Source organism: Streptomyces sp. NPDC001348, assembly GCF_053597535.1.
The window spans coordinates 1-55,350 of the sequence record NZ_JBSFIK010000018.1; the positions used below are offsets into that span (position 1 = coordinate 1).

Sequence of the window (55,350 nt, forward strand, 5' to 3'; positions counted from 1 at the left end):
GTGCGCGGCAGGCGTACGGCACTGCTGCGGACCCCGCGCGAGGCCAGGCCCAGGATCGACGCGACCGTACGACCGCGGCCGCCGATCGGCCCCTCGGCCATCATCGGGTCGGCCTCGGTGGAGGCGCGGCCGGGCACCAGGGGCGTACCCGAGACGACGACGAGGGGGCGGTCACTGCCGACGAGTTCCTCGCCGAGGGCCGCGAGTGCGGCACTCTCCTCCGCGACCGACCTCGCGACGGCGTCGGCGCTGCTGAAGTCGTGGTCGAACGCGAGGTGGATCACCCCGTCGGTCCGGGCGGCGCCGCTGCGAAGGACGTCCAGGTCGGCGAGTCCGCCACGGAGGGACTCGGCCCCGGCCGCCTCCACGGCCTGCGCGGACGCGTCGGAACGGGCGAGTGCGAGGACGCTGTGGCCGTTGCCGAGCAGTTCGGCGACGACAGCGGAACCGACCAGGCCGGTGCCGCCGGTGACGAAAACGCGCATGGAGAACTCCCCCAGGAGTGATGGGACTCTTGTCCCATCACTCTACCGCAGTGATGGGACAAGAGTCCCATCACTTAGGATGGTGGCCATGGGCAGATGGGAACCAGGCGCACGCGAACGCCTCGTCGTGGCTGCCGTCGACCTGTTCACCGAGCAGGGGTACGACGCCACGACGGTCGCGCAGATCGCCGAGCGGGCGGGAGTCACCAAGAGCACCTTCTTCCGGCACTTCCCCGACAAGCGCGAGCTGCTGGTGGCCGGACAGGAGACGCTGAGCCGGCTGCTGTCCGAGGGGATCGCCGGCGCGCCCGCCGACGCCGGCCCGCTCGAGGCGGTCGCCGCCGGCCTGGAGCGCGCGTCGAGCGCGATGGGCCCCATGAGCCGCGAGCTCGCGCCCCGCCTGAAGGCGGCCGTCGCCGCCAGCGCCGAACTCCAGGAGCGTGACGCCCTCAAGAGCGTCAGCCTCGCGGCCGCGATGACGAACGCTCTGATCGCCCGCGGCCTACCCGACCCGACCGCGGCCCTGGCGGGCGAGATGGGCCTCCTCGCCTTCAAACGGGGCTACGCCCGATGGTCCGAGGGCGACCGTGACGGCAAGGACGACCTCGCCGGGCACACCCTGGCGGCCCTGGAGGAACTGCGCGCGGCGAGCGCCTCGCTGGGCTGACCGGCACTCTGCGCTCCGGCATCGAGGCGGACGACGTGGCGGTGGTACTCCACGAGGGCTCTCCCGTGTGACCATGCGCACGACCGGGTTCAGACCGTTTCCGAGGTGGTCACGGGGGCTGCCGCGGCAGCGCCGTTGCCGGTGCTCAGTTGCGGTACGCGGCCGTCGCGATCTCGATGAACGACCGGATCAGCGGATTGGTGTCTCGTTCGTTGCACACCGCCACCACTCGGCTGGGCGCCATGTCGATCAGCGGCACCACGGTGAACTCCACGGGCAGGTCGTGCCCGAGCGGGGCCAGGCCGACCGTGCCGTTCCACAGCACGGCCTGCAGGCATTCCTGGACGGCACGCACCACTGGCCCCTCACGCGGCCTCCCCCCGTTCCAGTACGACTGCCAGACGGGGTCGGTGCCCTGCGGGAACTGGAACCAGCGGCGGTCGCGCAGCTCGGCCAGCCGCAGCCCATCGCGGCGGGCCAGTGGATCGTCGGCGCGCAGGACCACGCCGACCGGATCGCTCCGCAGCGCTCGCACGGTCAGGGCGGTCTCGTCGAACGGTGCCCGGGTGAGGGCGACGTCGACCAGTCCGGCGCGCAGTCCGCACGTCGGGTCGGTCAGATCGGTGTCGCGGATACGGATGTCGACTCCGGGGTGGCTCCGGCGGTAGGCGGCGGCCAGCCTGGCCACTCCCGGGTCGGTGCCGTCGCCCAGGATGCCGACGGTGATGGTCGCGACGCCGGCTGCCGCGCTCACGCGTACCCGGACGCGGTCGGCATGGTCGAGCAGGGCCCGCGCCTCGTCGAGCAGCACCGTGCCCACCGGAGTGAGCGTGACGCCGGTCGTCGAGCGGGCGAAGAGCAGAGCCCCGACCTCGGCTTCCAACTGCTTGATCGCCCGGCTCAGCGGCGGCTGACTCATATGCAGTCGGGTGGCGGCCCGGCCGAAGTGGAGTTCCTCGGCGACCGCCACGAAGTAGCGCAAGGTCCGTAGCTCCACACTGCAACGATACCCATGAGGTATCAGCTCCGCGGAAGGGGTCTTGGACACCGGCGACGTCCCGGCGGTGGACTCTTGACCATGACCGATGAAATGAAGACCAGCGAGCCGCAGGCCGACCCCGCCGTATCGGTGGTGGGTCCCCGCGACGGCGAGACGATCGTCCTGGGCACCACGCGGATGCGCGTGCTGGAGGACGGCAGCCACACCGAGCACCGCCTCGCGATCGCCGAGTCCGTCCTCGCCCCGCACACCCAGGGTCCGCCGCAGCACCGCCACGGCCGACACGACGAGGGCTTCTACATCCTCTCCGGCACCGTGCGGTTCACCGTCGGGGACGAGGACTACGACGCCACCGCGGGCACGCTCGTCATGGTCCCCCCCGGCACCCCGCACACCTTCGCCAACCTGACCGACCAACCCGCCGTCATGCTCAGCACCTTCACACCCGACCTGTACCTGCAGTACTTCCGGGACCTTCAGGAGGTGCTCGCCGACGGCCGGCCGCTGACGCCCCAGGCCAACCTCGACGCGATGAGCCGCTACGCGACACGGCCCGCCACCGACCTCGCCTGAAGCCGGCGGGACGGAACGGCCCGGCCGCACTCCTTACAACCGACAGGCCCCCGCCATCGGGGGCCCGTGAACGGGAACCATGAACATCGCCTATTGGATCGTCGCGGGACTGCTCGCGCTCTTCTACTCCTACGCAGGCACGCTGAAGGTGATCCGCAGCCGCGATCAACTCCGGCCGATGATGGCTTGGGTCGACCGCATGCCCCTTCCCGCCGTCAGGGCGCTGGGAGCGGTCGAAATACTCGGCGCGACCGGTCTGATCCTGCCACCGCTGACCGGTACCGCCCCGTGGCTGGCGTCGGCCGCGGCCATCGGCTTCGTGCTCCTGCAGACCGGTGCGATCGCCGTTCACCTGACCGGCGAAGACCGCCGGATCACACTCAACGTCGCACTCACCGCCACCGCGGCCGCGACCGTCTGGTTGGCCACCCAGCTGTGATCGCACGGCCGGCGCACCGGGCAAGGGGGGCTCTCACCGTACCCGGATCACCAGGGTCTCCCGGACGCCCAGGGCGCCTGCCAACCTGTTCGAGGCGGAGACGCGCACGGCGGCCGCCCGGGAAGCCGCCCCAGGCGCCCCCCGTCAGTCCGATTCAGCTGCACCCGGGCGCGCGACCGTGGCAGCACATGCTTCCACCACAGAAGAGACGAAGACCCATGGCGGACAACCATTCCACCACTCACGCAGACCTTTTCGAGCTGAGGGGGAAGTACGCACTTGTCACCGGCGGCACCAGAGGTATCGGGTTGATGATGGCCCGCGGCCTTCTTCAGGCGGGCGCCCACGTCGTCATCAGCTCACGCAATGCGGACACGTGCGCGGAGGCACAGCGTCTGCTGTCCGAATTCGGCGACGTTCGGGCAATCCCCGCCGACCTGTCCAGGCACGACGAGTGCCAGCGCCTCGCTGATCTCGTCAAGGGCGACTCGGAACGCCTGGACATCCTCGTCAACAACGCGGGAGCGATGTGGCGCGAGCCGCTGGAGACGTTCCCGGACGAGGCCTGGGACGCAGTGCTCGACCTCAACCTCAAGTCGCCGTTCTGGCTGGTGCAGGCGCTGCTGCCCGCACTTCGCAGGGCGGGCACCGCCGACGATCCCGCGCGGATCATCAACATCGGCAGTATCGCCGGGGGCGTGCACGTCGCCCAGGCGCCCAACTACTCGTACGCCAGCAGCAAGGCGGCACTCCATCAACTCACCAGAGTGCTTGCCCGAGAGCTGGGCCCACAGCACGTCACGGTGAACGCGGTAGCACCGGGAGTGTTCCCGTCGCAGATGACGGGGCCCACGCTCGATGCCGTCGGCGACACGATCGCGGCGGCGGCCCCTCTGCGCCGGCTCGGCCGCGACGACGACATGGCGGGTATCGCCGTGTTTCTCGCCGGCCGGGCCGGGTCCTACCTGACGGGCACCATCATCCCGGTGGACGGCGGCATCGCGACGACCGCGACGGGCACCCCCTAGGCGTCGGCGCGAGCCTTTGCCGGCGGCCGACGGACCGCGACGACGACGTCGTCACGAACCGCCCATCCGTCAGTGCCTAGATCTCGGTGGCCGTCGTCTGTCGGGTGGCCGCCCACGACGCCAGTAGCGCCAGACCGTCAGCGGTCGGTGTGCCCGCGGCGGCGGTGTAGACGTTCAGGTACAGGCCGGGTTCGGAGCCCAGTTCGAGGGGCTCGACGTCCAAGTCGAGCCGGCCCACGATCGGATGGCGCAGACGCTTGCGGCCGGACCGGTGCAGCCGCACGTCCTGGGATGCCCACCGCTGCCGGAACAGCTCACTGCACGTCGACAGTTCGCCGACCAGGGCGATCAGCTCCCCGTCGCGTGGATTGCGGCCGGCTTCCATGCGGAGCTTCGCGGCCATGGTGCCGGCGATTCGGTCGTAGTCGACGAAGAACTCCTGGGCCGCCTCGGGGTGCAGATAGACGAACCGCGCCGTGTTCGGGGGCCGCCGCGAGTCGACCGGCATCGGTGAATACAGCGCGCGAGCGAGTCGGTTCATGGCGAGCACGTCACAACGGCCGTTACCGATCAGGGCCGGCGCATCGGAGATCGCGTCGAGCACCTGCCGCAGCGTCGAGCGCACCGTCACGGCAGGACTCCGCCGGCGTGTGCCGCTGGGCGCGTCGGATCGGCGCGCGAGGTGGAACAGGTGCTCGCGCTCCGCCTCGTCGAGTTGCAGGGCGGAGGCCAACGCCTCGAGCACGCCGTCGGAAGTACCAGCGAGGCTGCCGCGTTCCATGCGCACGTAGTAGTCGACCGACACCCCTGCCAATAGCGCTACTTCTTCGCGGCGCAGACCCTTGACCCGACGGTTGCCGCCGTAGGCGGTCAGGCCTGACCGCTCGGGTGCGATGCGGGCGCGACGCGAGCTCAGAAACTCCCGGATCTCGGTGCGTAGATCCTTCATAGCCATTTCCGCACTGTAAGCCGGTCGTGCAGACGGAGGGAGGTACTGCTGGTACCCCGACGACCGGCGTTGCCCGAGCAGGCACTCACGCCGGCCGTGCCCGCTCCGCCCGCACGCTCCGCTCGGCAGCCGGAGGTGTCGGTACAGACGGGAAGACCCGCGGTCCTTCCGTGCCGCTTTCGCTCAGTGGCCCGCCACGAAGCGCGAACCCGCTCCTAGAGTCACCGGCGGTGCCATCCGGCACGGTCCTTCCAGCGGGTGCCCCTGCTGCGGGGACGGTGGCCTTCCGGGGTGCGCACCGGTTACCCGAGAACTCCCGGGAGAACGCGATGAGCATCCTTGACTCGCCCCCTGGCCGCGAACGGGACGTGTGCTCGGTGGCCGCACCGCTGCGGACGCCCGGCGGTGCCGGATACCGGGTGCAGCCCGTACCGGACGCCGCCGCGCGGATCGTCCCGACGGGTGGACGGGGCATCGCCTTGGACCGGCTCCGGTTGTGGCGCACGTACGGAGACCGGTTCCGCGAGGCGATGGCCGACGCGGTACGGGCGCCGACCCAGTCCCCGGGTCCTGCGGGCGGCATCCGTCACGACCGTGTCAACGTGCTCGCCGACCTGGCGGCCGTCCACCTGTATCTGGCCGAGGAGTGGGAGAAACTCGACGAGGCGTTGTCCGGGGGGACGGCCGGCGGGCACCTGTCCCTCGCCCGGTGCCTCGCCTCGGGGCTGCGCCGGCTGGCCTCCTACCGCGGTCCGGCGATCGTACGCACCAGCACGGTCGGACCGGTGACGGAGTGGTACCGCGAGAACCGGTACGTCACGGAGCAGGGCTTCTGGGCGGCCTCGTCATCGGCGGCCGCGCTGCGTGCGGGCGGACCCGGCTTCGTCGTGTGGTCGCTGACCGCACGACGTACCGCGGCGGTCGCCCCGCACGCCCCGGAGCAGCTGATCTTCCTGCCCGGCACGCGGTTCAAGGTGCTGCGGGTGATCGACGGGCGGCAGCCCCTCGTGCTGCTGCGCGAACTGTTCCCGCCGGAGCCGGCCGGGCACCGGCCCGGTGACGCCGGCGAGGACGCAGCCACGTGGCTGGACGAGAGCACGCTGGCCGACCTGGAGCGGATGACGGCCGGCTCGCGTACGGCGCACCGGTTCCTGCCGGTCGCCTCCGTGGCCGCCGGTCCGCGGGCGCGGCCCCCCGGACTGATCGTCACGTCACGGACCGGCAGGCACCCCGCTCCCTGAACCGCGGCTCATGCCCGGAGAAGAACAGACCGACGGAGAGACGGACATGGACGAACGAGCGGCAGTCCCGGGCGAGGAGACCGAACTCGATGCCCCCGAGGAGTCGGAGGAGGCGATCAGGACCCTGCTCTGGGAGGCCTGGACGGCAGGGGGGCCGACGGAAGGGACGGACAGGAAGCGGGGTTCCGTCGCGTCCTCCGCCCTGGGGCGTCGCGGACTCTCGTCCGAGTAGACCGGGCCCGACGGCGAGTGATCACTCGGGCCTGGCGGCGATCAGCGGCTCCAGGAGGCGGAGCTGGACTTCGTAGGGGACGTGGGCAGCGGTGAGGTCCCACACGACGTGGTCGACGCCGAGCTCGGCGGCGCGGTGCAGGTCTGCTGCTACCTGGCCCACGGATCCGGACAACGGCCCGCGCCCGGCGTCGTCGAGGGGGGCTTCGGTGACGGGGGCGTTCACCCGGACGACGACGGGGCCGGGCCGGCCACCGACGGGAGCCGCTTCCCGGAAGAGTACGAGCTGGTGTTCCAGGGTCTTCCAGTCATGGATCACGGGATGCAGACCGAGCCCCATGCGGCCGGCCCGCTCGACGAGGGCGTCCGACCGGGGCACGACTGAGACGAGGATCGGTATCCCGCCCCGTTGCAGCGGCTTCGGGCCGACCTCCACCGCGGGTGTGCGGTGACAGTGTCCTTGAGAACTCACCGGATCGGGGCCCCAGTCGGCCTGTAGTGCTTCGATGAACCCGGCGAGATCGTCGCCACGACTCCGCATCGGGACGCATGCGGCTTCGAAGTCGTCGGCGGACCACCCCTGTCCCAGGCCGGCGAGGAGCCGTCCGCCACTGAAATGGTCCAGCGTCGACAGCCGCCGCGCGAGGACCACGGGAATGTGGAACAGGACGTCGACCGCGCTGGTGCCGAGACGAATGGCGCGTGTGTGGGCCGCGATGTAGGTCAGCGTCTCGATCGGGTCGAAAATGTGGGCGTCAGACGACGTCGGGTACGTGCCTTTCCGCGGGAGACTGTGTGGCTCGAGGGGGCGGAGCAGGCGCTCGAGTGCCCACAGCGAGCCGTATCCCAGTGTTTCGGCGCGCTGGGCGAAGGCGACGAGCCTGGCCGGTGTGGCGTCGCGGCTGTAATGAGGCAGGCCCAACCCTAGCTGCACGAGTGCGGACATTCCTTTCCTGCGAGCATTCCGGCACGCCGGCGTGCGGGCCTACCAGGCGACGGGAAGACGCAACGGCAGTCTGTTGACGTTCTCCCTCTGCCACTCGATCTCATGCGGGGGCACAGCCAGTTTCAGGCCGGGAAACCTCGCGAGGAGAGCCTTCAGGGCGGTCTCGATCTCCAGCCGTGCCAGCGGCTCGGCGGGGCAACGATGCGTTCCCCATCCGAACGCCATGTGAGGGACCTTGGGGCGGTCCGGCTGTATGTCATCCGGATCCGGGAACTTCTCGGGGTCCCGGTTCGCCGCCATGTAGGAAACGTGCACGACGTCCCCGGACTTGATCGTCTTGTCGCCGACCGTGACGTCCTCGAGAGCGACACGTGGTGTACCGACGCCACGCCGGAACGGTATGTACCGGAGCAGCTCTTCGAACGTCGCGGAGAAGTCGGCCTGTGCCTGCCGCATCAACTCCTCGTCGGACAGTAGGGTGAAGACGATGTCGCCCAGTTCGTTCGTGACGTTGTCATGCCCCGTGAGGATCAGGGAGATGACCAGCGAAACGAGCTCGTCGTCGGTCAGCCGCTCCTCCTCGGAACCGACGGTGAGCGACGACACGAGATCCGTGCCGGGGTCCTGTCTCCGCCGGTCGACCAGGGAGACGACATAGGAGTGCAGCGCCTTCTGGGCTGTCCGCGCCGTCGTCTCGTGGGACGGGCCGATCTTCTTGAGAGCACCGACCTGTTCCGTCAACCAGGCTTCGTCGTCGTCCGGGATGGCCAGCACCTGACAGATGATCCTGGTCGGCAGCGGGCCGGCCACCGTCGACATGAAGTCGGCAGGTCGGCCGACGGCCTCCATCGCTTCCAGCAGGTCGTCGACGGTCCGCTGGATCTGCACGCGCATGCGGTCCAACGCCCTCGGCCCGAACGAGCCTGCCAGTGCCGATCGCATCGGCCGGTGCGCCGGAGGGTCCTGTACGAAGATCGACCCCGGGGGCGCGATCGGCCGGGGGGTGATGCGCTCGAAGTCGAGTCCCACCAGGGCCGCGCGACTGAAACGCCGGTCCGTGGTGACTCGCTTCACTTCCTCGTAGCGAGTGATGATCCAGGCGCCGCCCTCGCCGTAGTCCAGACTCACCTTGGAGTTCGGCTGGTCGTACAGGAGATGGCGCAGCTGTGGTTCCAGTGCGAGGCCGTCGACGTGGGGGAACGGGCACTTCGGGAATTGCTCGGAGGGTTCCATGTCCTGTCCGCTCGTTGAGGGTTTCAGGGGGCTCGTCGCGGATCGGCGGTGCCGGATCAGTGCTTCAGCCGGCCTGCGAGCTCAGCCGCGGAGAAGGGGTTCTCCCAGTGCTCGACCAGCTTCCCGTCGGCGAAGCGCCACAGTCCGCAGAAGGGCATGACCACGTCGGCGGGCACCTTGGCCCGGATCAGTCCCATGACCGTTCCGAAGTATTCGTTGGCAGTTATGTACTGCACATCCATGAACAGCGTCCCCCCGGTGGCCGCCAAGAGGGCGCGTTCGTGTTCGAGGGCTTTCGCCAGTCCGTGGATGTCGTCGTCCTGGGAGCGGCGCCCCGCGGGGTGCAGGACGATGTCGTCGGACGCCGTCTCGGCGAGCCGGTCGAAGTCTTCGTAGATGTAGCGGAGAATCCGGCAGTTCTCCTCGTGCCCCAGCGCCTCGATACCACTGCCGACCGCCGTGCTGTTCGTGGTCATGCTACGGACTCCTCTGTGCCTGACGGTTCCGGGCGCCAGTTGGTGATCTTCTCGGCTGTCGCCTCGATCGAGTCCCATTCGGACTCGGACAGGCGTACGTCCTGCGCCGCGACGTTCTGCCGCAGGTGTGCGACGGAGGTGGTGCCGGGGATGAGCAGGATGTTCGGTGACCGGCGGAGCAGCCAGGCGAGGCACAACTGCGCGCTCGTGACGCCGAGCTGGGCCGCCACCTGTGCCAACTCGCTCGTGGGACCGACGAGATCGCCGTGCCCCAAGGGGAACCACGGGATGAAGGCGATCCCGCGCTCTCGCGTGATGTCGACCATGGCGTCGCTCTCGCGGTCCGCGATGTTGTACAGGCTCTCGACGGCGTGGATGTCGGTGATCGCGCACGCGGCGTCGAGCTGCTCGAGCGTGATGCCCGGCTGGCCGGACAACCCGATGTACCGGATCTTTCCCTGTTCGCGCAGGGTGGCCAGCTCCCCCAGCTGGTCGGCCAGGGGGACCACGGGGTCGATGCGGTGCAACTGGTAGAGGTCGATGCAGTCGAGCCCGAGGTTCCGCAGGCTCAGCTCGACCTGCTGCCGCAGGTAGGCGGGACGGCCGAGGCCGACGATGTAGGGCTTGGTGCCGGGGCCGTGTCCCCAGTCGTTCGGGCCCGACCGCAGCATTCCCCCCTTGGTGCAGATGGTCAGGTCGTCCGGGTAGGGGTGCAGGGCTTCGCGGATGATCTGTTCGTTGAAGGCGGGGCCGTACGAGTCCGCGGTGTCGATGAAGGTGACACCCAGCTCGTGCACGGCAGTCCGGAGCAGGGCCTTGGCCGCCTCCGGGTCCTCCGGAGGTCCCCACATGCCCGGCCCGGTGAGGTGCATGGCGCCATAACCCATGCGATGGACGACACGGTCGCCGATGGACCAGGTCATCGAGGGTGAAGTGGCTGCTGTTCCCGTGGTCATGGAATTCACCTGGCAATCGGTGCGGGACGGAAGGATGCGGTCTGTCCGGGGCCGTGGTGCGCCTGTGCCGTCGCCCCGCCGGTTCCTCCCCGCTCCGCCGGAGCCGTCCAGGTGCCCAGCGCGATCTCCGCGGTGATGCCGGGACCGAAGCCCGCGACCATGCCACGGCCGCCGTCCGGGATGCTCCCGTCGTCGAAGAAGCGCTGGAGCACGGCGAGTACGACGGCGGACGCGATGTTTCCGTAGTCCGACAGCACGCCCCTGCTGTGCCGGAAGGCGTCGGCCGGCACGCCGAGCAGATCCGACAGGTCGTCCAGGATGCGGGGCCCGCCGGCGTGGACGACGTAGAAGTCGAGAGAGGAGACGTCCCAGTCCTGCTCCTTGGCGAACCGGCTCAGGGCCGGGGCGATCATGGACATCGTCCCGGGCACCCGTCGGTCGAGCTGGAAGTGGAAGCCCGTGTCCTTGACCCGGTAGGAGATCCAGTCCTCGGTGTCGGGCACCAGGTAGGCGGAGTTCCGGCTCAGGGTCATTCCGGTGCCGCCCTCGCCGCGCACGACGGCAGCGGCGATCGCGTCACCGAACAGGCCGTTGGACAGGAGCGTCCCCACGTCGGAGTCCGTCGGCTGGTAGCACAGTGAACAGAACTCACTCGTCACGACGAGCACGTTGGCGTCGGGGTAGGCCAGGCAGAAATCGTGGGCCCGGTTCACGGCGGCGCCGCCGGCCGCACAGCCGAGCTGCGCCATCGGGATCTGGCGGACGTCACTGCGGAAACCGAGCTCGTTGATCATCCACGTCGTCATGGGCGGCATCGTGAAGCCCGTGCAGGAGACGTACACGATGGCATCGATGTCATTCCTGCCGAGGCCCGCGGAGCGCAGGGCCTCGTCCACGACTCCCGGCAGATTGCGCCGGGTCTCCCGCTGGTAGATCTCCGTGCGCGCCTCCACCCCGGGGTGCCGGAGTGTGGCATCGATCGGCTGGACGATATGCCGCTTTTGCACTCCGGTGTTCTCGATCATCCTGAGAACCGTGCGGAGTTTCTCGTGACTGCCGTGCAGTGTGCGGCACAGGTTCAGCGTTTCTTCCAGGCTGATCGTGTTCTCGGGTAACCAGAGCGCCGGCCTGCACAGGGTAGGAGCCATGAAGCTGCACCATTCGCTTTTTGGAACCGTGGGAAAGCGTTTCGGGCGAGAACAATAGTGATCCGGACGGGCACAACTGGACGCTGGGTTTTCCCAAGAGTGCCAGGAACCGGGTAAATAGCGGCTATATCGGCGGCCTTCTGTGCCCCGGTGTACAGGAAGAAGAAGTAGGGAAAGGCAAAGATAAAACCTCAGCGCCCGCTCATGCTAGGGTCCGCATCGTCCGGACTGTGCGACTGGCCTGAGCTGTACGGTCTCCCTGCCTTCACGGGCAGAAGCGAGAGCCGAGAAGCTGGGCCCAAGCCACATTTCCGTGGGGCCACTCAGCTGCTGAACGACAGTGGACAGCCAGGTTCGGCAATATGCAGTCGACGTCCAGCGCACGGTTCGGGCGCTGATGCACACTCCCGGGGAAAAGTCGTCATGAACAACCTTGAGCCTTCGGTCCCGACGTCCATAGGCGGTTATCCGATACTCGGCCGGCTCGGCGCGGGCGGCATGGGGCAGGTGTTCTTGTCCCGTACGGCTTCGGGTCGGCTGCTCGCGCTGAAGACGATCCGCGACGATCTCAGTTCCGATCCGGGATTCGAGGAGCGGTTCGCCCGCGAGATACGTAACAGCGACCGCGTCCGTTCCCCGTGGACCGTGACCGTCGTGGACTACAGTGCCCCGGGTCAGCGCCCGCAGTGGCTGGCCACCGAGTACGTGCCCGCGCCGTCGCTCGCCGACTGGGTCTCGGCCCATGGACCGCTGCCGCGGCCCGCGTTGCTCTCGCTCGCCGCCGAACTGTGCGGCGCCGTGCGGGCCGTGCACCAGGCCGGCCTCGCACACCGGGACATCAAGCCCGGGAACGTCCTGCTGGCACGCGACCGTCCACGGTTGATCGACTTCGGTGTCGCACGGGCCGCCGACGACAGCAGGCACACCCGGGTCGGTGTCTCCGTCGGCTCCCCCGGATTCCTCGCACCGGACCAGGCTGTCGGCGGCGTCGCCGCAGCACCCGCGGACATGTTCTCGCTGGCCGCCCTGCTGGTGTACGCCGCGACCGGGCGCAGCCCCTTCGCGCGTGCGGGGGAGGAGATCTCCGCGGCCTCGCTGCTGTACCGAGTGGTCCACGAGGAACCCGACCTCGCGGGCGTCGACCCTTCGCTGGTGCCGCTGCTGAGCGCGTGCCTGGCGAAGGACCCCGCCGAGCGCCCGACCGCGGACCGGCTGAGCGGATGGCTGGCGGAGACCGGCGGCCGGATCGGGTCCTGGCCCCAGGAATGCCCCACGGCTCTCGCCGGAAGTGTGAGCGACGCCGAGCACGCCGCACGCACCGTGGTCGACCTGGCCCACGACTCCGAGACGCTTCCCGCCGGTCAGGAACCGCTGCCAGGGGCAGCCGCCCCGGCCGAGCCCGGCAGGCGCCGTCGGGCCGCCTGGCTGCTGACCACGGCCGTCGCCGCGGCCGCGGTCGTGGCGGCCGTGGTGGCCGCCGTCCCCTTCGGTTCGCACCGTTCCGCGGCCGAGCCGCCCCCGTCCAAGCACGGGGGATCGTCCCGCTCCGCCGCCTCGGCGACCGCCAGTAGCACCGCGACCGCCAGTAGCCCCGCGACCGCCAGTAGCCCCGCGACCGCCGGCAGCACGGAGTCTGCCCCGGCCCCGGAGCCGCAGCCGGCGGGCGGGGCGCTCAAGACCGTACAGGCCACGTTCGAACTGGCGGCAGGAGAGTCGGTGGGGGCCGGGGCCAGGACTCTGGTCATGCAGAAGGACGGCAACCTGGTGATCTACGACCAGGACGGCAAGGCGCGCTGGGCTTCGCTGACCCGGGGCGACGGCAACTCCGCCCGCTTCCAGTCGGACGGCAACCTGGTCGTCTACAACAGCCAGGGGCAAGCGATCTGGGCATCGCTGACCGATGGCCACCAGGGGGCGGTCCTTGTGTTCCAGACCGACGGAAACGTTGTGATCAAGTCCGGTGACACGGTGTTCTGGGCGGCGGGGACGCAGGACTGACGCCGCAGCCCTCCACACCTGACGATTCGTCAACTACCTTGCTGGTCATGGACCTCAGGCAGCGCACGGTCGCCGAGCTGATCGCGGCGCGGTGGGGCGACCACCGGCCGGGGCTGTGGTGCGAGGAGCAGGTGCTGACCCACCACGCGGTCGCGGCCGGGGCGGCGGCCCGCGCGGCCCTCCTGGCCGACCTGCTGCCGCCGCGCGCCGAACCGCACATCGGCGTGCTGCTCGACAACACCCCGGAGTTCCCGCTGTGGCTCGGCGCGGCCGCCCTGGCCGGCGCGGCGGTCGCCGGGATCAACCCCACCCGCCGGGGCCCCGAGCTGGCCCGCGACATCCTGCACACCGAGTGCCCGGTCCTGGTCACCGAGCGCGCCCACCTGCCGCTCCTCGGCGGACTCGACCTTCCCGGGGTGCGCCTCCTGGTCACCGGCACCCCGGAGTACGACGCCCTGCTCGCCCCCTACGCCGGCGCCGTACCCGACCCGTCCCGCGCCACCCCGGCCCACCGGCTGCTCCTCTACTTCACCTCCGGCTCCACCGGCGCCCCCAAGGCGGCGATCTGCTCCCAGGGCCGGCTGGCCGCCGCGGGGGAGTCCCTCGCCGGACAGTTCGCGGTGCGCCCGGACGACGTGCACTACATCTGCATGCCGATGTTCCACGGCAACGCGGTGATCGCCGACTGGGCGCCCGCGCTGGCCGCGGGGGCCGGGGTGGCGCTCAGACGGCGGTTCTCGGCGTCGGGCTTCCTGGCGGACGTGCGCCGGTACCGGGCGACGTACTTCACCTATGTCGGCCGGGCGGTGCAGTACCTCCTGGCCACCGAGCCACGCCCCGACGACCGGGACAACCCGCTGCGCCTCGGCTTCGGCACGGAGGCCGGGGCGGTGGACGCGGCGGCCTTCCAGCGGCGGTTCGGGGTGCGGCTGGTGGAGGGGTACGGCTCCTCGGAGGGCGGGGCCGCGATCCAGTGGTCGCCGGGCACACCGTCCGGCGCGGTGGGGCGGGCGGCACCGGGCCTGGTCGTCCTCGACCCGGACACCCGCGAGGAGTGCCCGACGGCCGTCTTCGACGACGCCGGGCGGCTGCTGAACGGGGACACGGCCATAGGGGAGCTGGTCAACCGGGCCCCGAACCCCTTCGAGGGCTACTGGCGCAACCCCGAGGCGGAGGCCGAGCGGCGCGGATGGGGGTCCCCCCGGAGCGAAGCCGAGAGTGGGGGAGGCTGCTACTGGACCGGCGACCTCTTCTACCGGGACGCCGACGGCTACCTCTACTTCGCCGGGCGGGCCGACGACCGGCTCCGCGTGGACAGCGAGAACCTGGCGGCCGCGGTGATCGAGAACATCCTCGCCCGGTACGAGGGCGCGCGCGCCGTCGCCGTGTACGCGGTGCCGGACCCGGTGGCCGGGGACCAGGTGATGGCGACCCTGGCGGGGCACTTCGACCCCCTGGCCTTCGCCGGGTTCCTGCTCGCCCAGCCCGACCTGGGCACCAAGATGGCGCCCCGGTTCGTGCGGGTGGTGGAGCGGATGCCGGTGACCGCCACCAACAAGATCCGGCGGGCGGGCCTCAGACGGGAGGGCTTCCGGTGCGGCGATCCGGTGTGGTGGCGGCCGCCCGGCGAGGGCGCGTACCGCAGGCTGACGGAGGACGACATCGCCGGGCTGGTCCAGCGGTACCGGGAGCAGGGGCGGGAGGAGCTGCTGAACAGGTGAGCGGGAGACCCCGGCCGCGTGGAGCGTGGGGGGTGTGGGTGGCGGAGCCCCCACAACGCGCGGCGAGGCCGCGCAGACACGACGATGGCGACCTGTGTCCGCGCTTTCCGCGGACACAGGTCGCCATCGTCATCGTGCGCCGCCAGGGACTCGAACCCCGGACCCGCTGATTAAGAGTCAGCTGCTCTAACCAACTGAGCTAGCGGCGCATGACTCCCGCCTTCCGCTTTCCGCGGTCGGCGACGAAGAAAATACTACCCGGTCCCGAGGGGTGCTCGTGACCAGGTGGGCCGTGCTAGATCGCCAGCGACAGCAGTACCGGCGCCGCGTTCCGGTTGAGGGCGTCCGCGGCCTGGCGCAGCCGGTGGGCGTGCTCGACCGGGAGCGACAACGCGAGGCAGCCCACCGAGGCGCCCGCCGTGATCGGGACCGCCGCGCAGACCGTGCCGACCGCGTACTCCTGGAGGTCCAGGACGGGCACCGTCGGCGGCTGGGACTCCAGACGGGAGAGCAGCAGCTTGTCGCTGGTGATGGTGCGCGAGGTCAGGCGGGCCATCTTGTGGCGGGAGAGGTGGTCGCGCCGGGCGTTGTGGTCGAGCTGGGTGAGCAGGCTCTTGCCGACCGCGGTGGCGTGGGCGGAGTAGCGGAAGTCGACCCACTCGTTGACCGCGGGCGTGGCCGGGCTGTCCGCGTACTGGGTGACCTTGACCTCTCCGTCCAGGTACCGGCTGATGTAGACGGCCGCGCCGACCGAGTCGCGCAGCCGGTCGAGGGTGTGCTGCAGTTTCTCGCGCAGCGCACCCTCGCGGTCGTGGGCCGAGCAGAGGCGGGTGAGGGCCGCCCCGGTGACGTACGCCCCGTCGGCGACCTGCTCCACGTATCCCTCGCGGCGCAGCATGCGCAGCAGGGCGGTCAGGCGTTCGGGTCCCAGACGGGTGTGGCGGGCCAGTTCGGTGTCGGTCACCCCGGTGGTGTGGCGTGCCACGGTCTCCAGGACGCGCAGGGCGTCCTGGGCGGAGTGGTACGGGGCGGTCGGCTCGTGCTTCAGCGCCACGGTGTTCCCCCTGCGCTCGCTCTGTGGGCCGCGATCCGGACGGCGGATCCCTATCACGATAACCGGCAAGAGGTGCAGGGGGAGCGGTTGTTGCCGAGAAAGTGGCCCGCGTGTGGCCTCCCAACTGCGGCGCAGGCTCATTGGCATATGCCGCAGTCATGCTACGACGTCGGGACCTCGGGGGATGGTGCGTTCACTTGGTGTAGTCAGAGGACCGCGCTGAGAAATTCCCGGGTCCGGTCCCGTTCCGGGGCGTTGAACATCTGCTCCGGCGGCCCGGACTCGATGATCCGCCCGCCGTCGAACATCAGTACCTGGTCGGAGATGTCCCGGGCGAAGCCCATCTCGTGGGTCACACAGAGCATCGTGATGTCGGTGGACCTCGCGATGTCCCTGAGCACGTCGAGCACACCCGCGACCAGCTCCGGGTCGAGCGCGGAGGTCACCTCGTCCAGGAGCAGCACCTTGGGCCGCATCGCCAGCGCCCGGGCGATCGCGACCCGCTGCTGCTGACCGCCGGACAGCTGCGTCGGCCGGGCGTCGCGCTTGTCGGCCAGGCCCACCAGCTCCAGCAGCTCCTCGGCCCGCGCCTCCGCCTCGTCCTTGGACATGCCGAGCACGGTCACCGGGGCCTCGGTGATGTTGCGCAGCACGGTCATGTTCGGGAACAGGTTGAACTGCTGGAACACCATCCCGATCTTCTTGCGGATCTCCCGCACCTGCTTCTCGGACGCCGGGAAGAGCTGCTCCCCGTCGACGGTGATCGTGCCCGCGTCCGGCTTGGTCAGCGTCATCAGCAGCCGCAGGATCGTGGTCTTGCCGGATCCGGAGGGGCCGATCAGGGTGACGTGCTTGCCGGCGTCGACGGAGAAGTCCAGCTGGTCGAGCACGGTGTTCGTCCCGAACCGCTTGGTGATCCCGTCGAGCCGGATCAGCTCGCCCCCGTCCGCGGGCGGGTTGGCACGGGTGCCGGACTCCGGTTCTTTCATCAGGGGGGTGTCAGCGGACAAGGCGTCGCTCCAGGGTTCGCAGGAGAAGGGAGGCCAGATAGGAGATGAGGATGAAGGCCACGCCGATCACCGTGAGGGGCTCGGTGAACTGGAAGTGCTGCTGGGAGTAGAGCCGCGCCTGGCCGAGCATCTCCAGCACGGTGATCACCATCAGCATCGGCGTGTCCTTGAGCATCGAGATCACGTAGTTGCCGAGGGCGGGGACGACGCGGCGGATCGCCTGCGGCAGGATCACCGCCGTCCAGGTGTGCCGCCGGGGCAGGTTCAGTGCCGTCGCGGCCTCCCACTGGCCGACGGGCACCGCCTCGATGCCGGCCCGGTAGACCTGCATCGTGTAGGTCGAGTAGTGCAGGCCGATCGCGAAGACGCCGGTGGCCATCGCCGAGAACGTCAGTCCCCACTCGGGCAGCACGTAGAAGAGGAAGAACAGCTGCACCAGCAGCGGGGTGTTGCGGACGAACTCGGTGACGACCCCCACCGGCCAGCGCACCCAGCGGGTCGGCGTCCGCATGAGCAGCGTCCACACCAGACCCAGCGCGAAGGAGAGCAGCGAGCCGAGGACCAGCGCCTGGAGGGTGACCACCAGGCCGTCCCCGAAGCGCGGCATGAATCCGCTGACGGCACCAAAGTCCCACTTCATGCGGCACCTCCGCTCGCGGCTCCCACGCCGGCCGTCTGCGCGCGCTTGCGCTCACGCGCCGTCGTCTCCGTGTCCGGGCCCTTGCCGATCCCGGCCCTCAGCCGCTTCTCCAGGACCCGCATCAACCGGGTCAGCACGAAGGCGATCGCGAAGTAGATCAGCAGGACGTACGTGTAGATCTCCGCGCTCTGCTGGAGGGCCAGCCGCACCAGGTTGGCGCTGAAGGTCAGGTCGCCCATGCCCATGACGGACACCAGCGCGGTGCCCTTGAGCAGCTCGATCAGCAGGTTGCAGAACGACGGGATGGTCTCCGGCACCGCCTGCGGCAGCAGGATCAGCCGCAGCCGCTGCCAGGGCGTGAAGCTGAGCGCGATGCCGCCCTCCAGCTGGGCCGGGTCGACCGCGTTCAGCGCACCGCGCACGATCTCCGAGCCGTAGGCCCCGTAGGTGAGCCCGAGCGCCAGCGTGCCGGCCCACATGGGCACCAGCTGCCAGCCGAAGGCGATCGGCAGCACGAAGAACACCCAGAAGATCATCACCAGGGCCGAGGTGCCGCGGAACACCTCGGTGTAGAAGCCGGCGACGAACCGGACGATCCACAGCCGGTGGGTGCGCGCCAGGCCCACGGCGAAGGAGACGGCCGCGGCCAGCAGCGCGCTGAACACCAGGAGCTGGACCGTGGTCCAGACTCCCTCGAGTACGAGTTTCCAGAGCCCCGGGGTCATCCGCCGCACAGCTCCTTCGCGGTGAGATCGGTCATCTCGGCCTTGGTGAAGCCGAACGGCCGCAGGATGCGGAACAGCTCCCCGCTCTTCTTCAGCTTGCGCAGTTCGACGTTGAAGGCGTCCCGGAGCCTGGTCTCGGTCGGCCGGAACGCGAACGCGCCGCCGTCCACGTGCGGTTTGCCGTCGACGAGCGGCGCGAAGGGTTTGGTGGCCTCCGCCTTGGCCGATTTCTTCACCACCTCGCGGGTGGTGAGGGCGGTGCCGGCGAACACGTCGACGCGTCCGGCCTCCACCGCGTTCAGTCCGGCGACCTGGTCCGGGACGATCAGGATGTCGCTCTCCTTGTACCCCGCGTCCACGGCGTACTGGATCTCGGCGTATCCGGTTCCGGTGGCGAACTTCGCCTTCTTCGCCACGCAGTCCTTGTAGCTGTGCAGGCCCTTGGGGTTGCCCTTGCGCACGATGAAGGAGTCGAGCATCTGGTAGTCGGGGTCCGCGAAGATCACCTGCTTGCAGCGCTCGGGATTGACGTACATCCCGGCGGCCACGACGTCGAACTGCTGGGAGTTCAGGCCGGGGATGAGCGAGCCGAACTCCGTGGGCACGGGCTGCACCCGGTCCACCCCGAGCCGCTTGAAGATCACCCGCGCCAACTCCGGTGCCTCACCGGTCAGCCGCCCGTTCTTGTCGATGTACCCGAAGGGGATCTCGCCCGCGATGCCGAGGCGTACGACGCCCTGGCCACGGAGCCGGTCGAGCAGTTCGCCGCCGTTCGTGCCGGCCGCCGTCGCCACGCGTGTGCAGCCCGCCGCGCCCAGTGCGCCGGCCGCCGCGAGGCCCGCGAGCACCGAACGGCGGGTGTGTCTGCGTTCGTATCCGCTTGTGTGATCGTCATACCCGAGTGGTGGAGCCATGGCGGCGCGGCTACCCAGACGCAAGCCACTTATGCGCCACGGTTTTCACGCCCCTACGGCGGTACGACGCCCCGGCGGGGTACCCGTAACGCTTGCCGGAAGAACCGCAGGAGGGCAGGACATGACCGCACTCGGAATCCTCTACCCGGGGCACTTCGCCGAGGACGACTACCCGCGCATCGAGCAGCTCCTCGGCAGTGACGTCCGGGTGGACCTGGTCCACACCGAGACCGGGGAGGACAGCCACCGGCTGGACGCGCTGCGGGAGATGGGCTCGCCCGAGCGGCTCGCGAAAGGGGTGGAAGGGCTGCGTCTGTCGGGTGCGGAGGCGGTGGTGTGGGCGTCCACCAGCGGCAGCTTCGTCTCCGGCTGGAAGGGCGCCCACGAGCAGGTGCGCTCCCTCGCCCGGGTGGCGGGCATGCCGGCCTCCTCCACCTCCTTCGCCTTCGTGCACGCGGTGCGGGAGCTGGGGGCGCGCCGGGTGGCCGTCGCGGCGCCGTATCCGGAGGAGGTGGCGGGACTGTTCTCGGACTTTCTGCGGGCCGGCGGCGTGGAGGTGGCCGGGGTGCGGGCCGCCGGGGCCGTGACGGCGCAGGAGGTGGCGGGGTGGGGCGAGGCGGAGACGCTGGCGCTGGCCCGGGCGGCGGACGTCCCCGGAGCGGATGCGGTGGTGCTGCCGGACACCGCGCTGCACACCGCGGCTCACGTCCCGCTGCTCGAGGAGGCGCTCGGCAAGCCGGTGCTCACGGCCAACCAGGTGACGGTGTGGGAGGGGCTGCGGCTGGCCGACCGGCGGGTCAACGCGCCGGAGCTGGGGGCGCTGTTCACCCGGGAGCCGATCGTGCAGGCGTGACATCAGGTTGCCGGCCCCGGGGCTCCGCCCCAGACCCCGCCAGGGGCTGCGCCCCTGGACCCCGGGGTTTCCCACCCACCCGCCCATGACGGCCGACTGGAAGGTCCCCGCCCTGGGGCTCCGCCCCAGACCCCGGCGGGGCTGCGCCCAGACCCCGGCGGGGCTGCGCCCCAGCGCCCCGGCTCGTTCTCGTACCCCCTCCGGGAATAAGCGGAGACTCCCTCCTGTTAAAGCTCTCGCAGGCCACCGCCGAGTAAACAGGAGGCACCCACCGTGTCGGCAGACGAGATCCGGGGAACCGTGCGGGGGACCGCCCCCGTTCCCCTCTCCGTGCTGGATCTGGTGACCGTCGGTGCGGGGAGCACCGCCACCGACGCGCTGCGGACCAGCGTCGAGCTGTCGCGGCTCGCGGAGTCGCGGGGGTTCCACCGGTACTGGGTGGCCGAGCACCACTCGATGCCGGGGGTGGCCTCCTCCTCGCCGGCGGTGATCCTGGCCCACCTCGCCGCGCACACCGAGCGGATCCGGCTCGGGTCGGGCGGCGTGATGCTGCCCAACCACGCGCCCCTGGTCATCGCCGAGCAGTTCGGGACGCTGGAGGCCATGGCGCCGGGGCGGATCGACCTGGGGCTCGGGCGGGCGCCGGGCACCGACGGCGCGACCGCGGCCGCGCTGCGGCGGACGGACACGCCGAACGAGGGCGCGGACGACTTCCCGCAGCAGCTCGCCGAGCTCACCCGGTTCCTCGACGACGACTTCCCCGACGGGCATCCGTACCGGAGGATCCACGCGGTCCCCGGCCCGGTGCAGGCGACCTCGCCGGGCGGTGTCCAGTCACCGCACCGGCCGCCCGTCTGGCTCCTCGGGTCGTCCGGGTTCAGCGCCCGGCTCGCCGGTCTGCTCGGGCTGCCGTTCGCCTTCGCGCACCACTTCTCCGCGCACAACACCATCCCGGCCCTGGATCTGTACCGGGAGACCTTCCGGCCGTCCGCGGTGCTCGACGAGCCGTACGCCCTCATCGGGGTCTCCGCCCTCGCCGCGGACGACGAGAAGGAGGCACGCCGGCAGGTGCGCGCCACCGCGCTGAACATGGTGCGCCTGCGCACCGGGCGGCCCGGGCTCTTCCCCGGTCCGGAGGAGGCCGAGGCGCACGAGTTCAGTCCGATGGAGGAGGAGTTCGTCGCCTCCTGGGCCGGCAACATCGTGCACGGAACGGCCGACGAGGTGCGCACCGGGCTCGACGAACTGCACAAGCGCACCGGAGCCGACGAGTTGATGCTCACCTCGCACGCGCACCGAGGTGAGCTCCGGCTGCGGTCCTACGAACTCATCGCGGACGCCTACGGGTTGCCCACCGCGTAGGCCTGGGTGCCGCCCAGCAGCTCGGAGATACGATCCGGCGGCACCGGCCGGGAGTACAGCCACCCCTGGCCGGTGTCGCAGCCGATGCGCCGCAGCCGGGACGCCTGCGCGGAGGTCTCCACGCACTCGGCGGTGACCGTGAGGCCCAGGCGGTGGGCCAGCTGGACCATCGCCTCGACGATGACCTCGTCGGCCGGGTTCGGCGGGGTGGCGGTCGCGTCGCCCGACTCCTCGTACTGGAAGCCGCGCACGAAGGAGCCGTCCAGCTTGAGTCCCGACACCGGCAGACGGCTGAGATAGGCCAGGTTCGAGTAGCCGGTGCCGAAGTCGTCGATGGCGATGCCCACGCCCATGTCGCTGAGCGCCTTGAGGGCCTGCAGGGGGCGCCCCGCCGAGCCCATCACCGCCGACTCGGTGAGCTCCAGCTGCAGCAGGTGCGGGGGGAGGCCCGTCTCCGCGAGGACCTCCGCCACGTCCGCCACCAGGTCGGAGTCCCAGACCTGGCGGACGGCCACGTTGACGCTCACGAAGATCGGCGGCTCGTCGGGATGGTCCAGCTGCCAGCGGCGGGCCTGGCGGCAGGCGGTCGCCAGGGCCCAGCGGCCGAGCGGAACGATCGAGCCGTCCTCCTCGGCCAGTCCGATGAACCGATTCGGCGTCAGCATCCCGAACTGCGGGTGGTTCCAGCGGACCAGGGCCTCGACGCCGCGCAGCCGCCCGTCCTCCATCGCCACCAGCGGCTGGTACTCCAGCACGAACTCGCCCCGGTCGATGGCGTGGCGGAGCGTGGACGACAGGGCCTGGCGGGTCATGCGGTGCGCGTTGCGCTCCGGGTCGAACAGGGTCCAGCGGGCCTTGCCGTCGGCCTTCGCCCAGTACAGGGTCGTGTCGGCGGCCTGCATCAGGCCGGTCGCGGTGGTGCCGGCCGCGTGGCGTTCGACGACGCCGATCGACGCGGACAACGACAGCCGGCGGCCCGCGAGATCGAAGGGTTCCTGGATGGCCTCCAACGCCGACTCGGCGAGTTCGGCGAGCTGTTCCGTCCCCGTGGAGTCCTCCACGAGGAGCGCGAACTCGTCACCGCCGAGCCGTGCCACCAGGGGCGTGCCGGAGCGGGTGTGCCCGGCCTCGTCGGCCACCCGGGTCAGCCGCTCGGCGACGGCGGCCAGCAGACGGTCGCCGACGCGGTGGCCGAGGGTGTCGTTGACCGCCTTGAAGCCGTCCAGATCCAGATAGCACAGCCCGATCCGCCCGGTGCCGCTCTGCTCGTACGACTCCGCCTCCAGCGCCGCGGACAGACGCTCGAAGAACAGGGTGCGGTTGGGCAGCCGGGTCACCGGGTCGTGCATCTGCAAGTGCCTGAGCCGGGCCTGGAGCTCGCGGCGGGCGCTGATGTCGGCGACCGAGAGCAGGACGCCCCGCTCGGCGTCCGCGAGGGGGGCGACGGTGACCTGCACCCACAGCGAATGGCCGTCGGGGTGCTTGAGCGGGCGGGTGCAGCGCAGTCTGGTCTGCCGGCCGTGCAGCACCTCGCGGTAGGCGTGCCGGATACGGGTGTCGGAGTCCAGGTCCACCAGGTCGGCGGCGACCCGCCCGGGCAGCGCGGCCGGATCGGTGCCGAGCAGGGCGCAGAAGGCCGGGTTGGCGTCGGCGACCAGGCCGTCGCCGTCGACGACCGCCATCGCGAGCGGAGCGGTCGCGAAGACGGAGCGGTAGGCGTGCGGCGGGGGGTCGGGAGGGCGGCTGACGGCCCCGGTGTGGGTCCCCGCACGGGGAGACGCCGAATTGTCACCCTCTGTGACGGCTGACCGGTCGAGGTCTGCCGCGGGCGTCGGCCCTTCGGACGTTCCGCTCACCGCTCGCTCCCGCAGTGCACTCGATCGCTGTCCGCGCAGGAAAGTGTGCCGATCATAGAGGCTGGCCCGGGGGCCTTCCAGTCGCTGTCCAGTCTCCCGGAGCGACCGGCAGCTCCGACAGATCGTTTCTGCCCGTCCCTGTGCGGGTTCTCGGGCCCTCTGACCGGTTGTGACGTTCCGTGAGTGATTCGGGGTGTCGGCCATTCGTGGCACTTCCTCGACCCTCACCCTTCTGGTGCAGGCAAACAGGGCGTAGCACCACAAACATGCACAAGCTGGGTGCGGTGTCCCGTGAACCGCACCCGGAGGTCCCCGTGCCGCGTCAGCTGCCCCTCAAGCGGCTTTCCCGCGAGGCGCTTGCGAGGCTCGGCCGGGCCGGCGCCCGGCCCCGGCTTCGCAGCACCGCCGCCGTGTGCACCACCATGTCGGCGCTCGCCGCGACCTCGATCCTCAGCGTCCCCTCGGTCGCCGAGCCGTTCACCACGGCGCCGTGCGCCCTGAAGAGGACCGACGCGCACCACTCGGAGGGTGTGGACACCTGGAACACCGCCTACACCCGCCCCTCCCACCCGCTCGAAGCGGTCCTGGTGTTCCTGTCCTTCCCGGACTCCACCCCCCGCACCACACCCGCCGAGCTGACCGCCGACCACTTCCCGGCCACCAGCCGGTTCTTCGAACGCGCCTCCTACGGCCGGTTCACCCTTCATCCGCATCCGCTCCGGCGCTGGCTGCGCATGCCGCGGCCGTCGACGTCGTACGCCATAAAGCGGGACTGGGATCCGGAACGCAGGGCCGCCTACCTGCGGGACGCGTTCGCCGTGGCCGATCCCGCGGTGGACTTCTCGCGCTACGACGTCGTGTACTTCGTCGCCGACCCGGACGCGCCCGGCGTGGACTCGGACGCGACGAAGGTGGTCAACCTGAACACGCCGCTGCACGTCGACGGCACGGACGTCCGGCGGGTGGTCACGGTCTTCGAGCAGCATCCGCCGGACCGCCTGGTGCTGGCGCACGAGACCGGGCACGTCTTCGACCTGCCGGACCTGTACCACCGACCGGTGGACGGCAAGGGGGACTGGGACACGTACGTCGGGGACTGGGACCTGATGGGCAGCCAGTTCGGACTCGCCCCCGATCTCTTCGCCTGGCACAAGTGGAGGCTGGGCTGGCTGGGGCCGCGCCAGGTGGTGTGCGTGCGGGGCCGCGGGTCCACCCGGCTGACCCTGGAACCCCTGGCCGCGGGCCCGGGCACCACCGTCACGGATGCCTCGGGTGCGCCCGCCTTCGGGCTCGGCGACGGCGTGAAACTTGCCCTCGTGCGCACCGGCCCCGAGTCCGTACTGGCCTTCGAGGCGCGTGAGCCGGCCGGGAGCGACGCCGCGGCCTGCCGGCCGGGCGTGCTGGTGTACCGGGTGCGCGGCGGGGCGCAGTCCGGCGACGGGCCGATCCAGGTGGTCGACGCCCACCCGCGCACCGAGGCCTGCTGGGAGAACTCCGTGTACCCGCCCCTGGCCGACGCGCCGGTCGCCCTCGGCGAGAGCTTCACGGTGCCGGGCGACCGCGTGCGGGTGGAGGTGGAGGACCGCACCCCGTCCGGCGCGTGGACGGTGAAGATCACACCGGGGCCGGGGGGAGCGGGCTGACCGCGTAAGGGGCGGTTGTGGACCGGCCTCACGGGGGGTGGGCGACGGAGCCCCCCACAACGCGCGGCGAAGCCGTGCAAACACGACGATGGCGAGGCGTGACCGCGTTTTTTTGCGGTCGTGCCTCGCCATCGTCATCGTGCGCCGCCAGGGACTCGAACCCCGGACCCGCTGATTAAGAGTCAGCTGCTCTAACCAACTGAGCTAGCGGCGCCTGCTGACGTCGTAGACCTTAGCATCCTGCTCGGCGGGAGGAAAAATCGATATCCGCACCGCCGCACGGGCCGCCCGGACGGCCGCCCACACCACCACCTCCGGGCCCGGCAGCCAGGGATGCCGGGTGTCGGGGGCCACCAGCCACCGCGCACCACCCGGAGCGGGACAGTCACCCTCGGTGAGTGCCGGAACGGTCACGGCGTCCCCCTTGCCGTGGCAGAGCAGGGGCGGAACGGCCCAGCCCCACTCCTCCCAGGCCAGCAGGGAGGGCAGTCGCTGCGCCGTACCGGGCGTGGCGAACAACAGCATCCGGCCCCGATACACCGCCACCGGCCCGGAGCCCGGCCCCTCGCCCCAGAGCCGGTCCAGCATCCGCCGTCCGAAGATCGCCGGTGCGCTCACCACGTCGAAGGTGTGCCCGCAGGGCAGCACCGCGTGTGCCGAGCCGCTTCGCGGATATGCCCCCGTGCCGGACAGCCATTCGGCGCCGTCGGGGGTGACCCTGGTGACACCGGTGACCCCGGCGTTCCCGGCCAAGCCGTTCCGTGTGCTGCTCATACCGACTACCTCTACCGTCGGTGAGCGACCCGTTCCCCTGGGTTGCGGGAAACGGGTGCACGACGGGAGGGGAAGGAGTATCTTGCCCGCCTGGCATATGCCGGATAACAGACCCGGGACGGTCACACCGGGTCCGCCGACCCCTGTCCCTCACCGACCGCGCCCCGCATCAGGTCGCGCCCGAACTCCACCATCTTCTTGGCGTAGTCCTCGGTCCACTCCGCCCGCTCGGCGATGTCCGCCGCCGTCAGCCGGTCGAACCGCCGGGGATCGGCCAGCTGGGCCGCCGCGATGGCCTGGAACTCCACCGCCCGGTCGGTCGCCGCACGGAACGCCTGCGTCAGCTCCGTCGCCCGCGCCAGCAGCGCCCGCGGATCCTCGATCGACTCCAGGTTGAAGAAGTGCTCGGGATCGGCGACGGCCTCGGCGGGCTCGAAGAGCAGGGGCGCGGGGCGTAGCCGCGGTTCCTGCCGACGCGGCGTGGGCTCCGCCATGTCTTTTTCCTCCTAGTACGGGTTCGATGGGGCGCCGCCCTCCGGGTGGGCCACCCTCCATTGTCCCGCCTCCGCGCAAGACGGCGCCGAACGTTGGCGCAACACGGTCGGGCCGTCCGGTGTTCCGCAGGGTCCGCCGGGGCCGCGGTCACCCGGAGGTCCGCCGCCGCCCGGCCCGCTTCGTGCCGCGCCTGGGAACCATGAACGCGGCGACCGTGATCCCGACGCCGCAGACCAGCGGAACCATCCCGCGAACCCGGCTGTGCGCCAGGTCGGCAGCGCCTGTGGGCAGCAGCAGCGCCGCGCAGCTCGCCGCCACGAGCAATGAGGCCGACGTCACTCGTCCAGCCCGGCTGCTCATGGCCACCAGGGTGCCCGAGGGCTCGCGCACGAAACCGCCGACGGCGCCGGAGCTGGCTCGCCTGTAGGGCCGGCCGGCTGCCGGGCCGGCCGGCTGCCGGGGAGAGAGGCAGGGCCGGAGGGTCAGGGACGCCAGCTCACCCGGTGTTCCGCCAGATGCGCCAGCACCGCGTGGTTCGCCTCCCAGCCGTCGGGGAACTTCACCACCGTCCCGAGCTGGACCGGCTCGGTGGACGGGTAGTCGTCCAGCAGCTCGCCCACTCCCGCCCGGCACACCACGATGCACGCCTGACGGTGCCGGGAGGCGAGCACGCACAGCCGGCCCGTCTCCAGATGGAAGGCGGTGGCGTCGGGGCGGCCGGACAGCGGATGCAGGACGACCGTGACGTCGAACTCCCGGCCCTGCAGCCGGTTCGCCGTGTCCACGGTCACGTCGGCCACGCCCAGCTCGGCCAGCGCCGCCCGTACCGCCGCCGCCTGGTCACGGTGGGCGGTGCCGACCGCGATCCGGTCCGCGGTGAGCGGTGCCGGGTCCGGCGAACGCTCCAAGGTCGCCGCGCCGCCCCGGTCCAGCAGCCGCCGGACCACCGTGGCCACCGCCCGTACCGCCTCCGGATCCGTCCTCGGCGTGTGCCGCGCGGGCAGCTCCAGCAGCCCCCAGCCCGCGGCCGCCGCCTCGTCGATCACCCGGTCGGGGCCGGAGCCGTCCGAGGGGACGGCGAAGACCAGGCGGCGGTCACCGTGGTCCGTGCCGCTGCGGAACGGGGTGTACGGGTAGAACGCGTCCGAGACCAGGGGCGCCGCCGACGCCGGGAGCCGCCACGACACCGGCAGCCGGTGCTGCGGCAGCTCGGGGTTGTGCGCGAGCAGCGTCGTCACGGCCGAGGCGGACGGGTCGTAGGACAGGCCCGCCCACTGCTCGCTGCCGACGATCGCGAACGGGTCCAGCTGGCCCGGGTCACCCACGAACAGCGCCCGTTCGAACAGTCCGGCCACGGCGAGCAGCGCGTCCGAACGCATCTGGTACGCCTCGTCGACGATGGCGTGCCGCCACGGCTCGTCCACCTTCACGTGCGCCCACTTGGCGGCGGTGGAGAGCACCACCGGGACCCCGGCCAGGTCGGCCGCCTTCGCGGACTTCCGGACGTGCGGCAGGTCGTCCAGCGCCTTGTCGTACGGATCGGTGTCGCTGCTGTGCAGACGGCCGACGGGCAGTTCGGGGTTCTTCTCGGCGAGCCGGAGCACCAGGTCGTCGACCTGGGCGTTGGTCTGCGCGACCACCATCAGCGGACGCCCGGCGTCGGCGAGTTCCAGGGCCGCGCGGACGACGAGGGTCGACTTGCCGGCGCCCGGCGGGGAGTCGACGACCACGCCCCGGTGGGCGCCGTGCACGGTGTCGCGGAGGATCGCGTCGGTGGCCCGCGCCGCCGCGGCCCCGGGGTCGAACACGGCCTCGGCGCTCACAGCACGTCCTCCTCGGTGACGGAATCGGCGGGCTCCGGCACGGCCGCCGCCTCACCCGGCGGCCCGCCGTGCGTCCACGGGGTCTCCTCCGGGTCGGGCAACTTCGCCCCGCCGCGCTGCTCGTGCTCGAACAGGGTGAAGCAGATCCGGTCGCCCTTCTCCGGCACCGACCCGGCCTCGGGCTCCTTGCCGCGACCCATCTTGTCCACGATCCGCAGGACGACCAGCCCCTCGCCCTCGGCCCCGGCGAACCCGACGAACTCAGCGGCCTGCGGCTTCCCGCCCAGCGAGCGGTACACCTTCGCCCGCTCCCCGAGGTGCGGCCGGTCGTCCGTCCGTACGGTCACCAGCGGACGCGGGCTGGGCCGCTTGCCCTCGCTGTACGCCATGACGACGTCCGTGACCTCCCCCGTGAACGCCTCCCCGGCCAGCCGCCGCCCCGCCATCACCAGCGGGTCGTCGAGCGCCTCCTGCGCCTCCAGCCGGGCCTGTTCCCGCTCGCGCGTGGCCAGCTTGTTCGCGGCCGTCACCGCGTCGTCGCGGCGCGGCTGCGGCGGCTCCCCGGCGAGCACCCGGTCGCGGTGGCCGGTGAACGACCAGCGGTCGCGGGTCCACCGCTCCTCGACGTGCGCCCCCTCGGGCAGTCCGCGCAGCAGGTCGACACCGCGCCACACCGACTCCCAGGTGGGCCGGACCCGGCTCTCCACCAGGTCGCGGATCTCCCGCTCGGCCGCTGAGAGCGCGCCGAGCCGGTCGTCCGCCTGCAGTCCGTCCTCGGCGGCGGCGAGGGCCGTACGGGCACGGTCGTAGCGCTCCAGGGCGGGTGCGAGCAGCTTGTTGTCGAACGCCGGGTCGGTGGCCGGACCCGCCGGCGGGCACAGCAACTGGCCGTCGGCGTCCCGCGCCAGCTCCGCCCGCAGCGCCTCCTCGGCGCCCGTGCTCCCCCGCGGGGGGTCGATCCAGGCGAGCAGCGCACCCAGGTGCTGGTCCTCCAGGCTGGACTGCCCGGTCGCCCAGTGCCGTGACAGCACGTCCGTCAGCGCCAGCAGCAGCGAGGAGCCGGGCACCCGGGCCCGCTCCCCGAAGTGCGTCAGCCACCGCCCGAGCAACGGCACCCGGGGCGGCGCCGGGTAGGGCGCCTCAGGGTCCTGCTCCGTCGTGCGCCGGAACCGCATGGAGCGCCCGAGCAGCCGGACGAACTCCACGCCCGCGCGGCTCGGCACGATCAACTGCGGGGCATCCGCGCACAGGTCGACCTCGACCTTGACCCGCTTGCCGGTCTCCGGGTCGGTCTCGGTGCGCTCGGCGGGCTCGACGACGTCCGCGTACGAGTCGACGTACGGCAGGACGATGTCCGCCAGTTCGGCGAGGAACGCGAAGCGCAGGTCACGGTCGCGCGGCTGCGGTACGACCAGCAGGCGCGGCGCGTCCCGGTCGGTGCCGACCAGCGCACCGAGCGGGGCACCGGCCTCACCGGCGGTGGTGAGCGGCACGAACACCAGCGGACGGTCGGACAGATGCCGGTGCCGGACGGTCGCGGTGGGCCGGGCGCGGCCGGAGCTGACGGCCTCGAGCCGGGCGAGGGTGGCGATCAGGGACACCCGGCCACCTCCCGGCCGGCCAGCGCCTCCGCCCGCAGGGCCGCCGCCCTGCGCAACGCCGCCACCGCGGGATCCTCCGGGTCGCCGAGCTCGCCGCGGGCCGCCGCCAGCACGTCGTCCACCGTCGCCAGCCCGCCCAGTTCCGCGCGGACCGGGCGGCCCAGCGTGGTCACCGCGCCGGCCGCGCGGGAGCGTCCCCGGCAGTGGAAGGCCAGCTCGCACGCGGCCAGGCACTCGGGCGCGTACGTCGCCGGGACCGACTCCACCGCCGCCGCCAACTCCTCGGCCGGCAGGCCCGGGGCGAAGCAGGTGCCCTCGGGGAGGTCGTCGGCGATGTCCTCGATACGGGTGAGCCGGGCCAGCTGGCGGGCGGTGACCGCGCGCTGCTTGCGGACGTCCACGGCCGAGGCGGTGGCCAGGTTGGAGAAGTCCTTGGGGCAGACCAGCAGGACGCGGTGGCGCACCCGCGGGGCGGGGGTGAGGCGCGCGGCGACCTCCTCCAGGGCGAGCACGTACACCGCCGCCTGCCGCGCGGCCGCGCCCACCTTCGCCGGGTCCGCGGAACCGTCCAGCAGCGGGAAGGACTTGATCTCCACGACCGTCCAGCTGCCGTCCGGGTGCACCACCACCGCGTCCGGCTCCAGGAACGCCGGGGAACCCGCGACGTCCAGCGCCAGCATCGGATGGTCGAGCAGGGTCCAGCCGCCCGCCTCCACGGCCTCCCGCAGCGCCAGCGCCGTACGCGCCGTACGCCCCGCCGGGCCGGGCGCGGACAGATCCGGGACATGCGTCCGCTGCGGCGGCTCGGCGCCCGGGTCCAGCCTGGCGTGCACCAGGCGCAGCAGCTCCGCGCCGCCGTCGGCCTTCACCCGTGCCTCGAACGCGTTGCCCCGGGTCAGGGCGAACTGCGACTGCCCGAAGACGGACGGGCTGCCCAGCGCGCTCGCCACGGCCGCCTTGTCGACACCCGCGCCGTCCAGGATCGCCCGCCGTCTGCATCCCGGGTTGGCGGCGAGCGCCGCGAGGGCGCGCGCGTCCAGTGCCTTGGCCGGTACGTCGGGGCCGCGCAGCTCAGCGAGCCGGTGCCGGAGCGCCGTCCCCCGCGTCGGTGGGGACGGCGTCCGGTTCGGCTCCGGATTCGAGCCGTGGCTTCCGCTGCCGTGGAATTCGCTCACCCGCGGAAGTCTGGCATCCGCCACTGACAATCGGGGCGGGTGTGCCCTCCGAGCCCGCCGTGACCACAGAGGTGCCCGGCACCAGCCGTGCCCGCAGCAGGTCCACGCCACGCGTCACGTACGGGGTCAGCAGCAGTCCGGCACCCATCACGGCCGCGCCCGCCACCGCGTCCAGGAAGTAGTGGTTGGCGGTGCCCATCACCACGATCGCGGTCAGCAGCGGATAGGCGACGGCGGCGGTCCTGGCGGCCCGTGTGCGGCCGTACCGCCACAGCATCACTCCGCACCACAGCGCCCAGCCCACGTGCAGGCTCGGCATGGCCGCGTACTGGTTCGTCATGCCGCCCATGCCCCGCGGAGCGCTGGCCTCGGCACCCCACCAGCCGTACGAGCTGTACTCGGCCATCGTGTCCACGAAGCCGTAGCTCGCCGTCAGGAGGCGGGGCGGGCAGGTGGGCAGCAGGGTGAAGCCGATCAGTCCTATGAACGTGGACGTCCACAACCAGGTGCGGGCCGCCCGGTAGATGTCCTTGCGGGAGCGGAACAGCCACACCATGATCGCGGGCGTGACCACGTAGTGCAGTGACGCGTACCAGAAGTCGGCCGGGACGCCGAGCCACGGCTCACGGGTGAACAGGCGGTTCAGCGGATGCTCGGCGTTGAGGTGCAGCGCCTTCTCGAAGCGCAGGATCGCCAGGCCGTGGTCGACGGCGCCGGAGACGTCGGTCCGCGCGATCAGCCGGCCGGCCGTGTAGCAGGCGTACACCAGCAGGATCAGCGGAACTTCGGTCCACCACCGCAGCCGGGTCCGCGGGGACACCTCGGTTCCCGGTGTCTCGGTCTGCGGCATCCGATCGCCCTCCCCCTTCTGGTCCGCGGCGCCCTTCGGGCCGGGCGTGCCACTCTACGGCGTATCGCTTCCGGCTAGGGCGGCGCTCCAGCCGTGATAGACGCCGAGCTCGCCCACCGGGTTGCCCGGAAACAGCGTGCGCGATGATGGAGGGGCCACGCATCGGGTTTCTCCCCGAGTGCTCCCCCATATCTCCCGGAAAGGTCCCCCATGGCTCCGCGCATCCTGCTGGCCCGGCACGGACAGACGGCCTGGTCGCTGTCCGGCAAGCACACCGGCAGGACCGACGTGCCCCTCCTGGACGAGGGACGCGACGGCGCCAAACTGCTCGGCGAACGCCTCCACCGCGCGCCCTTCGACGGCCTGGCCGACGTCGAGGTGCGCACCAGCCCGCTGGCACGCGCGCGCGAGACGTGCGAACTCGCCGGGTTCGGTGAGCGGGCGGCCACCTGGGACGCGCTGCTGGAGTGGGACTACGGCGCCTACGAGGGCATGACCCCCGAGGACATACAGGCCGTTCGCCCCGGTTGGCTGATCTGGCGGGACGGTGTCCCCGAGGGGGAGACGCTCGCCGAGGTGACGGCCCGTGCGGACGAGGTGGTGTCCTGGGCGCGGGCCGCGGAGCGGGACGTACTCGTGTTCGCCCACGGCCACATCCTGCGGTCCGTGGGCGCCCGGTGGCTGGGCCTGCCGCTGGACTTCGCCGCGCGGATCCGCCTCAACCCGACGTCGCTGTCCGTCCTCGGCTGGGCATACGGGGAACCGGCGATCGAGAGCTGGAACGACCTGGGGCACCTGCCCGGTTGACGTCCCACGCGCGCGGGGCGGTCACACCGTGCGCGGCAGTGTCGCGTGCCGGTCCAGGAACCGCGACACCCCGGAGTCACGCCGGTGCGGCAGCAGCACCCGCGCGGTCCCCGCGAGCATCGTCTGGATCCGCGACGACTGCACCTGGTCCAGCAGGTCCAGCACCCGCATCCCGGCCGACGCCGCCTCGTCCGGCCGGCCCCCGCGCGCGAGGTCGTCCGCGAGCTCGGCCGTGTACAGCGCGATGTTCCGCGTGAAGTGGGGGTCCTGCAGCTGAGCCGCCCGCCGCGCGTGCCGGGCCGCCCGCGTCCAGTCGCCCAGCGTCGACCAGCACTGCGCCTCCAGTCCCTCCAGCTCGGCCTCGCCGTAGAAGCTCATCCACTCGGGATCGGCGTCCGAACGGCCCCGGTCGTACAGGGCCTGCGCCCGGGCGAGCGCCTGTGCGCAGCCGGTGCGGTCGGCGAGCCCGGCCCAGCCGCCCGCCTCGCGCAGCGCGAGCAGCGACATCAGGCGCGCCGATCCCAGCGTCCGCCCCACCCGCTGCGCGGCCTGCGCCGCCCGGACCGCCTCGCGGGGCCGTCCCGTGTCCCGGGCGAGGAAGGCCGTGTTGCAGAACGCGTGCGCCTCCAGGGCCGGGTCCCCGGTCATGCGGGCGGTCGCCAGCGCCTCCGCGTAGTGCGAGCGGGCGTCGTCGAAGCGGCCGGAGTCGTGGGCCAGCCAGCCCACCGAGATGGCGAGTTCCCCGGCGCCCGAGTGCAGCCGGTCGGCGGTCGTCTGCCGCGTCGCGCCGGCGTCGAGCAGCTCGTACGCGGCGCGCAGCGGAGCCGCCGCGCGCCGGTAGAGCCCGTCCGCGCCGTGCCGGTCGTCGAGCAGCCGGATGCGGCGGACGGCCTCCTCGAGGGCGGCCGCCTCCGAGGACCCGGCGCGGCGCACCGGCCGGCCCGCCGCCGCGGCCTCGATGGTGAACCCCAGGGGGCCCAGCGTGGCGGCGGCCACGGTGGCGCCCCCGCCCGTCATGAATGCGCGACGCAGCACGTCGCTCTCCTCGTGGATCTCGTGGTTCTCGTGCGTGTCGTACGGGTCCTGCGTGTCATACGGCTCGGACGCCGCCTGCGTCTCATGTGCGGCGAACGCCGGATGCGGTGTGCGTGAGAGGAGCGTTTCCCCTGCCGGGCGTGCCCCGCGTCCGCGTACCGACGAGCGGGGCGCGAAGCCCAGGTCGGCGAGCGTGCGGCCGGGGAACATGTGCAGGAACACCCGTTCGTACGCGTAGTTCGGGCAGCGGATCTCGCCCGCCTCGACCCGGCCGATGTAGCGCGCGTCACAGCTCACCCGCTCGCCGATCTCACGGGCGGCCCGCCGTACCAGTGCGGCGAACTCGGCCGGTGAGTGCCGGCCGCGCAGCTTCCGGAAGGTGAGGTTCGGCCGTGGTGGCCGCTCGTGCTGCGACGAGGTCACGGTTGACGACGCCATGGCCGGGTCCTCTCGTGCGAACCGTCGAACCATGCCGGATCGGGTGCGAGTTGTCCGAGTGACGCCCCGGTTCCGGCGGGCAAGAACGTACCTGCTGTGTCGGACCCGACACGCTGTGTTTGGCTACAAACCGGATATCTCATACACGATCTGCCATGAAGTGCCATCCTTTGCGGCCAACTTGTGCCGTAGCCGTTGACGCCGTGCCGCGTTGGACAGGGCGGACCTGTAAGAGGGCTGCGTGGTGGAGGCCGGGATGACCAGCCGGAGCAACGATCCTTGTGCGCCGTCGCCGACCGCGTGCGACGTGGTGACCGTGCCGACCCGGCACGGTCTGGAGGCGGTCGACATCCTGCGGCGGGGTGCGGCCGGCGACGCCGTGGGACCCGTACTGCTCGACGACGGGTGCGACACGCTCGGTTTCCTGGTTCCGCCGGGCACCGCGGCCGGGTGGGACGTACCCGGCAGCATCTGCACGGAGACCGACGGGCGCGGTCTGAGTTTCCCCCCGCAGCCCTCGGCCGAGGGCTCGGACTGGCTGGTGCCGCCGGGGGAGGCCGACCCCGCCACGGATCCCGCGGTGCTCAGACGGGCCCTGGGGGAGGCGGCGCGGCTGCTCAGGGCGGCGGACGACTGCCGCTGAGCGGCACCCCGGGCGGGGCCTGCGAAAATGGCCCCATGGGCAAGTCCAGGAATCCCCGGCGCAGACAGGCCGGTGCCGAAGCGGTCGTCGAGGACGTCGACGGCGGCCTCGCCGAGCTGACACCCGACCGGGACCGCCGGCGGGCCTGGACCCTGCTGATCGACGGGGCCCCGCAGTCGCACGTCGACCTCGACGACCCGGCGTACCTCTCCTTCGAGTACCAGCGGCGGCTGGGACACGTCGTCGACCTCGTCGCACCGCCCGGCAGACCGGTGCGCGCCGTGCATCTCGGCGGCGGCGCGTTCACCCTGGCCCGCTATGTGGCCGCCACCCGCCCCCGCTCCACCCAGCAGGTCGTCGAGCGGGACGCGCAACTCGTCGAACTGGTCCGGCGTGAGCTGCCCCTGGATCCCGGCGCCCGGATCCGGGTGCGGTCGACGGACGCCCGTGAAGGTCTGGCCAAGGTGCCGGACGGCTGGGCCGACCTGGTCGTCGCCGACGTGTTCAGCGGCGCCCGGACCCCCGCCCACCTCACCTCCACCGAGTTCCTCGACGAGGTCCGCAGGACCCTGACCCCCGGCGGGATCTACGCCGCCAACCTCGCCGACGGTCCGCCGCTGGCCCATCTGCGGGGCCAGATCGCCACCGCCGCCGCACGCTTTTCCGAACTCGCGCTGGTCGCCGATCCGGCCGTGCTGCGCGGCAAGCGGTTCGGCAACGCGGTCCTGGTCGCCGCCGACCGCCCGCTCCCGGTCGCCGAACTGACCCGCCGCGCCGCCTCCGACCCGCACCCCGGGCGGGTCGAGCACGGCCACGCGCTCCTCGCCTTCACCGGAGGGGCCGTACCGGTCACGGACGGGGCGGCGGTGGCCTCACCGGCCCCGCCGCCCTCGGTCTTCCACTGATGACGCCATTGATGACGCCACGGATGACGACTGATGGTGATCGGTCAGAAGTCCAAGCCCCGTGACAGCAACGGAAGGTGGCGCTCGTACAGCGCCGCCAGGTCCTCCCGGCCGTCGCCCTCCACCCAGTGCCGTACGAGGGTGGTGAAGACGGCGATGATCGCCGCCGCCGCGCACCTGACCTCCAGGTCGGACGTGTCGCGCCCGGCGCGCTCGGCGATGATCTCGGCGATGGCCCGCTCGCTGCGCTCCTGTTCCGCGACGGTGCGGGCGCGGATGGCCGGGTCGGTGAAGGAGATCCGGGTCCGCAGCAGAAGGTCGTCGCGGTCCTGCTGGATCATCTCCCCGACGGGGCCCTTCAGGGAGTTGAGCACCGCCTCGACGATGGGCTCGTCGGCGGGGCGGGAGCGCAGGGCGGCGGCGAGGGCCGGGTCGTACTCGTCCTGGAGGACCACGTCCTCCTTGGTGGGGAAGTACCGGAAGAAGGTGCTGGGCGAGACCTCCGCCGCCTCCGCGATCTGGTCGACCGTGGTGGCCTCGTACCCGTGCTCGGCGAAGAGGCGGTAGGCCTCCCGGCGGATGCGCTCGCGGGTCTGCTGCTTCTTGCGCTCGCGCAGGCCGAGGGGTGCGGCGGAGGTCTCGTGCATCGTCATGCGACCGATTCTGCGGGCTGGGCGGCGGACCGGGCCACCGTCCGGGAGCAGGGGGCGGTGCCGGGCAGGAAGACGGCCGCCAGGACGGCACCCAGCAGGGCGATCGCGCCGCAGGCCGTCAGGACCAGGTTCATACCGTGGATGAACGCCTCGTGCGCGTGGACCGCCAGGCCGGCGTCGTGCAGTCGCGCGGCCACCGCGTCGGCACCGGAGACGGAGTCGCGGGCCGCGTCCGCCGTGGGCTTCGGCAGGGCGCCGGTGTGCAGGCGGGCGAGGTAGCCGTAGCTGAGCAGGCTGCCCAGCCCGGCGACGCCGAGGACCGAGCCGAGTTGCTGGACGGTCTCCAGCAGGCTGGTGCCGGACCCGGTGTTGTCCTCGGGCAGGGCGGCCATCACGAGGCTGGTGGCCGGGACCACGGCCAGCCCGAAGCCGAGGCCGGTCAGGCCCAGCCACAGCGCGGTGAAGCCGTACCCGTCCGAGATGCCGGTGGTCGCGCCGAGCAGCACGCCGGCGCCGAGCACCAGCAGGCCCGTCGGTACGACCGTCCGCGCGCCCAGCCGCGGGACCAGGGGCTCGCTCGCGGCGGCCGCCGCCATCAGGCCCCCGATCAGGGGCAGGACGCGCAGACCGGTGCCGAAGGCGTCGTTGCCGAGCACGGACTGCAGATACTGCGGGACGACGAACAGGATGCCCATCACCGCGAAGTTGACGAAGACGGCGATCAGCGTGCCCCACAGGAAACGACGGTCGGCGAACAGGCTCAGGTCGACGATCGGATGGGCGTACCGGCGCTCGCGCAGCACGAAGGCGGCCAGCAGGACGGCCGCCGCGGCGAGCGGGACGAGGGCCGACGGCGAGGTCCAGCCGTCGCGGGGGATCAGGATCGTGCCGTAGACCAGCGCGGTGATGCCCAGACCGCCCAGGACGCTGCCGAGGGTGTCGAACGGCGCGGAGGTACGGACGGCGGTGTCACGGGGCAGCAGCCAGGTGCCCGCGAGGACGGCGAGTGCGGCGACCGGCGCGTTGAACAGGAACACCGAGCCCCACCAGAAGTGGTCGAGCAGCCAGCCGCCGACCACGGGTCCGACCGGCATACCGAGCGCGGTGGCCGCGGTCCACACGGCGATCGCCTTGGGCAGTTCCTCCTTGGCGAAGACGCGGGGCAGGATCGCCATGGACAGCGGCATGATCGCGGCGGCGCCGAGACCGAGGACGGCCCGGGCGGCGATGACCGCCGACGGCGAGTGGGCGAGCGCACCGCCTAACGAGGCGAGGCCGAAGAGCGTGATGCCGGACAGCAGCAGCCGCCTGTGCCCGTAACGGTCGCCGAGCAGGCCGACCGGGAGCATCGCCACCGACAGGGACAGCAGGTAGCCGCCGCCGATCCACTGCAACTGGGCGCTGTCGGCGTGCAGTTCGCCGGCGATGGTGGGCAGTGCGACGTTGATGACGGTGCCGTCGAGGCCGACGATCAGCACGCTCAGGGTGAGCGCGGCGAGGGCGAGCCAGCGGCGGGGGGAGTCGGAGAGGCGGGGCGCGGACTTGGACATGGGGACCTCCCATTCGGAGCAACCTGATGAGAGGTTACTGTCAAATGGGAGTCGACTGTCAATATCTAGTTGTCTTTCACTTTGGGTCGCTCGGCAAGCCTCCGCAACCGCTCAGTAGACCTCCACGTGCGGCGGGCCGTCGTGCCAGGTGCAGAACACCGTCAACCGGTTCGCGCCCGAGGCGAACTCCACCCGGATCCACGACTCCGTCTTCCACACCTGCATCGACCAGCCCGTTCCCGGCGTCGCCGAGACCAGCGTCGCGTCCGTCTTCCCGAGGTCGAAGACCACCCGGCCGCCGTTGGTGTCATAGCTCCTGACCTCACCGGAGGCGGTCTGCGAGGGAGACGCTGCCGGAGTTCTCGTCACGGTCCGCGAGGGCGTCGGGGTGCTGGATGCCGAAGGTGTCCTCCGTGCCGCCCGGGGCGGCGAGGGCGCCGGCGGACGGGAGCGCGCCGTGTCCGTATCCGTATGTGTGTCCGTGTCCGCCCCCGAGATCGGCAGGGCGCGCGGCGGGTCGTACGCGGTGCCCGCCAGCACCGAGTGCACACCCCACCACGACAGCGTGGCCGCCGCGCCGGTGGCGAGCATCCACGCCAGTACGTGTACGAGTCCTCTGCGCATGGCGGGCCATACTGCCCCAGGGTGAGCACGAGTTGCACATGCCCGGAGTCGTCCACAGGCCCGCACCCGGCCGTTCGACATGGCGTACGGTGCCGCGCATGGCAAGTGTGCTCGTGGTCGAGGACGACCAGTTCGTACGCTCGGCGCTCATCCGGCACCTCACCGACGCCTCGCACACCGTACGCAGCGTCGGTACGGCACTGGAGGCGCTGCGCGAGGTCGCCCATCTCCGCTTCGACGTCGTCATCCTGGACCTCGGCCTGCCCGACCTGGACGGGTCCGAGGCGTTGAAGATGCTGCGCGGCATCACGGACGTGCCCGTCATCATCGCCACCGCGCGGGACGACGAGACGGAGATCGTCCGCCTGCTGAACGCCGGGGCGGACGACTACCTCACCAAGCCGTTCTCCGTCGAGCACCTCTCCGCGCGGATCGCCGCCGTGCTGAGGCGCTCGCGGGCCTCCGCCGGGGAGGCCCCACCGTCGGGTGTCCTGCGCGTCGGCGGTCTGACCGTCGATCCGCTGCGCCGCCAGGCCGAGTTGGACGGAGCCCGACTCGAACTCACCCGCCGCGAGTTCGACCTGCTCGCCTTCCTGGCGGGCCGGCCCGGGGTGGTCGTTCCGCGCCGGGAACTGCTCGCCGAGGTGTGGCAGCAGTCCTACGGCGACGACCAGACCATCGACGTCCACCTCTCCTGGCTGCGGCGCAAGTTGGGGGAGACGGCGGCCCGTCCGCGCTATCTGCACACCCTGCGCGGCGTCGGCGTGAAACTCGAACCACCCGGGGACGCGGAGCCGGTGCGATGAGATGGGCACTGGTGCGGGTCTGCCTCGCGGTCACCGCCATGGTCGTGGTCGCCTTCGCGGCCCCCCTCGGACTGGTCGTCAAGGAGATGGCCCGGGACCGCGCCTTTTCCCATGCCGAGCGGGCGGCGGCCGCGATCGCGCCCGCGCTGTCCATCACCACCGACCGGGACAAGCTGGAGCGCGTGGTGGCCTCGGCGGGCTCGGACACCGACATGGCGGTGCACATACCGGCCTCCGCCGCGGGCGCGGCCGGCGGCGAAGGCCGGGCGGCCGTCGACATCGGCCGGCAGCGCGCGGCCGACCGGGACATCGCTACCGTACGGAAGCTGGGCCGGGCCTCCACCACCGAGGTGGCGGGCGGCTCCACCCTGCTCCAGCCGGTCGCGCTGAGCTCCGGCGCGATCGCGGTGGTCGAGGTGTACGTCCCCGAGGCCGAGATGAGCAACGGCGTCGGCACGGCCTGGGCCGTGCTGGCCGCCGTCGGCATCGCGCTGATCGTGGGCTCCGTGGCCGTCGCCGACCGGCTCGGCGTACGGATGGTCCGCCCCGCGCGGCGACTGGTCGAGGGCGCGCACGAACTGGGGGAGGGCAAGCTGGGCGCACGGGTGCCGGAGGAAGGGCCGAACGAACTACGGCTGGCGGCGGTCGCGTTCAACTCCATGGCCGACCAGGTCGTACAACTCCTGGCGAACGAACGTGAGCTGGCCGCCGACCTCTCGCACCGCCTGCGCACCCCACTGACCGTGCTCCGGCTCAACGCGGCCTCGCTCGGTGAGGGGCCCGCCGCCGAACAGACCCGGGCCGCCGTCGCGCAGCTGGAGCGGGAGGTCGACACCATCATCCGCACCGCCCGTGAGGCCAAACCGCAGACCGCGGCCGCCGGGCCGGGCGCCGGGTGCGACGCCGCCGAAGTCGTCCGGGAGCGGATGGAGTTCTGGTCCGCTCTCGCCGAGGACGAGGGCCGCAAGTGGCGGGTGGCCGGGGCGGACCGGCCGGTGCGGATACCCGTGGCCCGCGCCGACCTGGCCGCCGCGCTCGACGCGCTGCTCGGCAACGTCTTCCGGCACACCGCCGAGGGCACGGCCTTCGCGGTCGACGTGCACAACGGGGAGGACGCGGTGATCGTCCTGGTCTCCGACGCGGGGCCCGGCATACCCGACCCCGAGGCGGCCATGGCGCGTGGGCGGGGCTCGGGCGCCGACGGCTCGACCGGCCTCGGCCTGGACATCGTGCGCCGGCTCGCCGAGTCGACCGGCGGTGACGTACGGATCGGCTCGTCGGTGCTGGGCGGCACGGAGGTGCGCGTCTGGATCCAGCTGGACGGGCGGGAGCCGGTGCGCGGGGGACACGGCCACCGGGGCGGTGCCGTGCGCCGCCGACAACGAAAATTGGTCTCTACCTTTAACCGGCTCCGATCCCTTCCTTAAGCGCACCCTAAGGTCTCCAACTGCCGCCCAGATCAGCCCCTTTGCCCGGTTCCGCATCGCTAGCGTGCTGCCGCACCTCCCCATGAACAGCAAAGGCAGGCACACGCATGAGCACGCACCGGCGCAGGATCAGTGGCAGGAACAAGGCGATAGGCGCTCTCGTTGCCGCGGCGGTCGCCGGTGGCGGCGCGGTGCTGTTCACCGGGATCGCTCAGGCGGCCGGCGTGGACGCCGTGTACACGAAGACCAGCGACTGGTCGACGGGTTACAGCGCGCAGTACGTCGTCACCAACAACAGCGGCCGGACGGAGAAGACCTGGACCCTGGAGTTCGACCTCCCGTCGGGCACCAGGCTCAGCTCGCTCTGGAACGGCGAGTCGAGCGTCAGCGGGCAGCACGTCACCGTGAAGCCCGCGAAGTGGGACACCGAGGGCCTCGCGCCGGGCAAGTCCGTCACCGTCGGCTTCGTGGCGGGCGGCACCGGCGCCCCGACCGGTTGCCGCATCGACGGCGCGACATGTTCGGCCGACGGCACCGCGACCCCGGAGCCGAGCGGCCGCCCGACACAGTCACCGACGCCGACCGCGACCCCGACCCCGACCCCGACCGTGAAGCCGACGCCCACCGCGTCACCGTCTCCCACGAACAGCACCGGCAGCGGAACGACGACTGCCGCCGGCTTCGCACCCTACGTAGACACGTCCCTCTACCCCGCCTTCGACCTCCTGGCGAGCGCCGACGCCACCGGCGTGAAGAACTACAACCTCGCCTTCGTCACGGACGGCGGCGGCTGCACGCCCAAGTGGGGCGGCGTGACCGACCTGGCGAGCGACGGCGTGGCCGCTCAGATCGGCTCTCTGCGCGCCAAGGGCGGCGACGTCCGCGTCTCTTTCGGCGGAGCGTCCGGCTCCGAACTGGCGACGACCTGCTCCTCGGCGGACGCGCTGGCCGCGGCGTACGGCAAGGCGGTCGACCAGTTCAAGCTCACCAAGGTCGACTTCGACGTCGAGGGCGGCGCCCTGCCCAACACGGCCGCCAACACCCGCCGCGCCCAGGCCATCACCAAGCTCCAGGCCCAGCACCCGAACCTGGACGTCTCCTTCACCCTCCCGGTGATGCCCGAGGGCCTGACCCAGGACGGCGTCAGCCTCCTTTCCGACGCCAAGTCGAACGGCGTGAAGATCAGCACCGTCAACGTCATGGCCATGGACTACGGCCCCGCGTACAGCGGCGACATGGGGACCTACGCCGAACAGGCGGCCACGGCCACACAGGCCCAGGTGAAGAGCGTCCTCGGCCTGTCCGACTCCGCCGCCTGGAAAACGGTCGCGGTCACCCCGATGATCGGCGTCAACGACGTGTCCTCCGAGGTCTTCAAGGCCGACGACGCCACCCAGCTGGTGAACTTCGCCAAGTCCAAGGGTCTCGGCCGGCTGTCCATGTGGTCGGCGGCCCGCGACAAGCAGTGCGCGGGCGGTACGAAGCCCACCGCCGACGCCACGTGCAGCTCCATCACCCAGGAGGCGTTCGCGTTCTCGAAGGCCTTCGGGAACTTCGGCTGAGTTGCAGACCCGGGGGGCGGGGTGATCTGGGCCGGGGTTGGTGGTTGCCGTGGGGCCGCCCGCTTCTTTTGCAGTGTCGGGCTGGATCGGCCCGCGTCAAGGGCGCTGCGCGTCGCCTGCGGCGATCGGCCTGGCGGCCGACCCTTGACCCGGGCCGATCCAGCCCGTGGAAGAAGCGAGCGGGCAGCCCGGGGAAAGCGGGGGCCCGGGTGGGTGATCCCTGAGGTGGGCTGGCCTGTGGGGCGGGGTTGAGGGGCGCGGTGGCGCCTCGCCTGCACGCCTGGTGAGCTTGGCGGCGAACGGCGGGTGGGGGCGTGGGGGCTCGTGCACGCGGTAGGCGGGCGGGGGCACGCCGGGCCGACTCAGCGGCTTGCGGTGGGTCGTCGGTGCGCGATCCGGGGCGGCTTGCGGCGCAGCGGGCGGCGGGGTGGTGGTGGTCGGCCGGCTTGGCGGCCTACTCGACCACGACCGTCTCCCATATCCAGACAAACAGAACGACTGGATGGGGTGTTGGTGGCGATTGGCAGGTATGGGCCACATCCCTGCTGCCCGACCTGCGACTTTGTCACTCGCCTCTGGCTCATATCTACCAATCACTGGGTGACTGCGTCATCTAAGACCGCCGCGGACCCATCCGGGTTCCCGTCACCACCCGCCGCGCGCCAGCCACCCAGCGCCCCCACCCCGCCCCTTCGTCCGGTGCCCGCTATAGGGAGACGGGCGACCGTCTCGCGCGAAGCCGCCACGCCGACCGACCACCACCCGGTCGCCCCACTGCGCTGCAAGCCACCTCCGACCGCGAGCCGCTGAGCCGACCCGGCGTGCGGGCGAGGCGCGACCGCGCCCCCAACCCGCCCGACAGCCCAACTGGGGCCAGGGGCCGCCCTACCCGGGCCCCGCTTTCCTCGGGCTGCCCGGGTCGACGCGGCGGAGGACGGCGGCTTCCTGCTCGCCGTCGAGGCCCAGGGCAAGCCGGACCCGGACAAGCCGAGCAGCTGGACGTACTACCTGGCGCACCTGTACGCCAAGTACCAGTTGCCCCCGATCCTGCTGGTGGTGTGCCAGGACAAGGCCACCGCGTCCTGGGCGGCGGAACCGGTCCGCGTGGGTCTGCCCGTCCACACCAGCATGGCGGTCTTCCCTCTTGTTCTGGGTCCGGGCAATGTCCCCGCGGTCACCGACCCGGACGAGGCGACCGAGGACCTCGCCCTCGCCGTCTTCTCCGCGCTCGCTCACGCCAAGGATCCGGGTCTGCCTGCGATACTGGATGCGCTGGCGGCGGCACTGACCAACACCGGCGGCGAGACCGCGAAGCGCTGGGCGGAATTCACCGAAGTCGGCCTGGGCGACACCCCGGCCCGTGCACTGTGGAGGCAACTGATGGCCACGTACACACCCCGTTTCCCAGGCCGCGGCACCCTCATCGAGGAGACCCTCATCGAGGGGGAGGCCAGGGGCGAGGCCAAGGGCCGCGCCGCTGACGTCCTCCGCATCCTCGACCGGCGGGGCATCGAGGTTCCCGAGGCTGTCCGGGAACGGGTCACGTCCTGTACCGACCTGGAGGTCCTGGGCACCTGGTTCGACCGGGCGCTCACCGCCACCAACACCGAGGAGCTCTTCGCGGGCACATGACCCGCCGGTCCGGGGCGCGGCACCCCCCTCAAAGTGCCGCGCCCCGGGTTCTCAGGCCCCCGGCGCCGGCGGCGGCAGCGTTCCCGTGCGGGCCGCCCGGGCGTACCAGTGGGCGCTCGACTTCGGGGTGCGGGCCAGGGTGGCGTAGTCGACGTACACCGCGCCGAAGCGTTTGCCGTAGCCGTAGGCCCACTCGAAGTTGTCCATCAGGGACCACAGGTAGTAGCCGCGTACGTCCGCGCCGTCCTCGATGGCCCGGCGGACCGCCGAGAGGTGGCCGTGGAGGTAGGCGATGCGCTCGGGGTCGTGGACGCGGCCGTCGTCGTTCACCTTGTCGTCGTACGCCGCGCCGTTCTCGGTCACGTACAGCGGAAGGCCGGGGGCCTCCCGCGTGTAGCGCATGATCAGCTCGTGCAGGCCGGTCGGGTCGATCGTCCAGCCCATCTCCGTGCGGTCACCGGGGGTCTGGTGGAAGGCCACGTCGTCCGCGCCCGGCCAGGGGGAGTGGTCGCTCGTGCCGTGGCCGTCGGCGCGGGGGCCGCGCAGTTCCGATGCCGCCGACGAGACCAGCGTCGGCGTGTAGTAGTTCAGCCCCAGCGCGTCCAGCGGCTGGTTGGCGGCGGTGAGGTCGCCGTCCTGGACGTGGGACCAGTCGGTGAGCGACGACGTCGCCTCGAGCAGGGTCTCCGGGTAGGCGCCGTGCAGCATCGGGCCGTGGAAGACGCCGTTGGCGAGGTCGTCGATGCGGCGGCAGGCCGCCAGGTCCGCCGGGTCCTGGGAGAGCGGGCGCACGACCGAGGAGTTGAGGCTCACCGCGACCGTGTTGCGGGCCGGCATCACCGAGCGCAGGGCGGAGGCGCCCAGGCCGTGCGCCAGGTTCAGGTGGTGGGCCGCGCGCAGCGACGCCGCCGGGTCCGTACGGCCGGGGGCGTGCACTCCCGAGCAGTACCCGAGGAAGGCACTGCACCACGGCTCGTTGAGTGTGATCCACTGCTCCACCCGGTCGCCGAGCGCCTCGCCGACGATCTGCGCGTACTCGGCGAAGCGGTGGGCGGTGTCCCGCTCCGGCCAGCCGCCCGCGTCCTCCAGCTCCTGCGGCAGGTCCCAGTGGTAGAGGGTGACCGCCGGCTTGATGCCGTGCGCGAGCAGCTCGTCCACCAGGCGGCGGTAGAAGTCCAGGCCCACCTGGACGGCGGGGCCCCGGCCGGTGGGCTGCACCCGCGACCAGGAGACGGAGAACCGGTACGCCTTCAGGCCCAGCTCCGCCATCAGCGCGACGTCCTCGCGGTAGCGGTGGTAGTGGTCGACGGCGATGTCGCCGGTGTCGCCGCCGAGCGTCCTGCCCGGCGTATGGCTGAAGGTGTCCCAGATCGAGGGGGTGCGGCCGTCCTCCCGCACCGCACCCTCGATCTGGTACGCGGAGGTCGCGGCGCCCCAGAGGAAGCCGGGAGGGAAGGTCACGGACGTCTCGGGCATGGAAGCGCTCCCATGGGTTGGGGACCCCATTATGCATGGGAGCGCTCCCACAGCAAAAGGCCGAACGGCCCCCGTGGGCGGCCGTCCGGTCCAACTCACCGTTCACCTCTCGGCGTTCAGTGGCTGGAGGCTTCCATTCCGGTCCGGAAAGCCCCGGCATGGCCGCGACAGGCGTGCTGGGCACCTCCCAGCGGCGAGTGCTACGGGGATGACCTGCGGAAACGCGGTGGCGAAACCGGCCGGGACCCGGTCCGTGACCCCTGGCGGTGCGACACATTCCCGTGACGTACGGAACACGCTTGCGCAACAACGCCGATTTCAAGTCTTGACACCTGGCCCGGCAGGAACGAGTCTTCCGGCAAGCCGCGTGGGAGCGGTCCCACGGTCAACCGGGGGATGCCTCCCGTGTGGACCGCACCACCAACGGCCCTTCCCTCTGTCTCGCATCGCACATCGTTGACCAGCAGTTTCCTCACCGCACGCCGTGTGCTGCGGGCTGGCCGCCGCCCGAACCGAGAGGGCAGGTCGGGGCTGCCGAAATCCGGCGGTCCGATTCCTGAGATCCCGTTCCCACTGGAACAAGGAGTAGTGGAATGCGCATCACCCGTACCGGCGGCGGTCGTGGCCGCAGAGCAGCGGCCCTGACCACCTCGGTCCTCACGGCCTCGGCCCTGCTGCTGACCGGCTGCAGCGACGACAGCGACTCGGACGCCCAGGACTCCAACGGGAACATCACTCTCACGGTGGCCGACTACGGCCAGTTCGGCTACAAGGAAGCCGGATTGTTCGCCCAGTACCACAAGCTGCACCCGAAGATCACGGTGAAGGAGGACACGACCTCCGACGAGCAGGACTACTACCCGAAGCTCCTTCAGCAGCTGAACACGGGCAGCGGCCTGGCGGACGTCACCGGCATCGAAGTCGGCCGCATCAAGGAGGTCGTCGACACCCAGGCGGCGAAGTTCACCGACCTGAGCAAGACGATCAACGTGAACGACTGGGTCTCCTGGAAGGAGAAGCAGGCGACCGCCAAGGACGGCACGGTCATAGGCGCCGGCACCGACATCGGCCCGATGTCGCTGTGCTACCGCAAGGACCTCTTCCAGAAGGCGGGCCTGCCGACCGACCGCGAGGCCGTCGCCAAGGCGGTCAAGGGCGGCTGGGAGGACTACCTCAAGCTCGGTGAGCAGTACAAGAAGAAGGCTCCCTCCGGCACCTACTTCATGGACTCCGCGAGCGCCATGTACAACGCGGTCGTCAGCTCCTCCGCGAAGCAGTACTACGACGCCGACGGCAAGCCGATCTACAAGGACAGCCCCTCCGTGCAGCAGGGCTGGAACCTGGCCGCCGAGGCCGCGTCGAAGAAGCTGACCCAGGGCCTGGCTGAGTTCCAGGACCCTTGGACGGCCGCGCTGCGCAAGGGCAGCATCGCCACCGTGGTGTGCCCCGCCTGGATGGCCGGTCAGATCTCCGTCAACTCCGGCGACGCCTACAAGGGCAAGTGGGACATCTCCCGTGCGCCTGGCACGACCGCGGCCAACTGGGGCGGTTCCTTCCTGGCCGTGCCCAAGAGCGGCAAGCACGTCAAGGAAGCCACCGACCTGATCAAGTGGCTGACCGCCCCCGAGCAGGAGGCCGCCGTGTTCAAGGCGATCGGCTCCTTCCCGTCCAACAAGGGCGCCTACGAGCTCCCCGATGTGAAGAACGCGAAGCTCCCCTACTTCAACAACGCCCCGATCGGCCAGATCTACGCCGAGGAGGCCGCGGCCATCCCCGAGGCCGTGCTCGGTGCGAAGGACGCCACGATCAAGGACACCATCTCCACGCAGATCAACAACATGGAGCAGCGGGGCACCAAGCCCGCTGACGCGTGGAAGGCGGCGACCGAAACGATCGACAAGGCGATCGGCTGACACCCGCGGTGCGGGCGGCCCACCGGCTGCCCGCACCGCACTGCGGCGCGCGGTCCCGCGCGGGGACTCCGGCCAAGGCGTGGGGTCTCCCGGCCAGGACGGGGGGCTGTCCGAGGGGAGGCTCCCGGCCACAGGCCCGGGGCCCGCACGGGGCTCCCGGCCAAGGCGCAGGGGGCCGTCCGCACGGGGCCGGCTGTCGAACGCCGGCCGGTTCTGCGGCGTCCGGGGGACACTCCCCGGTCGCCGCACCACCGCGTCCCCAAGGCCCGGTGGCCGAGCCCGTTCCGCGGGCCGCTCGCCACCGCCCCGATCCGCGCCGGCCGGCCGGGTGCCCGGCCCGCCCCGGCCCGCCGCCTGCCCCGCACCCGGCTGAGATCCCCAGGGAAGGACTTCCCCCGTGGCAACGACAACTCCCACACGGGGCGCCCACACCCCGCCACCCGGCGGCTCCGGCGCCGTGTCGGACGGACGCAGCCGGTGGCGTACCCGGCTGTGGCGGTTCGACGACATCGCGTCCCCGTACGCGTACATCGCCCCCTTCTTCCTCATCTTCGGCGCCTTCGGGCTCTACCCGTTGCTGTACACCGGCTGGATCGCCCTGCACCGGGTCGAGATGACGAGTCTCAGCCAGTCGGAATGGGTGGGCTTCGACAACTTCACCAAGATCTTCCAGGACTCGGAGTTCTGGACGGCCGTCACGAACACCTTCGTGATCGGCGTCATCTCGACCGTCCCGCAGCTGCTCGTGGCTCTGGGCCTCGCCCACCTGCTCAACTACAAGCTGCGCGCCAGCACGTTCTGGCGGACGATCATCCTCACCCCGTACGCCACCTCCGTGGCGACCGCGGCCCTGGTCTTCGCCCTGGTCTTCCGGGCCGACGGCGGCCTGCTCAACTGGGTGCTGCACTTCTTCGGCGCGGGCAACACCAACTGGGGCAACGGGGAGTGGACCTCCAAGATCGCCATCTCGGTCATCATCATCTGGCGCTGGACCGGCTACAACGCACTGATCTACCTGGCGGCCATGCAGGCCGTGCCGACCGACCTGTACGAAGCGGCCTCGATCGACGGTGCCACGCGCTGGCAGCAGTTCCGCAAGGTGACCATTCCCTCGCTGCGGCCGACGATCCTGTTCACCATCGTCATCTCGACCATCGGCTCCATGCAGCTGTTCGGTGAGCCGCTGCTGCTGCAGGGCGGCACGCTCGGCTCCATCGGCGGCAGCGAGCACCAGTACGAGACCCTCAGCATCTACCTCTTCAACTACGGCTGGAAGCTGGGACATCTGGGCCCGGCCGCCGCCGTGGCCTGGGCCATGCTCGTCCTGCTGCTGCTCATCGCCCTGATCAACTGGATCGTCGGCCGGTTCGTGCGCAAGAGCGCGGCCTGACGGGAGCGACATCGATGACCACGACCAGTCCCACCAAGACCGCGCCGGACCTCCTCCCGGCCCCGCCCACCGCCTCCGCGAAGAAGAGGGGCAGCCGTTTCAAGCTCGGCGCCGGCCGGCAGCTCAGCGGTGGCCCGTTCACCTACCTCGCCCTGATCGTCGTCGGCCTGGGCTCGATCTTCCCGCTGTACTGGACGCTGGTGGCCGCCTCGCACGACCAGCAGCGGGTCCTCGACAGCCCACCGCCGCTCATCCCGGGCGGCCGGCTGTTCAGCAACCTCCAGTCGGCCTGGGACCAGGCCCACCTGGGGAAGGCCATCGTCAACAGCGTCATCGTGGCCGGCTGCATCACCGCGGCCACCCTGTTCTTCTGCACCCTCGCCGGTTACGCCTTCGCCAAGATGCGCTTCCGCGGCCGCGGCGCCCTGATGACCGCGGTCATCGCGACGCTGACGATTCCGCCGCAGCTCAGCGTCGTCCCGCTGTTCATGATGATGGCGGACATCGGGTGGGGCGGAAAGCTGGAGTCGGTGATCTTCCCGACCCTGGTCGGCGCCTTCGGTGTCTTCTTCATGCGCCAGTACCTGCTGGAGGCCCTGCCCTACGAGCTCATCGAGGCCGCCAAGGTGGACGGGGCGAACAACATCCGCATCGTGTGGAACGTGGTCCTGCCCGCGGCCAGGCCCGCGATGATGGTGCTCGGCATGCTCACCTTCGTGCAGGCGTGGAACGACTTCTTCTGGCCCTTCCTCGCCCTGAGCCAGCAGAACCCCACCCTCCAGGTGGCCCTCGGTCAGCTCAGCGCCTCCTACACCCCCGACCAGAGCATCGTCATGGCCGGTGCGCTGATCAGCACCCTGCCGCTGCTCCTGGTCTTCGTGATCTTCGGCAAGCAGATCGTCGGAGGGATCATGGCCGGCGCCGTCAAGGGCTGACGCCGGGCCGGCGCCCCGGGCGCCGCTTCCCCCACCGCAGCCCGGTCACTGTCCGGCTCCCTCCCCACCGCAGCCGGGCCACTGTCCGACTCTTTCCACCACTTCGGGAGCGTCCTCACGATGACCGCCGTACGAACCGAGACCACCGCCCAGTCGGGCTCAGACACGTCCTTCCCGCCGGGCTTCGTCTGGGGGGCCGCCACCGCGGCGTACCAGGTGGAGGGCGCCGCCGCCGAGGACGGCCGCACCCCGTCCATCTGGGACACCTTCAGCCACACCCCCGGGAGGGTTCTCAACGGCGACACCGGTGACATCGCTGCCGACCACTACCACCGGTACCGCGACGACGTCGCGCTGATGAAGGAGCTCGGCCTCAAGGCCTACCGGTTCTCCGTCTCCTGGTCCCGGGTGCAGCCCACCGGCCGGGGACCCGCCGTCGAGCGGGGCCTGGACTTCTACCGGCGGCTCACCGACGAACTCCTGCAGGCGGGCATCACCCCCGTCGCCACCCTCTACCACTGGGACCTGCCCCAGGAACTGGAGGACGCGGGCGGCTGGCCGCATCGTGACACCGCGCACCGCTTCGCCGACTACGCCGAGATCATGGGCCGTGCCCTCGGCGACCGCGTCGGGGTGTGGACCACTCTCAACGAGCCCTGGTGCTCGGCCTTCCTGGGCTACGGCTCCGGCGTGCACGCCCCGGGGCGCACCGACCCGGCCGCCACCCTGCGCGCCGCGCACCACCTCAACCTGGCCCACGGGAAGGCGGTCGGGGCGCTGCGGCCGCTCCTGCCGTCGTCCGCGCAGACCTCCATCACCCTCAACCTGCACCAGGTGCGCCCGCTCACCGACAGCCCCCGGGACGCCGAGGCCGCACGCCGGATCGACGCGGTCGGCAACCGGATCTTCACCGGCCCGATCCTGGACGGCGCCTACCCCGAGGACCTGCTCGCCGACACCGCGCACATCGTCGACTGGGCGGAGCTGGTGCACGACGGCGACCTGGCGGAGATCTCCCGCCCCATCGACATGCTGGGCGTCAACTACTACTCGCCGACCGTGGTCTCCGCGCCCGCCGACGGCGTCGGGGCCACCAGGAACGACGGGCACGGCGCGAGTGACCACTCCCCGTGGACCGGTTCCGACCACGTCGCCTTCCACCTCGCCAACGGCGAGCTCACGGCGATGAACTGGGCCATCGACGCCGGCGGGCTGCACACCCTGCTGACCGGACTGGCGGCCTCGCACCCGGAGCTGCCGCTGATGGTCACCGAGAACGGTGCCGCCTTCGACGACTACGTGTCCCCGGAGGGCCGGGTGAACGACCCTCGCCGGATCGCCTACCTGCACGCGCACCTGGACGCCGTCCGGCGGGCCGTCGCCGACGGAGCGGACGTGCGCGGCTACTTCCTGTGGTCCCTGCTGGACAACTTCGAATGGGGTTACGGCTACTCCAAGCGCTTCGGCGCCGTCTACGTCGACTACGCCACCCAGCGCCGCATCCCCAAGGCGAGCGCCCACTGGTACGCGGAGGTGATCCGCAGGAACGCGCTGCCGACCGGCGAGCAGGGCTGAGGCACCGGCCCGGGCCCAGGGGGCGCCGCCGTCGCTCCGGCCGCGTCCCCTCGGCGGCTTTCTCCGGCGCCGGGGGAGAAAGCCCCGCCCGGGCGAGGGACGATGGGGTCAGGGGGCGGCCGGGCCACGACTGTTACATTCCTGGCCTGAAGGCTGCGAACGGAAGGCGGCGACCATGGCGGTCAAGGGTGAGCGGAGCCGGGGCATTCGGCGGCCGACCCTGGAGGAGGTCGCCGCCCGCGCCGGTGTCGGCCGCGGCACGGTGTCCCGGGTGATCAACGGCTCGCCCCGGGTCAGCGACGCGACCCGTGCGGCGGTGGAGGCCGCGGTCGCCGAACTCGGCTACGTCCCGAACACCGCCGCCCGTGCCCTGGCCGCCAACCGTACGGACGCGATCGCCCTGGTCGTGCCCGAGCCGGAGACCCGGTTCTTCTCGGAACCGTACTTCTCCGACATCCTGCGTGGCGTCGGCGCCGAACTGTCCGACACGGAGATGCAGTTGCTGCTGATCTTCGCGGGCAGCGACCGGGAGCGGCAGCGGCTCGCCCAGTACCTCGCCGCCCACCGGGTGGACGGCGTCCTGCTGGTCTCGGTCCACGCCGACGACCCGCTGCCCGACCTGCTCGCCCAGCTGGAGATCCCGGCCGTGATCAGCGGCCCGCGCTCGGCGGGGGAGACCCTCACCTCGGTGGACTCGGACAACTACGGCGGCGGCCGTTCGGCCGTGGAGCACCTGCTGGCCCGCGGCTGCCGCACGATCGCGCACATCACCGGCCGCCTCGACGTGTACGGCGCCCAGCGCCGCGTGGACGGCTACCGGGAGGCCCTGCGCGAGGCGGGCCGTCCCGTGGACGAACTGCTCATCGAGCCGGGCGACTTCACCGAGGAGGGCGGCAGCCGCGCGATGACCCGGTTGCTGGAGCGCAGGCCGGCCCTGGACGCGGTCTTCGCCGGCTCGGACGTCATGGCGGCCGGCGCCCGGCAGGCGCTGCGCGAGGCCGGCCGGCGCATCCCCGACGACGTGGCCCTGGTGGGCTACGACGACTCGGCCATCGCCCGCCACATGGACCCGCCGCTCACCAGCGTCCGCCAGCCCATAGAGGAGATGGGCCGCGCGATGCTCGACCTGCTCCTCGCGGAGATCGCGGACCGCCGCCCCGCCGGGTCCCGGGAGCTGGAGCGGCGGCAGGTGGTGCTGCCCACCGAGCTGGTGCCGCGGGCCTCTTCCTGAGGCCCGGGGGCCGGTCCGGGGGCTGGGTCCGGGGCCGGGGACCCGAGGCGGGGCGGAGAGGGGCGGGAGAAAACGAAGCAGCCGGTGACCCGTCTTGCGACGGAGTCACCGGCTGACTCAGGGTGAGTGACGGGACTCGAACCCGCGGCATCCTGGACCACAACCAGGTGCTCTACCAGCTGAGCTACACCCACCATGACCGGCAGTTCGAGGAGTGTTCTCCCCGACCGGCCGAGAAAAAGTGTACAGGGTCCGAAGGGGTGCTCGCGCCAGGCTTTCGCGGCGCCCCTCCGCCGGCCCCGCGGAACGCCTACTGAGCGGGCAGGACGTGCTTGGCGGCGATCGCCTTCGCCGTGTCGGAGTCCGGGCCGGGCTGCGGTACGAAGACGGCCTCGCGGTAGTAGCGCAGTTCGGCGATCGACTCGCGGATGTCGGCGAGGGCGCGGTGGTTGCCGTTCTTCTCCGGGCTGTTGAAATAGGCGCGCGGGTACCAGCGGCGGGCGAGCTCCTTGATGCTGGACACGTCGACGATCCGGTAGTGGAGGTACTCCTCCACCTTCGGCATGTCCCGGAGCAGGAAGCCGCGGTCGGTGCCGACGGAGTTGCCGCACAGCGGCGCCTTGCCGGGTTCCTTCACGTGCTCCCGTACGTACGCCAGGACCTGCTCCTCGGCGTCCGCCAGCGTGGTCCCGCCGGGGAGCTCCGCGAGCAGTCCGGACGCGGTGTGCATCCGACGCACCACCTCCGGCATCGTCTCCAGCGCCTGGTCCGGCGGACGGATGACGATGTCCACCCCCTCGCCGAGTACGTTCAGCTCGGAGTCGGTGACGAGGGCGGCCACCTCGATGAGCGCGTCGTCGGACAGCGAGAGGCCGGTCATCTCGCAGTCGATCCACACCATGCGATCGTTCATGTGTCTAACCTTACGCGGCGGTAGCGCATCCGGCCCCGGTCCTGCCGGGCTCTGCTGGGGGCTGGGCTGCCGCCCCCGGCGAACGAAAGCGGGCCGGGGCGTGTGCCCCGGCCCGTCCTCGTCACATCCCGCTACGCGGCCCCGGCACGCTGGCCGACAGGCTGCGCCGGGCCTGCATCGGCACGCCGGCCTCCGGGTGCAGCAGGGCCGGCACCGGGCCCACCGGCCCGCCCGGTGCGGGCAGTGGCGGCTCGGCGTCGGCGGGCTTGTCGCCCTGGGGGCGACGGGCGCGGTAGGCGGCCCGGTAGGCGGCGGGCGAGGAGCCCAGCTGGCGCCGGAAGTGACCGCGCAGGGCCACGGGCGAGCGGAAGCCGCAGCGGCCCGCGACCTCGTCCACCGAGTAGTCCGACGTCTCCAGCAGCCGCTGCGCCTGCAGCACCCGCTGGGTGATCAGCCACTGCAGCGGAGCACTCCCGGTGAGTGACCGGAAGCGGCGGTCGAAGGTGCGCCGGCTCATGTACGCCCTCGCCGCCAGCGTCTCCACGTCGAACTGCTCGTGGAGGTGCTCCAGCGCCCAGGCGACGACCTCCGCGAGCGGGTCGGCGCCGATCTCCTCTGGTAAAGACCGATCGAGATAGCGCTCCTGGCCGCCCGATCGGCGTGGCGGGACCACCAGGCGTCGCGCCAGCGCGCCCGCCGCCTCGTTGCCGTGGTCCGACCGCACGATGTGCAGACAGAGATCGATTCCGGCCGCCGTCCCGGCCGACGTCAGCACATCGCCGTCGTCGACGAACAGCTCACGCGGATCGACGTGCACGGACGGATAGCGCTTGGCCAGCGTCGGCGCGTACATCCAGTGCGTGGTGGCCGGCCGTCCGTCCAGCAGGCCCGCCGCCGCCAGCACGAACGCGCCGGTGCACAGGCCCACGATGCGTGCGCCCTCCTCGTGCGCACGGCGCAGCGCGTCGAGCGCCTCCTCCGGTGGCGGAGAAGTGATCGAACGCCATGCCGGCACGACGACCGTGCCGGCGCGTGAGATGGCCTCCAGGCCCTGTGGTGCGGTGAGTTCCAGGCCCCCTGTGGTCCGCAGCGGGCCTTCCTCGCCGGCGCACACCAGCAGTCGGTAGCGCGGCACTCCGGCGTCCTGGCGGTCGATCCCGAACACCGAAAGCGGTATGGAACTCTCGAAGATGGGCCCGCCGCTGAACAGCAGCACGGCGACGATCTCCTTGCGACGTCGCCCGGACAGCTTCCGGGCCGCGGCTTCCGGCGCGGCAGTGGAGTCGTGGCTCATCCTGCTAAGCCCCCCTCGGTGGTCGCGGCTCCTCGGTTGTGTCGCTCCTGCACGTTTCCCCTCGGTCCTGCACGAGTCCCCCGCCGTAAGACAGTCAAGATCGAATCTACTGCGTCCCGCGCCGCCGCGGTGACCAGATCGGCACCCGGCGCATTGTCGACATGACAACTTGGCGTGAAGCATTCGATCACGAAGCGTTGCACTCGTGGGCCGTACAGGGAAGTGCGCCTCGTCGCAGTGGCCAAACCGCGTAGGGTGCGCAGGGTCCCGTGGACCCTTTCCGTGCAGGTCGAACGGGGGTTGAGGGGTGGTTCGGCCCCTCCCTGCCCGGTGTACGGAAGTTGGCTGAAAAGATGCGGTCCTGGGTGCCGAAACCGGTCAGTCGACCGGTGTCCCGCCCCGGGTGTGACGTCCGCCTCCTCGTCCGCCCGCCTGCCCGCCTCCTCGTGCGCCGCCCTGTCCGCCTCCTCGCCCGCCTTCCCGCCCGTCTGCCCGGGATGCCGAACGTACCGCGCAGCGCTCCGAGCGGCGCAGCAGGACCCGGCACACGCCGGTGACGGCGGCCAGACCCAGGGCGGTGCCGGCCGCCCCGGCGAGGGAGGTGCCGTACCAGAGCAGGACCACGGGGACGAGGACGCAGCTGAAGGCCGCCCAGCGGACCACGTCGCCGGCCGC

General features: G+C 71.6%; 52 protein-coding genes and 3 tRNA genes (1 of these 55 only partly in view). 23 read left to right on the forward strand and 32 right to left on the reverse strand.

Going from position 1 to position 55,350, the window contains the following annotated elements:
* Window positions 1–485: NAD-dependent epimerase/dehydratase family protein (locus tag ACWC21_RS19955; RefSeq protein WP_450883550.1), on the reverse strand; the 485-nt coding region annotated here is incomplete at its 3' end.
* A gap of 88 nt (window positions 486–573) precedes the next feature.
* Between ACWC21_RS19955 and ACWC21_RS19960 the strand changes: the two genes are divergently transcribed.
* Window positions 574–1,152, forward strand: coding sequence for a TetR/AcrR family transcriptional regulator (locus ACWC21_RS19960; protein ID WP_450883552.1), 579 nt, complete (start codon window positions 574–576; stop codon window positions 1,150–1,152).
* 145 nt (window positions 1,153–1,297) lie between these two features.
* On the opposite strand, the gene ACWC21_RS19965 is transcribed toward ACWC21_RS19960, so the two are convergent.
* Entirely contained in the window at window positions 1,298–2,149 is an 852-nt protein-coding gene (locus ACWC21_RS19965; protein ID WP_450883554.1) for a LysR substrate-binding domain-containing protein, read from the reverse strand.
* Between the two features lie 81 nt (window positions 2,150–2,230).
* Here ACWC21_RS19965 and ACWC21_RS19970 point away from each other — a divergent pair, with 81 nt between their 5' ends.
* The 3 genes from ACWC21_RS19970 to ACWC21_RS19980 all read left to right on the forward strand — a co-directional run bounded on the left by ACWC21_RS19970 (window position 2,231) and on the right by ACWC21_RS19980 (window position 4,192).
* Complete coding sequence (locus ACWC21_RS19970; RefSeq protein WP_450883556.1) at window positions 2,231–2,725, forward strand: cupin domain-containing protein; 495 nt, start codon at window positions 2,231–2,233, stop codon at window positions 2,723–2,725.
* Between the two features lie 79 nt (window positions 2,726–2,804).
* Window positions 2,805–3,164 (forward strand): DoxX family protein, encoded by a 360-nt coding sequence (locus ACWC21_RS19975; RefSeq protein ID WP_450883558.1) that lies wholly within the window; start codon window positions 2,805–2,807, stop codon window positions 3,162–3,164.
* A gap of 218 nt (window positions 3,165–3,382) precedes the next feature.
* Entirely contained in the window at window positions 3,383–4,192 is an 810-nt protein-coding gene (locus ACWC21_RS19980) for an SDR family oxidoreductase (protein ID WP_450883560.1), read from the forward strand.
* Window positions 4,193–4,268: 76 nt separating this feature from the next.
* On the opposite strand, the gene ACWC21_RS19985 is transcribed toward ACWC21_RS19980, so the two are convergent.
* On the reverse strand, window positions 4,269–5,147 hold the full coding sequence (locus tag ACWC21_RS19985) for a helix-turn-helix transcriptional regulator (RefSeq protein ID WP_450883562.1): 879 nt from the start codon (window positions 5,145–5,147) through the stop codon (window positions 4,269–4,271).
* 323 nt (window positions 5,148–5,470) lie between these two features.
* Between ACWC21_RS19985 and ACWC21_RS19990 the strand changes: the two genes are divergently transcribed.
* Both ACWC21_RS19990 and ACWC21_RS19995 read left to right on the forward strand, forming a co-directional pair.
* Window positions 5,471–6,382 (forward strand): hypothetical protein, encoded by a 912-nt coding sequence (locus ACWC21_RS19990; RefSeq protein ID WP_450883564.1) that lies wholly within the window; start codon window positions 5,471–5,473, stop codon window positions 6,380–6,382.
* A gap of 46 nt (window positions 6,383–6,428) precedes the next feature.
* Window positions 6,429–6,614, forward strand: coding sequence for a hypothetical protein (locus ACWC21_RS19995; protein WP_450883566.1), 186 nt, complete (start codon window positions 6,429–6,431; stop codon window positions 6,612–6,614).
* 21 nt (window positions 6,615–6,635) lie between these two features.
* On the opposite strand, the gene ACWC21_RS20000 is transcribed toward ACWC21_RS19995, so the two are convergent.
* From ACWC21_RS20000 to ACWC21_RS20020, 5 genes are read right to left on the reverse strand one after another with little or no spacing between them, the layout of a single operon-like run.
* Complete coding sequence (locus ACWC21_RS20000; RefSeq protein WP_450883568.1) at window positions 6,636–7,547, reverse strand: LLM class flavin-dependent oxidoreductase; 912 nt, start codon at window positions 7,545–7,547, stop codon at window positions 6,636–6,638.
* Between the two features lie 51 nt (window positions 7,548–7,598).
* A complete protein-coding gene (locus ACWC21_RS20005; RefSeq protein WP_450883570.1) occupies window positions 7,599–8,792 on the reverse strand; it encodes a cytochrome P450 in 1,194 nt (397 codons plus the stop codon).
* Window positions 8,793–8,848: 56 nt separating this feature from the next.
* On the reverse strand, window positions 8,849–9,268 hold the full coding sequence (locus ACWC21_RS20010) for a nuclear transport factor 2 family protein (protein WP_450883572.1): 420 nt from the start codon (window positions 9,266–9,268) through the stop codon (window positions 8,849–8,851).
* Window positions 9,265–10,224: an aldo/keto reductase gene (locus ACWC21_RS20015; RefSeq protein ID WP_450883574.1), complete on the reverse strand. Its 960-nt coding sequence runs from the start codon at window positions 10,222–10,224 to the stop codon at window positions 9,265–9,267. The genes ACWC21_RS20010 and ACWC21_RS20015 overlap by 4 nt, the downstream gene beginning before the upstream one ends.
* Before the next feature lie 5 nt (window positions 10,225–10,229).
* The gene (locus ACWC21_RS20020; RefSeq protein WP_450883576.1) at window positions 10,230–11,372 is read right to left on the reverse strand and encodes a type III polyketide synthase; all 1,143 of its coding nucleotides are present in this window, start codon (window positions 11,370–11,372) and stop codon (window positions 10,230–10,232) included.
* A gap of 423 nt (window positions 11,373–11,795) precedes the next feature.
* Between ACWC21_RS20020 and ACWC21_RS20025 the strand changes: the two genes are divergently transcribed.
* Both ACWC21_RS20025 and ACWC21_RS20030 read left to right on the forward strand, forming a co-directional pair.
* Entirely contained in the window at window positions 11,796–13,370 is a 1,575-nt protein-coding gene (locus ACWC21_RS20025) for a protein kinase domain-containing protein (RefSeq protein ID WP_450883578.1), read from the forward strand.
* 47 nt (window positions 13,371–13,417) lie between these two features.
* A complete protein-coding gene (locus ACWC21_RS20030; protein WP_450883580.1) occupies window positions 13,418–15,091 on the forward strand; it encodes an AMP-binding protein in 1,674 nt (557 codons plus the stop codon).
* Between the two features lie 135 nt (window positions 15,092–15,226).
* Here the strand turns inward: ACWC21_RS20030 and ACWC21_RS20035 are convergent.
* The 6 genes from ACWC21_RS20035 to ehuB all read right to left on the reverse strand — a co-directional run bounded on the left by ACWC21_RS20035 (window position 15,227) and on the right by ehuB (window position 19,434).
* Window positions 15,227–15,300 (reverse strand) — tRNA-Lys (locus tag ACWC21_RS20035).
* Window positions 15,301–15,386: 86 nt separating this feature from the next.
* Window positions 15,387–16,145 (reverse strand): IclR family transcriptional regulator, encoded by a 759-nt coding sequence (locus ACWC21_RS20040; RefSeq protein WP_450883582.1) that lies wholly within the window; start codon window positions 16,143–16,145, stop codon window positions 15,387–15,389.
* A gap of 206 nt (window positions 16,146–16,351) precedes the next feature.
* On the reverse strand, window positions 16,352–17,134 hold the full coding sequence (ehuA, locus tag ACWC21_RS20045) for an ectoine/hydroxyectoine ABC transporter ATP-binding protein EhuA (protein ID WP_450883584.1): 783 nt from the start codon (window positions 17,132–17,134) through the stop codon (window positions 16,352–16,354).
* Window positions 17,135–17,144: 10 nt separating this feature from the next.
* On the reverse strand, window positions 17,145–17,795 hold the full coding sequence (gene ehuD / locus ACWC21_RS20050; protein WP_450883586.1) for an ectoine/hydroxyectoine ABC transporter permease subunit EhuD: 651 nt from the start codon (window positions 17,793–17,795) through the stop codon (window positions 17,145–17,147).
* Window positions 17,792–18,520: an ectoine/hydroxyectoine ABC transporter permease subunit EhuC gene (gene ehuC / locus ACWC21_RS20055; RefSeq protein WP_450883588.1), complete on the reverse strand. Its 729-nt coding sequence runs from the start codon at window positions 18,518–18,520 to the stop codon at window positions 17,792–17,794. Before ehuC ends, ehuD begins: the two co-directional genes overlap by 4 nt.
* Entirely contained in the window at window positions 18,517–19,434 is a 918-nt protein-coding gene (gene ehuB, locus ACWC21_RS20060) for an ectoine/hydroxyectoine ABC transporter substrate-binding protein EhuB (RefSeq protein WP_450883590.1), read from the reverse strand. The genes ehuC and ehuB overlap by 4 nt, the downstream gene beginning before the upstream one ends.
* A gap of 121 nt (window positions 19,435–19,555) precedes the next feature.
* Here ehuB and ACWC21_RS20065 point away from each other — a divergent pair, with 121 nt between their 5' ends.
* Both ACWC21_RS20065 and ACWC21_RS20070 read left to right on the forward strand, forming a co-directional pair.
* Window positions 19,556–20,287 (forward strand): maleate cis-trans isomerase family protein, encoded by a 732-nt coding sequence (locus tag ACWC21_RS20065; protein ID WP_450883592.1) that lies wholly within the window; start codon window positions 19,556–19,558, stop codon window positions 20,285–20,287.
* Between the two features lie 273 nt (window positions 20,288–20,560).
* On the forward strand, window positions 20,561–21,649 hold the full coding sequence (locus ACWC21_RS20070; protein WP_450883594.1) for an LLM class flavin-dependent oxidoreductase: 1,089 nt from the start codon (window positions 20,561–20,563) through the stop codon (window positions 21,647–21,649).
* On the opposite strand, the gene ACWC21_RS20075 is transcribed toward ACWC21_RS20070, so the two are convergent.
* Window positions 21,628–23,505, reverse strand: coding sequence for a putative bifunctional diguanylate cyclase/phosphodiesterase (locus ACWC21_RS20075; RefSeq protein WP_450883596.1), 1,878 nt, complete (start codon window positions 23,503–23,505; stop codon window positions 21,628–21,630). The genes ACWC21_RS20070 and ACWC21_RS20075 overlap by 22 nt on opposite strands.
* 266 nt (window positions 23,506–23,771) lie before the next feature.
* On the opposite strand from ACWC21_RS20075, the gene ACWC21_RS20080 reads away from it, so the two are divergent.
* Window positions 23,772–25,148 (forward strand): M6 family metalloprotease domain-containing protein, encoded by a 1,377-nt coding sequence (locus ACWC21_RS20080; RefSeq protein ID WP_450883598.1) that lies wholly within the window; start codon window positions 23,772–23,774, stop codon window positions 25,146–25,148.
* 140 nt (window positions 25,149–25,288) lie between these two features.
* Here ACWC21_RS20080 and ACWC21_RS20085 read toward each other — a convergent pair.
* From ACWC21_RS20085 to ACWC21_RS20120, 8 genes are all read right to left on the reverse strand, one after another.
* A tRNA-Lys gene (locus ACWC21_RS20085) sits at window positions 25,289–25,362 on the reverse strand.
* Window positions 25,353–25,922, reverse strand: a complete 570-nt coding sequence (locus ACWC21_RS20090) for a hypothetical protein (protein WP_450883599.1) — start codon at window positions 25,920–25,922, stop codon at window positions 25,353–25,355. Before ACWC21_RS20090 ends, ACWC21_RS20085 begins: the two co-directional genes overlap by 10 nt.
* A gap of 122 nt (window positions 25,923–26,044) precedes the next feature.
* Window positions 26,045–26,416 carry a hypothetical protein gene (locus tag ACWC21_RS20095; RefSeq protein WP_450883601.1) on the reverse strand — a complete coding sequence of 124 codons (372 nt, stop codon included), beginning with the start codon at window positions 26,414–26,416 and terminating at the stop codon, window positions 26,045–26,047.
* Window positions 26,417–26,564: 148 nt separating this feature from the next.
* A complete protein-coding gene (locus ACWC21_RS20100) occupies window positions 26,565–26,777 on the reverse strand; it encodes a hypothetical protein (RefSeq protein WP_450883603.1) in 213 nt (70 codons plus the stop codon).
* Between the two features lie 122 nt (window positions 26,778–26,899).
* Window positions 26,900–28,240, reverse strand: a complete 1,341-nt coding sequence (locus tag ACWC21_RS20105) for an AAA domain-containing protein (protein WP_450883604.1) — start codon at window positions 28,238–28,240, stop codon at window positions 26,900–26,902.
* Entirely contained in the window at window positions 28,237–29,841 is a 1,605-nt protein-coding gene (locus ACWC21_RS20110) for a hypothetical protein (protein WP_450883606.1), read from the reverse strand. The genes ACWC21_RS20105 and ACWC21_RS20110 overlap by 4 nt, the downstream gene beginning before the upstream one ends.
* Entirely contained in the window at window positions 29,832–31,016 is a 1,185-nt protein-coding gene (locus ACWC21_RS20115) for a hypothetical protein (RefSeq protein WP_450883608.1), read from the reverse strand. The genes ACWC21_RS20110 and ACWC21_RS20115 overlap by 10 nt, the downstream gene beginning before the upstream one ends.
* The gene (locus tag ACWC21_RS20120) at window positions 30,913–31,866 is read right to left on the reverse strand and encodes a phosphatase PAP2 family protein (protein WP_450883610.1); all 954 of its coding nucleotides are present in this window, start codon (window positions 31,864–31,866) and stop codon (window positions 30,913–30,915) included. Before ACWC21_RS20120 ends, ACWC21_RS20115 begins: the two co-directional genes overlap by 104 nt.
* Before the next feature lie 210 nt (window positions 31,867–32,076).
* Between ACWC21_RS20120 and ACWC21_RS20125 the strand changes: the two genes are divergently transcribed.
* Entirely contained in the window at window positions 32,077–32,673 is a 597-nt protein-coding gene (locus ACWC21_RS20125) for a histidine phosphatase family protein (protein WP_450883612.1), read from the forward strand.
* A gap of 21 nt (window positions 32,674–32,694) precedes the next feature.
* On the opposite strand, the gene ACWC21_RS20130 is transcribed toward ACWC21_RS20125, so the two are convergent.
* Window positions 32,695–34,146, reverse strand: coding sequence for a hypothetical protein (locus ACWC21_RS20130; protein ID WP_450883614.1), 1,452 nt, complete (start codon window positions 34,144–34,146; stop codon window positions 32,695–32,697).
* Between the two features lie 256 nt (window positions 34,147–34,402).
* Here ACWC21_RS20130 and ACWC21_RS20135 point away from each other — a divergent pair, with 256 nt between their 5' ends.
* Complete coding sequence (locus ACWC21_RS20135) at window positions 34,403–34,789, forward strand: hypothetical protein (RefSeq protein WP_450883616.1); 387 nt, start codon at window positions 34,403–34,405, stop codon at window positions 34,787–34,789.
* A gap of 35 nt (window positions 34,790–34,824) precedes the next feature.
* Complete coding sequence (locus tag ACWC21_RS20140) at window positions 34,825–35,694, forward strand: spermidine synthase (protein WP_450883617.1); 870 nt, start codon at window positions 34,825–34,827, stop codon at window positions 35,692–35,694.
* A 44-nt stretch (window positions 35,695–35,738) separates the two neighbouring features.
* Here ACWC21_RS20140 and ACWC21_RS20145 read toward each other — a convergent pair whose 3' ends face one another.
* The 3 genes from ACWC21_RS20145 to ACWC21_RS20155 all read right to left on the reverse strand — a co-directional run bounded on the left by ACWC21_RS20145 (window position 35,739) and on the right by ACWC21_RS20155 (window position 38,521).
* Window positions 35,739–36,347, reverse strand: coding sequence for an acyl-CoA-like ligand-binding transcription factor (locus ACWC21_RS20145; RefSeq protein ID WP_450883619.1), 609 nt, complete (start codon window positions 36,345–36,347; stop codon window positions 35,739–35,741).
* Window positions 36,344–37,897, reverse strand: coding sequence for an MFS transporter (locus tag ACWC21_RS20150; RefSeq protein WP_450883621.1), 1,554 nt, complete (start codon window positions 37,895–37,897; stop codon window positions 36,344–36,346). Before ACWC21_RS20150 ends, ACWC21_RS20145 begins: the two co-directional genes overlap by 4 nt.
* 111 nt (window positions 37,898–38,008) lie before the next feature.
* A complete protein-coding gene (locus ACWC21_RS20155; protein ID WP_450883623.1) occupies window positions 38,009–38,521 on the reverse strand; it encodes a hypothetical protein in 513 nt (170 codons plus the stop codon).
* 98 nt (window positions 38,522–38,619) lie between these two features.
* Here ACWC21_RS20155 and ACWC21_RS20160 point away from each other — a divergent pair, with 98 nt between their 5' ends.
* The 4 genes from ACWC21_RS20160 to ACWC21_RS20175 all read left to right on the forward strand — a co-directional run bounded on the left by ACWC21_RS20160 (window position 38,620) and on the right by ACWC21_RS20175 (window position 43,948).
* Window positions 38,620–39,327, forward strand: coding sequence for a response regulator transcription factor (locus tag ACWC21_RS20160; protein ID WP_450883624.1), 708 nt, complete (start codon window positions 38,620–38,622; stop codon window positions 39,325–39,327).
* A complete protein-coding gene (locus ACWC21_RS20165; protein ID WP_450883626.1) occupies window positions 39,324–40,754 on the forward strand; it encodes a sensor histidine kinase in 1,431 nt (476 codons plus the stop codon). The genes ACWC21_RS20160 and ACWC21_RS20165 overlap by 4 nt, the downstream gene beginning before the upstream one ends.
* Before the next feature lie 107 nt (window positions 40,755–40,861).
* Window positions 40,862–42,316 carry a glycoside hydrolase family 18 protein gene (locus ACWC21_RS20170; RefSeq protein ID WP_450883628.1) on the forward strand — a complete coding sequence of 485 codons (1,455 nt, stop codon included), beginning with the start codon at window positions 40,862–40,864 and terminating at the stop codon, window positions 42,314–42,316.
* 1,035 nt (window positions 42,317–43,351) lie between these two features.
* On the forward strand, window positions 43,352–43,948 hold the full coding sequence (locus tag ACWC21_RS20175; protein WP_450883630.1) for a hypothetical protein: 597 nt from the start codon (window positions 43,352–43,354) through the stop codon (window positions 43,946–43,948).
* Between the two features lie 51 nt (window positions 43,949–43,999).
* Here ACWC21_RS20175 and ACWC21_RS20180 read toward each other — a convergent pair whose 3' ends face one another.
* Entirely contained in the window at window positions 44,000–45,424 is a 1,425-nt protein-coding gene (locus ACWC21_RS20180) for a GH1 family beta-glucosidase (protein ID WP_450883632.1), read from the reverse strand.
* Between the two features lie 593 nt (window positions 45,425–46,017).
* Between ACWC21_RS20180 and ACWC21_RS20185 the strand changes: the two genes are divergently transcribed.
* The 5 genes from ACWC21_RS20185 to ACWC21_RS20205 all read left to right on the forward strand — a co-directional run bounded on the left by ACWC21_RS20185 (window position 46,018) and on the right by ACWC21_RS20205 (window position 52,468).
* A complete protein-coding gene (locus tag ACWC21_RS20185; RefSeq protein WP_450883634.1) occupies window positions 46,018–47,337 on the forward strand; it encodes an ABC transporter substrate-binding protein in 1,320 nt (439 codons plus the stop codon).
* 397 nt (window positions 47,338–47,734) lie between these two features.
* Window positions 47,735–48,727, forward strand: a complete 993-nt coding sequence (locus ACWC21_RS20190; protein ID WP_450883636.1) for a carbohydrate ABC transporter permease — start codon at window positions 47,735–47,737, stop codon at window positions 48,725–48,727.
* Between the two features lie 14 nt (window positions 48,728–48,741).
* On the forward strand, window positions 48,742–49,662 hold the full coding sequence (locus tag ACWC21_RS20195) for a carbohydrate ABC transporter permease (RefSeq protein ID WP_450883638.1): 921 nt from the start codon (window positions 48,742–48,744) through the stop codon (window positions 49,660–49,662).
* Window positions 49,663–49,782: 120 nt separating this feature from the next.
* Window positions 49,783–51,237 carry a GH1 family beta-glucosidase gene (locus ACWC21_RS20200; protein ID WP_450883640.1) on the forward strand — a complete coding sequence of 485 codons (1,455 nt, stop codon included), beginning with the start codon at window positions 49,783–49,785 and terminating at the stop codon, window positions 51,235–51,237.
* Between the two features lie 175 nt (window positions 51,238–51,412).
* Window positions 51,413–52,468 carry a LacI family DNA-binding transcriptional regulator gene (locus ACWC21_RS20205; RefSeq protein ID WP_450883642.1) on the forward strand — a complete coding sequence of 352 codons (1,056 nt, stop codon included), beginning with the start codon at window positions 51,413–51,415 and terminating at the stop codon, window positions 52,466–52,468.
* A gap of 121 nt (window positions 52,469–52,589) precedes the next feature.
* Here ACWC21_RS20205 and ACWC21_RS20210 read toward each other — a convergent pair.
* The 4 genes from ACWC21_RS20210 to ACWC21_RS20225 all read right to left on the reverse strand — a co-directional run.
* Window positions 52,590–52,662, reverse strand: a tRNA-His gene (locus ACWC21_RS20210).
* A 116-nt stretch (window positions 52,663–52,778) separates the two neighbouring features.
* Complete coding sequence (gene orn, locus ACWC21_RS20215; protein ID WP_389154489.1) at window positions 52,779–53,381, reverse strand: oligoribonuclease; 603 nt, start codon at window positions 53,379–53,381, stop codon at window positions 52,779–52,781.
* Window positions 53,382–53,502: 121 nt separating this feature from the next.
* Window positions 53,503–54,675, reverse strand: a complete 1,173-nt coding sequence (locus tag ACWC21_RS20220) for a helix-turn-helix domain-containing protein (RefSeq protein WP_450883644.1) — start codon at window positions 54,673–54,675, stop codon at window positions 53,503–53,505.
* Between the two features lie 378 nt (window positions 54,676–55,053).
* Window positions 55,054–55,350, reverse strand: the 3' portion of a protein-coding gene (locus tag ACWC21_RS20225; RefSeq protein WP_450883646.1) for a hypothetical protein. It continues 45 nt past the right edge of the window; the window shows 297 of its 342 coding nt (coding positions 46–342); its start codon lies off the right edge, out of view — the gene reads right to left on this strand; its stop codon occupies window positions 55,054–55,056.

What these genes read in the sequence shown, in the direction of transcription:
- ACWC21_RS19975 (WP_450883558.1), top strand. Translation starts at nt 2,805, where the DNA reads ATGAACATCGCCTATTGGATCGTCGCGGGACTGCTCGCGCTCTTCTAC.
- ACWC21_RS20065 (WP_450883592.1), top strand. Translation starts at nt 19,556, where the DNA reads ATGACCGCACTCGGAATCCTCTACCCGGGGCACTTCGCCGAGGACGAC.
- ACWC21_RS19995 (WP_450883566.1), top strand. Translation starts at nt 6,429, where the DNA reads ATGGACGAACGAGCGGCAGTCCCGGGCGAGGAGACCGAACTCGATGCC.
- ACWC21_RS20130 (WP_450883614.1), bottom strand. Translation starts at nt 34,146, where the DNA reads ATGGCGTCGTCAACCGTGACCTCGTCGCAGCACGAGCGGCCACCACGG.
- ACWC21_RS20205 (WP_450883642.1), top strand. Translation starts at nt 51,413, where the DNA reads ATGGCGGTCAAGGGTGAGCGGAGCCGGGGCATTCGGCGGCCGACCCTG.
- ACWC21_RS20195 (WP_450883638.1), top strand. Translation starts at nt 48,742, where the DNA reads ATGACCACGACCAGTCCCACCAAGACCGCGCCGGACCTCCTCCCGGCC.
- ACWC21_RS20200 (WP_450883640.1), top strand. Translation starts at nt 49,783, where the DNA reads ATGACCGCCGTACGAACCGAGACCACCGCCCAGTCGGGCTCAGACACG.
- ACWC21_RS20015 (WP_450883574.1), bottom strand. Translation starts at nt 10,224, where the DNA reads ATGACCACGGGAACAGCAGCCACTTCACCCTCGATGACCTGGTCCATC.
- ACWC21_RS20160 (WP_450883624.1), top strand. Translation starts at nt 38,620, where the DNA reads ATGGCAAGTGTGCTCGTGGTCGAGGACGACCAGTTCGTACGCTCGGCG.
- ACWC21_RS20180 (WP_450883632.1), bottom strand. Translation starts at nt 45,424, where the DNA reads ATGCCCGAGACGTCCGTGACCTTCCCTCCCGGCTTCCTCTGGGGCGCC.
- ACWC21_RS20090 (WP_450883599.1), bottom strand. Translation starts at nt 25,922, where the DNA reads ATGAGCAGCACACGGAACGGCTTGGCCGGGAACGCCGGGGTCACCGGT.
- ACWC21_RS20025 (WP_450883578.1), top strand. Translation starts at nt 11,796, where the DNA reads ATGAACAACCTTGAGCCTTCGGTCCCGACGTCCATAGGCGGTTATCCG.
- orn (WP_389154489.1), bottom strand. Translation starts at nt 53,381, where the DNA reads ATGAACGATCGCATGGTGTGGATCGACTGCGAGATGACCGGCCTCTCG.
- ACWC21_RS20125 (WP_450883612.1), top strand. Translation starts at nt 32,077, where the DNA reads ATGGCTCCGCGCATCCTGCTGGCCCGGCACGGACAGACGGCCTGGTCG.
- ACWC21_RS20155 (WP_450883623.1), bottom strand. Translation starts at nt 38,521, where the DNA reads ATGCGCAGAGGACTCGTACACGTACTGGCGTGGATGCTCGCCACCGGC.
- ACWC21_RS19980 (WP_450883560.1), top strand. Translation starts at nt 3,383, where the DNA reads ATGGCGGACAACCATTCCACCACTCACGCAGACCTTTTCGAGCTGAGG.
- ACWC21_RS19985 (WP_450883562.1), bottom strand. Translation starts at nt 5,147, where the DNA reads ATGGCTATGAAGGATCTACGCACCGAGATCCGGGAGTTTCTGAGCTCG.
- ACWC21_RS20005 (WP_450883570.1), bottom strand. Translation starts at nt 8,792, where the DNA reads ATGGAACCCTCCGAGCAATTCCCGAAGTGCCCGTTCCCCCACGTCGAC.
- ACWC21_RS20140 (WP_450883617.1), top strand. Translation starts at nt 34,825, where the DNA reads ATGGGCAAGTCCAGGAATCCCCGGCGCAGACAGGCCGGTGCCGAAGCG.
- ACWC21_RS20165 (WP_450883626.1), top strand. Translation starts at nt 39,324, where the DNA reads ATGAGATGGGCACTGGTGCGGGTCTGCCTCGCGGTCACCGCCATGGTC.
- ACWC21_RS20135 (WP_450883616.1), top strand. Translation starts at nt 34,403, where the DNA reads ATGACCAGCCGGAGCAACGATCCTTGTGCGCCGTCGCCGACCGCGTGC.
- ACWC21_RS20150 (WP_450883621.1), bottom strand. Translation starts at nt 37,897, where the DNA reads ATGTCCAAGTCCGCGCCCCGCCTCTCCGACTCCCCCCGCCGCTGGCTC.
- ACWC21_RS20080 (WP_450883598.1), top strand. Translation starts at nt 23,772, where the DNA reads ATGCACAAGCTGGGTGCGGTGTCCCGTGAACCGCACCCGGAGGTCCCC.
- ACWC21_RS20220 (WP_450883644.1), bottom strand. Translation starts at nt 54,675, where the DNA reads ATGAGCCACGACTCCACTGCCGCGCCGGAAGCCGCGGCCCGGAAGCTG.
- ehuB (WP_450883590.1), bottom strand. Translation starts at nt 19,434, where the DNA reads ATGGCTCCACCACTCGGGTATGACGATCACACAAGCGGATACGAACGC.
- ACWC21_RS20145 (WP_450883619.1), bottom strand. Translation starts at nt 36,347, where the DNA reads ATGACGATGCACGAGACCTCCGCCGCACCCCTCGGCCTGCGCGAGCGC.
- ACWC21_RS20030 (WP_450883580.1), top strand. Translation starts at nt 13,418, where the DNA reads ATGGACCTCAGGCAGCGCACGGTCGCCGAGCTGATCGCGGCGCGGTGG.
- ACWC21_RS20120 (WP_450883610.1), bottom strand. Translation starts at nt 31,866, where the DNA reads ATGCCGCAGACCGAGACACCGGGAACCGAGGTGTCCCCGCGGACCCGG.
- ACWC21_RS19970 (WP_450883556.1), top strand. Translation starts at nt 2,231, where the DNA reads ATGACCGATGAAATGAAGACCAGCGAGCCGCAGGCCGACCCCGCCGTA.
- ehuA (WP_450883584.1), bottom strand. Translation starts at nt 17,134, where the DNA reads ATGAAAGAACCGGAGTCCGGCACCCGTGCCAACCCGCCCGCGGACGGG.
- ACWC21_RS19960 (WP_450883552.1), top strand. Translation starts at nt 574, where the DNA reads ATGGGCAGATGGGAACCAGGCGCACGCGAACGCCTCGTCGTGGCTGCC.
- ACWC21_RS20095 (WP_450883601.1), bottom strand. Translation starts at nt 26,416, where the DNA reads ATGGCGGAGCCCACGCCGCGTCGGCAGGAACCGCGGCTACGCCCCGCG.
- ACWC21_RS19990 (WP_450883564.1), top strand. Translation starts at nt 5,471, where the DNA reads ATGAGCATCCTTGACTCGCCCCCTGGCCGCGAACGGGACGTGTGCTCG.
- ACWC21_RS20100 (WP_450883603.1), bottom strand. Translation starts at nt 26,777, where the DNA reads ATGAGCAGCCGGGCTGGACGAGTGACGTCGGCCTCATTGCTCGTGGCG.
- ACWC21_RS20185 (WP_450883634.1), top strand. Translation starts at nt 46,018, where the DNA reads ATGCGCATCACCCGTACCGGCGGCGGTCGTGGCCGCAGAGCAGCGGCC.
- ehuD (WP_450883586.1), bottom strand. Translation starts at nt 17,795, where the DNA reads ATGAAGTGGGACTTTGGTGCCGTCAGCGGATTCATGCCGCGCTTCGGG.
- ehuC (WP_450883588.1), bottom strand. Translation starts at nt 18,520, where the DNA reads ATGACCCCGGGGCTCTGGAAACTCGTACTCGAGGGAGTCTGGACCACG.
- ACWC21_RS20170 (WP_450883628.1), top strand. Translation starts at nt 40,862, where the DNA reads ATGAGCACGCACCGGCGCAGGATCAGTGGCAGGAACAAGGCGATAGGC.
- ACWC21_RS20010 (WP_450883572.1), bottom strand. Translation starts at nt 9,268, where the DNA reads ATGACCACGAACAGCACGGCGGTCGGCAGTGGTATCGAGGCGCTGGGG.
- ACWC21_RS20020 (WP_450883576.1), bottom strand. Translation starts at nt 11,372, where the DNA reads ATGGCTCCTACCCTGTGCAGGCCGGCGCTCTGGTTACCCGAGAACACG.